Annotated in this window: 59 protein-coding genes and 1 tRNA gene (2 of these 60 cut by a window edge); 40 read left to right on the forward strand and 20 right to left on the reverse strand. The window is 53.0% G+C overall.

What is annotated here, in order from left to right; all coding sequences use genetic code 11:
- Positions 1-363, reverse strand: partial view of a DUF1295 domain-containing protein gene (locus RAL91_RS12020; protein WP_306262570.1) — the start only. 450 nt of this gene lie to the left of the window's left edge; only the first 363 of its 813 coding nucleotides appear in the window; its start codon is at positions 361-363; its stop codon lies beyond the left edge, outside the window.
- 221 nt (positions 364-584) lie between these two features.
- On the opposite strand from RAL91_RS12020, the gene RAL91_RS12025 reads away from it, so the two are divergent.
- The 4 genes from RAL91_RS12025 (at position 585) to RAL91_RS12035 (ending at position 5,317) form a co-directional block, all read left to right on the forward strand.
- The gene (locus RAL91_RS12025) at positions 585-1,823 is read left to right on the forward strand and encodes a murein L,D-transpeptidase (RefSeq protein WP_306262572.1); all 1,239 of its coding nucleotides are present in this window, start codon (positions 585-587) and stop codon (positions 1,821-1,823) included.
- 38 nt (positions 1,824-1,861) lie between these two features.
- Positions 1,862-2,056: a serine hydroxymethyltransferase gene (locus RAL91_RS25090; RefSeq protein ID WP_371932514.1), complete on the forward strand. Its 195-nt coding sequence runs from the start codon at positions 1,862-1,864 to the stop codon at positions 2,054-2,056.
- A 91-nt stretch (positions 2,057-2,147) separates the two neighbouring features.
- Entirely contained in the window at positions 2,148-3,236 is a 1,089-nt protein-coding gene (locus RAL91_RS12030) for a CNNM domain-containing protein (protein ID WP_306262574.1), read from the forward strand.
- Between the two features lie 17 nt (positions 3,237-3,253).
- Positions 3,254-5,317, forward strand: a complete 2,064-nt coding sequence (locus RAL91_RS12035) for a hypothetical protein (protein WP_306262576.1) — start codon at positions 3,254-3,256, stop codon at positions 5,315-5,317.
- Positions 5,318-5,388: 71 nt separating this feature from the next.
- Here RAL91_RS12035 and RAL91_RS12040 read toward each other — a convergent pair whose 3' ends face one another.
- Complete coding sequence (locus tag RAL91_RS12040) at positions 5,389-6,153, reverse strand: TerC family protein (protein ID WP_306262578.1); 765 nt, start codon at positions 6,151-6,153, stop codon at positions 5,389-5,391.
- A 236-nt stretch (positions 6,154-6,389) separates the two neighbouring features.
- On the opposite strand from RAL91_RS12040, the gene glyA reads away from it, so the two are divergent.
- The 8 genes from glyA (at position 6,390) to RAL91_RS12080 (ending at position 13,190) form a co-directional block, all read left to right on the forward strand.
- Entirely contained in the window at positions 6,390-7,700 is a 1,311-nt protein-coding gene (gene glyA, locus RAL91_RS12045; RefSeq protein ID WP_306262580.1) for a serine hydroxymethyltransferase, read from the forward strand.
- 6 nt (positions 7,701-7,706) lie between these two features.
- Complete coding sequence (nrdR, locus tag RAL91_RS12050; RefSeq protein WP_306262582.1) at positions 7,707-8,192, forward strand: transcriptional regulator NrdR; 486 nt, start codon at positions 7,707-7,709, stop codon at positions 8,190-8,192.
- A 27-nt stretch (positions 8,193-8,219) separates the two neighbouring features.
- Positions 8,220-9,254, forward strand: coding sequence for a bifunctional diaminohydroxyphosphoribosylaminopyrimidine deaminase/5-amino-6-(5-phosphoribosylamino)uracil reductase RibD (gene ribD / locus RAL91_RS12055; protein ID WP_306262583.1), 1,035 nt, complete (start codon positions 8,220-8,222; stop codon positions 9,252-9,254).
- 2 nt (positions 9,255-9,256) lie between these two features.
- Positions 9,257-9,853 carry a riboflavin synthase gene (locus RAL91_RS12060; protein ID WP_306262585.1) on the forward strand — a complete coding sequence of 199 codons (597 nt, stop codon included), beginning with the start codon at positions 9,257-9,259 and terminating at the stop codon, positions 9,851-9,853.
- An 11-nt stretch (positions 9,854-9,864) separates the two neighbouring features.
- A complete protein-coding gene (ribH, locus tag RAL91_RS12065; protein ID WP_306262587.1) occupies positions 9,865-10,323 on the forward strand; it encodes a 6,7-dimethyl-8-ribityllumazine synthase in 459 nt (152 codons plus the stop codon).
- Position 10,324: 1 nt separating this feature from the next.
- Positions 10,325-10,816, forward strand: a complete 492-nt coding sequence (gene nusB, locus RAL91_RS12070) for a transcription antitermination factor NusB (RefSeq protein ID WP_306262589.1) — start codon at positions 10,325-10,327, stop codon at positions 10,814-10,816.
- Positions 10,813-11,844, forward strand: a complete 1,032-nt coding sequence (gene thiL, locus RAL91_RS12075) for a thiamine-phosphate kinase (protein ID WP_306262591.1) — start codon at positions 10,813-10,815, stop codon at positions 11,842-11,844. The genes nusB and thiL overlap by 4 nt, the downstream gene beginning before the upstream one ends.
- A gap of 119 nt (positions 11,845-11,963) precedes the next feature.
- Positions 11,964-13,190, forward strand: a complete 1,227-nt coding sequence (locus RAL91_RS12080; RefSeq protein ID WP_306262593.1) for an MFS transporter — start codon at positions 11,964-11,966, stop codon at positions 13,188-13,190.
- Positions 13,191-13,207: 17 nt separating this feature from the next.
- On the opposite strand, the gene RAL91_RS12085 is transcribed toward RAL91_RS12080, so the two are convergent.
- On the reverse strand, positions 13,208-13,711 hold the full coding sequence (locus RAL91_RS12085) for an outer membrane protein assembly factor BamE (protein ID WP_306262595.1): 504 nt from the start codon (positions 13,709-13,711) through the stop codon (positions 13,208-13,210).
- A gap of 193 nt (positions 13,712-13,904) precedes the next feature.
- Between RAL91_RS12085 and RAL91_RS12090 the strand changes: the two genes are divergently transcribed.
- From RAL91_RS12090 to RAL91_RS12120, 7 genes are all read left to right on the forward strand, one after another.
- Positions 13,905-14,495 (forward strand): ubiquinol-cytochrome C chaperone family protein, encoded by a 591-nt coding sequence (locus tag RAL91_RS12090; protein WP_306262597.1) that lies wholly within the window; start codon positions 13,905-13,907, stop codon positions 14,493-14,495.
- 50 nt (positions 14,496-14,545) lie between these two features.
- Positions 14,546-15,175 (forward strand): DUF177 domain-containing protein, encoded by a 630-nt coding sequence (locus RAL91_RS12095; protein WP_306262599.1) that lies wholly within the window; start codon positions 14,546-14,548, stop codon positions 15,173-15,175.
- A 148-nt stretch (positions 15,176-15,323) separates the two neighbouring features.
- On the forward strand, positions 15,324-16,376 hold the full coding sequence (gene plsX, locus RAL91_RS12100) for a phosphate acyltransferase PlsX (RefSeq protein ID WP_306262601.1): 1,053 nt from the start codon (positions 15,324-15,326) through the stop codon (positions 16,374-16,376).
- Positions 16,377-16,379: 3 nt separating this feature from the next.
- Entirely contained in the window at positions 16,380-17,357 is a 978-nt protein-coding gene (locus RAL91_RS12105) for a beta-ketoacyl-ACP synthase III (RefSeq protein WP_306262604.1), read from the forward strand.
- A gap of 113 nt (positions 17,358-17,470) precedes the next feature.
- On the forward strand, positions 17,471-17,770 hold the full coding sequence (locus tag RAL91_RS12110; RefSeq protein WP_306262606.1) for an integration host factor subunit alpha: 300 nt from the start codon (positions 17,471-17,473) through the stop codon (positions 17,768-17,770).
- Positions 17,771-17,870: 100 nt separating this feature from the next.
- Positions 17,871-18,413 (forward strand): MerR family transcriptional regulator, encoded by a 543-nt coding sequence (locus RAL91_RS12115; protein ID WP_306262608.1) that lies wholly within the window; start codon positions 17,871-17,873, stop codon positions 18,411-18,413.
- 100 nt (positions 18,414-18,513) lie between these two features.
- Positions 18,514-18,590 (forward strand) — tRNA-Pro (locus tag RAL91_RS12120).
- Positions 18,591-18,676: 86 nt separating this feature from the next.
- On the opposite strand, the gene RAL91_RS12125 is transcribed toward RAL91_RS12120, so the two are convergent.
- Genes RAL91_RS12125 through RAL91_RS12135 form a run of 3 tightly spaced genes read right to left on the reverse strand, consistent with a single transcriptional unit; the run spans position 18,677 to position 22,107 of the window.
- On the reverse strand, positions 18,677-19,906 hold the full coding sequence (locus RAL91_RS12125) for an O-antigen ligase (protein WP_306262610.1): 1,230 nt from the start codon (positions 19,904-19,906) through the stop codon (positions 18,677-18,679).
- A gap of 7 nt (positions 19,907-19,913) precedes the next feature.
- Positions 19,914-21,524, reverse strand: coding sequence for an undecaprenyl-phosphate glucose phosphotransferase (locus tag RAL91_RS12130; RefSeq protein ID WP_306262612.1), 1,611 nt, complete (start codon positions 21,522-21,524; stop codon positions 19,914-19,916).
- Positions 21,525-21,552: 28 nt separating this feature from the next.
- Positions 21,553-22,107 (reverse strand): polysaccharide biosynthesis/export family protein, encoded by a 555-nt coding sequence (locus RAL91_RS12135; protein ID WP_306262614.1) that lies wholly within the window; start codon positions 22,105-22,107, stop codon positions 21,553-21,555.
- Between the two features lie 195 nt (positions 22,108-22,302).
- Between RAL91_RS12135 and RAL91_RS12140 the strand changes: the two genes are divergently transcribed.
- Together RAL91_RS12140 and RAL91_RS12145 are read left to right on the forward strand one after the other, a co-directional pair.
- Positions 22,303-23,808: a GumC family protein gene (locus RAL91_RS12140; RefSeq protein WP_306262616.1), complete on the forward strand. Its 1,506-nt coding sequence runs from the start codon at positions 22,303-22,305 to the stop codon at positions 23,806-23,808.
- An 8-nt stretch (positions 23,809-23,816) separates the two neighbouring features.
- Complete coding sequence (locus tag RAL91_RS12145; protein WP_306262618.1) at positions 23,817-24,848, forward strand: polysaccharide deacetylase family protein; 1,032 nt, start codon at positions 23,817-23,819, stop codon at positions 24,846-24,848.
- Positions 24,849-24,855: 7 nt separating this feature from the next.
- Here the strand turns inward: RAL91_RS12145 and RAL91_RS12150 are convergent, their stop codons facing one another.
- Entirely contained in the window at positions 24,856-25,131 is a 276-nt protein-coding gene (locus RAL91_RS12150; protein ID WP_371932515.1) for a DUF2842 domain-containing protein, read from the reverse strand.
- A gap of 99 nt (positions 25,132-25,230) precedes the next feature.
- Between RAL91_RS12150 and RAL91_RS12155 the strand changes: the two genes are divergently transcribed.
- From RAL91_RS12155 to RAL91_RS12170, 4 genes are all read left to right on the forward strand, one after another.
- Positions 25,231-26,298 carry a COX15/CtaA family protein gene (locus tag RAL91_RS12155; protein ID WP_306262620.1) on the forward strand — a complete coding sequence of 356 codons (1,068 nt, stop codon included), beginning with the start codon at positions 25,231-25,233 and terminating at the stop codon, positions 26,296-26,298.
- Positions 26,299-26,398: 100 nt separating this feature from the next.
- Positions 26,399-28,306: a 5-dehydro-2-deoxygluconokinase gene (gene iolC, locus RAL91_RS12160; protein ID WP_306262622.1), complete on the forward strand. Its 1,908-nt coding sequence runs from the start codon at positions 26,399-26,401 to the stop codon at positions 28,304-28,306.
- 96 nt (positions 28,307-28,402) lie between these two features.
- On the forward strand, positions 28,403-29,209 hold the full coding sequence (gene iolB, locus RAL91_RS12165; protein ID WP_306262624.1) for a 5-deoxy-glucuronate isomerase: 807 nt from the start codon (positions 28,403-28,405) through the stop codon (positions 29,207-29,209).
- 36 nt (positions 29,210-29,245) lie between these two features.
- Positions 29,246-30,301: a sugar phosphate isomerase/epimerase gene (locus tag RAL91_RS12170; RefSeq protein ID WP_306262626.1), complete on the forward strand. Its 1,056-nt coding sequence runs from the start codon at positions 29,246-29,248 to the stop codon at positions 30,299-30,301.
- A 75-nt stretch (positions 30,302-30,376) separates the two neighbouring features.
- Here RAL91_RS12170 and RAL91_RS12175 read toward each other — a convergent pair whose 3' ends face one another.
- The 4 genes from RAL91_RS12175 to RAL91_RS12190 are packed head-to-tail and all read right to left on the reverse strand — an operon-like array spanning position 30,377 to position 32,893.
- Entirely contained in the window at positions 30,377-30,853 is a 477-nt protein-coding gene (locus RAL91_RS12175; protein WP_306262628.1) for a DUF6505 family protein, read from the reverse strand.
- Positions 30,850-31,578 carry a biotin/lipoate--protein ligase family protein gene (locus tag RAL91_RS12180; RefSeq protein ID WP_306262630.1) on the reverse strand — a complete coding sequence of 243 codons (729 nt, stop codon included), beginning with the start codon at positions 31,576-31,578 and terminating at the stop codon, positions 30,850-30,852. The genes RAL91_RS12175 and RAL91_RS12180 overlap by 4 nt, the downstream gene beginning before the upstream one ends.
- On the reverse strand, positions 31,575-32,684 hold the full coding sequence (locus RAL91_RS12185) for an Mrp/NBP35 family ATP-binding protein (protein ID WP_306262631.1): 1,110 nt from the start codon (positions 32,682-32,684) through the stop codon (positions 31,575-31,577). Before RAL91_RS12185 ends, RAL91_RS12180 begins: the two co-directional genes overlap by 4 nt.
- On the reverse strand, positions 32,681-32,893 hold the full coding sequence (locus RAL91_RS12190) for a DUF6494 family protein (RefSeq protein ID WP_306262632.1): 213 nt from the start codon (positions 32,891-32,893) through the stop codon (positions 32,681-32,683). Before RAL91_RS12190 ends, RAL91_RS12185 begins: the two co-directional genes overlap by 4 nt.
- Before the next feature lie 120 nt (positions 32,894-33,013).
- Here RAL91_RS12190 and RAL91_RS12195 point away from each other — a divergent pair, with 120 nt between their 5' ends.
- Together RAL91_RS12195 and RAL91_RS12200 are read left to right on the forward strand one after the other, a co-directional pair.
- The gene (locus RAL91_RS12195; protein ID WP_306262634.1) at positions 33,014-33,799 is read left to right on the forward strand and encodes a cytochrome c; all 786 of its coding nucleotides are present in this window, start codon (positions 33,014-33,016) and stop codon (positions 33,797-33,799) included.
- Positions 33,800-34,091: 292 nt separating this feature from the next.
- Positions 34,092-35,258: an acetate/propionate family kinase gene (locus RAL91_RS12200; RefSeq protein WP_306262635.1), complete on the forward strand. Its 1,167-nt coding sequence runs from the start codon at positions 34,092-34,094 to the stop codon at positions 35,256-35,258.
- Between the two features lie 40 nt (positions 35,259-35,298).
- Here RAL91_RS12200 and RAL91_RS12205 read toward each other — a convergent pair whose 3' ends face one another.
- Positions 35,299-35,877, reverse strand: coding sequence for a histidine phosphatase family protein (locus RAL91_RS12205; RefSeq protein ID WP_306262637.1), 579 nt, complete (start codon positions 35,875-35,877; stop codon positions 35,299-35,301).
- 12 nt (positions 35,878-35,889) lie between these two features.
- Entirely contained in the window at positions 35,890-37,881 is a 1,992-nt protein-coding gene (locus RAL91_RS12210; RefSeq protein WP_306262639.1) for a 4Fe-4S binding protein, read from the reverse strand.
- Positions 37,882-38,027: 146 nt separating this feature from the next.
- Between RAL91_RS12210 and RAL91_RS12215 the strand changes: the two genes are divergently transcribed.
- The 10 genes from RAL91_RS12215 to RAL91_RS12260 all read left to right on the forward strand — a co-directional run bounded on the left by RAL91_RS12215 (position 38,028) and on the right by RAL91_RS12260 (position 48,030).
- Positions 38,028-38,621 carry a DUF3305 domain-containing protein gene (locus RAL91_RS12215; protein ID WP_306262641.1) on the forward strand — a complete coding sequence of 198 codons (594 nt, stop codon included), beginning with the start codon at positions 38,028-38,030 and terminating at the stop codon, positions 38,619-38,621.
- Positions 38,618-39,334 (forward strand): DUF3306 domain-containing protein, encoded by a 717-nt coding sequence (locus RAL91_RS12220; RefSeq protein ID WP_306262643.1) that lies wholly within the window; start codon positions 38,618-38,620, stop codon positions 39,332-39,334. Before RAL91_RS12215 ends, RAL91_RS12220 begins: the two co-directional genes overlap by 4 nt.
- Before the next feature lie 172 nt (positions 39,335-39,506).
- Positions 39,507-40,118, forward strand: a complete 612-nt coding sequence (locus tag RAL91_RS12225; protein WP_306262644.1) for a molecular chaperone — start codon at positions 39,507-39,509, stop codon at positions 40,116-40,118.
- A 47-nt stretch (positions 40,119-40,165) separates the two neighbouring features.
- On the forward strand, positions 40,166-40,354 hold the full coding sequence (locus RAL91_RS12230) for a twin-arginine translocation signal domain-containing protein (RefSeq protein WP_306262646.1): 189 nt from the start codon (positions 40,166-40,168) through the stop codon (positions 40,352-40,354).
- 128 nt (positions 40,355-40,482) lie between these two features.
- The gene (locus RAL91_RS12235) at positions 40,483-43,455 is read left to right on the forward strand and encodes a formate dehydrogenase subunit alpha (protein ID WP_306262648.1); all 2,973 of its coding nucleotides are present in this window, start codon (positions 40,483-40,485) and stop codon (positions 43,453-43,455) included.
- Between the two features lie 12 nt (positions 43,456-43,467).
- Entirely contained in the window at positions 43,468-44,076 is a 609-nt protein-coding gene (gene fdh3B, locus RAL91_RS12240) for a formate dehydrogenase FDH3 subunit beta (RefSeq protein ID WP_306262649.1), read from the forward strand.
- A gap of 182 nt (positions 44,077-44,258) precedes the next feature.
- Positions 44,259-45,566, forward strand: a complete 1,308-nt coding sequence (locus RAL91_RS12245) for a formate dehydrogenase subunit gamma (RefSeq protein ID WP_306262651.1) — start codon at positions 44,259-44,261, stop codon at positions 45,564-45,566.
- Between the two features lie 2 nt (positions 45,567-45,568).
- Positions 45,569-46,930 (forward strand): c-type cytochrome, encoded by a 1,362-nt coding sequence (locus RAL91_RS12250; protein WP_306262653.1) that lies wholly within the window; start codon positions 45,569-45,571, stop codon positions 46,928-46,930.
- Positions 46,931-46,955: 25 nt separating this feature from the next.
- Positions 46,956-47,084: a hypothetical protein gene (locus tag RAL91_RS12255; RefSeq protein WP_306262655.1), complete on the forward strand. Its 129-nt coding sequence runs from the start codon at positions 46,956-46,958 to the stop codon at positions 47,082-47,084.
- 67 nt (positions 47,085-47,151) lie between these two features.
- Entirely contained in the window at positions 47,152-48,030 is an 879-nt protein-coding gene (locus RAL91_RS12260) for a helix-turn-helix transcriptional regulator (RefSeq protein ID WP_306262657.1), read from the forward strand.
- A gap of 9 nt (positions 48,031-48,039) precedes the next feature.
- On the opposite strand, the gene RAL91_RS12265 is transcribed toward RAL91_RS12260, so the two are convergent.
- From RAL91_RS12265 to phnD, 7 genes are all read right to left on the reverse strand, one after another.
- Entirely contained in the window at positions 48,040-48,861 is an 822-nt protein-coding gene (locus RAL91_RS12265; protein WP_371932516.1) for a substrate-binding domain-containing protein, read from the reverse strand.
- 21 nt (positions 48,862-48,882) lie between these two features.
- Positions 48,883-49,632: an ATP-binding cassette domain-containing protein gene (locus RAL91_RS12270; RefSeq protein WP_306262659.1), complete on the reverse strand. Its 750-nt coding sequence runs from the start codon at positions 49,630-49,632 to the stop codon at positions 48,883-48,885.
- On the reverse strand, positions 49,625-50,332 hold the full coding sequence (locus RAL91_RS12275; RefSeq protein WP_306262661.1) for an ABC transporter permease: 708 nt from the start codon (positions 50,330-50,332) through the stop codon (positions 49,625-49,627). The genes RAL91_RS12270 and RAL91_RS12275 overlap by 8 nt, the downstream gene beginning before the upstream one ends.
- A 127-nt stretch (positions 50,333-50,459) precedes the next feature.
- The gene (gene phnE, locus RAL91_RS12280; RefSeq protein WP_306262663.1) at positions 50,460-51,278 is read right to left on the reverse strand and encodes a phosphonate ABC transporter, permease protein PhnE; all 819 of its coding nucleotides are present in this window, start codon (positions 51,276-51,278) and stop codon (positions 50,460-50,462) included.
- Positions 51,278-52,114, reverse strand: a complete 837-nt coding sequence (gene phnE, locus RAL91_RS12285) for a phosphonate ABC transporter, permease protein PhnE (RefSeq protein ID WP_306262665.1) — start codon at positions 52,112-52,114, stop codon at positions 51,278-51,280. Before phnE (RAL91_RS12285) ends, phnE (RAL91_RS12280) begins: the two co-directional genes overlap by 1 nt.
- Positions 52,111-52,905 carry a phosphonate ABC transporter ATP-binding protein gene (gene phnC / locus RAL91_RS12290; RefSeq protein ID WP_306262668.1) on the reverse strand — a complete coding sequence of 265 codons (795 nt, stop codon included), beginning with the start codon at positions 52,903-52,905 and terminating at the stop codon, positions 52,111-52,113. The genes phnE (RAL91_RS12285) and phnC overlap by 4 nt, the downstream gene beginning before the upstream one ends.
- Before the next feature lie 87 nt (positions 52,906-52,992).
- The gene (gene phnD, locus RAL91_RS12295; protein ID WP_306262669.1) at positions 52,993-53,994 is read right to left on the reverse strand and encodes a phosphate/phosphite/phosphonate ABC transporter substrate-binding protein; all 1,002 of its coding nucleotides are present in this window, start codon (positions 53,992-53,994) and stop codon (positions 52,993-52,995) included.
- Positions 53,995-54,205: 211 nt separating this feature from the next.
- Between phnD and RAL91_RS12300 the strand changes: the two genes are divergently transcribed.
- From RAL91_RS12300 to RAL91_RS12310, 3 genes are all read left to right on the forward strand, one after another.
- Positions 54,206-54,643: an NUDIX hydrolase gene (locus RAL91_RS12300; protein ID WP_306262670.1), complete on the forward strand. Its 438-nt coding sequence runs from the start codon at positions 54,206-54,208 to the stop codon at positions 54,641-54,643.
- A gap of 205 nt (positions 54,644-54,848) precedes the next feature.
- Positions 54,849-56,273: an NADP-dependent phosphogluconate dehydrogenase gene (gndA, locus tag RAL91_RS12305; RefSeq protein ID WP_306262671.1), complete on the forward strand. Its 1,425-nt coding sequence runs from the start codon at positions 54,849-54,851 to the stop codon at positions 56,271-56,273.
- Positions 56,274-56,367: 94 nt separating this feature from the next.
- Positions 56,368-56,873, forward strand: partial view of an ATP-binding cassette domain-containing protein gene (locus tag RAL91_RS12310; protein WP_371932541.1) — the 5' portion only. Its footprint extends 346 nt past the window's final position; the window shows 506 of its 852 coding nt (coding positions 1-506); its start codon is at positions 56,368-56,370; the stop codon falls past the right edge of the window.

Raw genomic sequence — 56,873 nt, forward strand, 5'->3', positions numbered from 1 at the left:
GGGCGTGGCAATAATCCACATCACCAATGCCTGAAGAAGGAAAATTTTTGGCAGGCTTGCCCACCAGAAAGACGGACCACCGCTGGTGCGCATGGCTGCATAGCGCTGATCTTCGCTGGTATGGGCTGCAAACCGGGTGATCAGGTAGAAGCTCAGCCGAACCGCCCAAACCGCAATCATGCCAAAAAACAGCAATTGATAAAGGTTTAGCTGATCAATCCGCAGCGCATAGACAGCGCCAATCACTAAAAACCCGACGCCCCAGTAGAAATCCACAATGCCTGCATTTTTCAAGGGCAGGTGAAGTGCCCAAAGCACTGCAAACGCGGCCATTGTCACCATCAGGCTTGCGAAAAGAACCATATCTGCAATTGATCCGTCTTGTTGGATTTAACGCTGTATTAATGGATACGAAGCGCGCGACAAATTGGGTCACATCTTGTGTGTTTTGGTTTTATTAACCATATCCAGATGAATTGGTATTATGGACTGTGAGTATCCGCCGCAAAACTGCCCTCTTTGCATGGCACAAATCCGAGATTCAAATTGGCAACAACATTCAAATTGGCAACAGCAGAGCAGACATGAAAAAAACAACACTTGAGAACATGATTGCCCCAACCCGTCGTGCAGTCCTTGGAGGATTGGCATCGACAGTTGCAATGCCCGCAATTCTAAAACCCGCCTTTGCTCAGTCAGAGTGGGGCGAAAGTTTTGATAATCAGCAAGCCAACGTTCAGGGTGTGCGCACAAACCGGCCTGTTCTAAACCCGCAAGCACCTGTGGAAGCAGAGTGGGCGCTTCAGCAATATTCGTCGATTATGTCACGTGGCGGTTGGAATACTGTTCCCGCAGACACGACACTGAAGCTGGGCCTCAGCAGTCCTAATGTGGCAGCTCTGCGCCAGCGTTTGATTATTTCCGGAGATCTGCAGCAGAGCATCGGCATCTCAAATTCGTTTGATTCCTACGTTGATGAGGCCGTGAAACGCTTTCAGGCACGTCATGGCATAGAGCCGGACGGCGTGGCCGGAGAGATTTCTCTGGCAGCCTTGAATGTGCCCGTTGACGTGCGCGTGAGGCAGCTTCAGACCAATATGGTGCGTTTGCAATCCCTGTCAGGCGACAAGGGCAGGCGTTTCATTAACGTCAATTTGCCTGCTGCGCGGATTGAAGCGGTGGAATCCGGTCAGGTTGTGTCCTGGCACACTGCGGTGGTTGGAAAGGTTGACCGGCAGTCGCCGGTTCTGAACTCCAAAGTTTATCAGATCAATTTCAACCCTTACTGGACTGTGCCGGTCTCAATCATCCGCAAGGATATGATCCCGCAAATGCAGAAGGACCCCGGATACCTGACCAATAACCGCATTCGGATTTACGATAAGGGCGGCAGTGAACTGCAACCCACTCAGATCGACTGGTTGACTGAGGAAGCTGTGAATTATCGTTTTCGTCAGGATCCAGGCGAGGGCAATTCCCTTGGCTCCATCCGCATCAACTTTCACAATGAACACGCCGTTTATTTGCACGACACGCCTGCTAAGGGTCTGTTTGGCGAGGAATACCGCTTCAACTCATCCGGTTGCGTGCGTGTTCAGAACATCAAGGAATTGGCTGCCTGGATTTTGAATGAAAATGATGGTGGCTGGACGTTCTCATCGGTGAACGACACTATTCTCACCGGCGAAAGACGGGATGAAAATGTCAAGAATCAGGTTCCAATCTATATCACCTACATCACCGCTTGGGCTATGGACGGCGTCGTGCACTTCCGCGATGATATCTATACACAGGATGGGGTAGGGCCTCTGGCGCTTAGGTAACAATCTCTACCGAACTACAGGGAAGAGAACGCTGGAACATGGCCGGACATTCGGATCGCAAAGTTTATTTCGAATACGTACCGATTGGCCCTCAAATCAAAGTGAGTGCCATCGATTCGGTGACCAAAGCCGAGGTGAGTATCATCGCACCTCGGTCTGCCATGCGAAAAGATATGGAGACATTGGCTTTGCGTAAATTGAAACGTGCTCTTGAGAGACTTGAAGCCAAGTAAGACGGCAATTGCACCTAACCCCCCATTCCTGCACACTACGGCAAAGTCGGGTGACTGAATCGCCCGGATAAATTTTGCATGGGCGGTGCTTATGACTCTTCTAATCCTGTTTGTTGCGCTGGCGGTCGGCGTTTCGTTTCTCTGTTCCATTCTGGAAGCTGTTCTGCTGAGCGTCACGCCGTCTTATATGGCTCTCCTGGAGAAGGATCGGCCAATTCTTGCTGCGCGTCTCAGGCGTTTGAAAGAAGAGGTCGACCGACCATTGGCGGCAATCCTCACATTGAACACCATTGCCCACACTGTCGGCGCTGCGGGAGCAGGGGCACAGGCAACTGTGGTTTTCGGCGATGCTGCGCTTGGTGTGTTTTCAGCTGTGCTGACGTTTTTGATTCTGGTCCTGTCTGAAATCATTCCCAAAACCATCGGTGCCACCTATTGGCGTTCGTTGGTGCCGATCGTCTCCCGTATATTGCCGCCCCTGATTCTGCTTCTATGGCCGTTGGTGAAAATGTCTCAAATGCTGACAAAGATTTTGTCCGGCGGGAAGAAAAAGAACCAGGTTAGCCGAGAGGAACTGTCGGCTCTGGCGACCGTTGGCCAGCGGGAAGGCGTTGTTGATGCAAGCGAATCCAGGATCTTAAAGAATTTACTGCACCTCAATGCTTTGACAGTTTCCGACATCATGACGCCGCGAACAGTGGTCTATGCGTTGCCGCAGGACACAACGATCGGAACATTGATCGATGATCTTGAGGCCATGCGTTTCTCGCGCATTCCAATTTACGAAGACACCATAGATCAGGTATCCGGCTTTGTTCTGAAATCTGAAATCCTCATCAAAGCCGTGAAGGATGAGGAGAGCACCTCCATTTCCGAGTTAAGCCGTGAATTGACTCACGTCACTGCGGATATGCATTTGCGTGAACTCTTTGACCACCTGTTGCAATTCGATCGGCATATTGCACTTGTGGTTGATGAATTCGGTGGCACTGCTGGCATAGTAACTTTGGAAGATGTGGTCGAAACCCTGCTTGGCCTGGAGATTGTTGACGAAGCCGATACGATTGAAGATTTGCAGGCTCAGGCGCGCAAACAATGGGAAGACCGCGCAGAGCGTCTTGGCCTCTTCACAAAATCGCCTGACAATAGTTTAGAGTCCGACGCTACTGAAAAGACATGAAATGGAGTTTCGCTGATATGCCTGTAAATATAAGAATCAAAACAGCGCTGCGCTGCAGCGTCATGGGCGCGGCTTTGCTTGTGTCAAATTACGCCTTTGCAGCCGGAGAAGGGCCCACAATCGTGGACCGCTGGGTTGACGAAGCAAAATCCTATTCATTCTTCGATTTGTCCTATCAGGGCGTAAGCTATGACGAAGCAACAGATGTCACGTCAGTCAGCGGCCTCAAGGCAGTCTTTACACCGGATTTCACATCGCTGGTGCCGGACGGCGAAGACGTTCCCACAATCTCCTATGTGATCGAAGTGCCATCGCTGCGCTATTTCGCGCTGAGCGAGAATGCAGACCGCTACTTCGTGGATTCTATCGTGGCAGACGAAGTTAATGTCACTTATTCAGTGGAAGGTGGCACGACCGACGTTCAAAATACTGAAGCCAATGGCACATATGATGTTTTGGTTATCGCAGCAGCTGATTGGTCAAAATTGCCTGACATCGCTGATGATCCAGCCAAACCCATATCAAAATACTATCCCTTGGTTGCGGCATTTTTTGATATGAATATGGCGTCTTTCAATGTGGCCGGCTCGGAACTGTCCCAAACGCTGGATACGAAAACGCTCTTGAACACCACGTATGGTGCAATCGAATTCAATGATATGAAACGAGGCGATTATTCAGCCTTTTCAATTGATGGCATCAAGATGGTCAGTGCGCCGCAATCAAGCGCAGACACAGGCGACGCTGCGTTCGAATTGTTACTGGAAATCGCCCGCCTTGACGGCGGCGCTTACAACGGTGGCACAATGGTGCGCCAGTTTGATCCGTCCCTTCCATCCAGCCAGCGCAACACACCATTCAAAACGCTGTTGGGATCGTTGGCCGTCACCGGAACCAAACTCGATGTTGATGATGTTGCCAGCGTGTCATTGGACGCAATGTCTTATTCTGACTGGGGCGTCCGACCGCCCAGCATTCCATTGCTGTCACTTGCAGATGAATTATATCTGGAAGCCAAAGAAGCCGGATCCGAGCCGGATGAAATGACGATTCTTCGCTTTGTGTCCTCTTTCTATTCAATGTTTCGTATTGGCTCATTCGACATCACGGGTTTCGACATTGACGTGAATGACACGGAAAATGGGACAGAGTTTGCTGCACAATTGGACAGTTTCCGGTTGGCTGATTTGTGGTCGGTCGGTTTGGGAGAACTATCCTTCAAGGGCTTCTTTGCTGAAGGTGAGGGCAACCGCATCCAGATGGACCTGTTTCAGTTGAAGGATATCGGTTTTCCAACCCTTGCCGCTTTGATGGATGCAGAGCGCGCATCTGACGAGAAGGATGTCAAAGCCATCATCGCTGCGTTGCCGACACTTGGCCTCATTGAAGCTTCGGGAATTGATGTGAGTATCAAAGATAAGCCAGGCTTTAAACTGGGCTTGAATCGCCTCGAAATGGGAAACTTTATCGGGCGGCTTCCGACCCGCGTTTCCTCCACTCTTGAAAACCTGGAATTCAATGTGGCTGATCTGGAAGCGGAAGGCAGAGAGGTCTTCGAAAAGATGGGGTATGAGCGCGTCAATCTGTCTTATGTGCTGTCACTTATCTGGGATGAAGCCAGCGAAATTCTGTCGCTTGAAAGCCGCAACGCCCTTGATGATGGCGGCACCTTAAATGCAGCGGTGGAGATCGGCAGTGTCCCGCGCAGCGTTTTTGAAGACCCGGAAACAGCTCAAAATGCTCTGGCTTTCCTCACATTCAACGCCGCATCCATGGTGTTCAATGACAACTCAATTGTCGACCGGGCCTTGGAAGCAGCAGCAAGCGAACAGGGCAAATCAGCTGATCAGTTAAAGCAGGAACTGCTCGGTGCGCTTCCCTTCCTGATGAGCGCATTGAACAAACCGGATTTTGTCGATGAGGTTGCCAAGGCGGTATCGCAACTGTTGTCTGAGGGCGGTTCGCTCACGGCAACCGCTCAACCGGATCAGCCTGTTTCAGTCATGCAGGTCATTGCAGGCGGCGCTGCGGCACCAGGAACTCTGGTTGATCTTCTGAAAGTTGAAGTGATCGCCGAGTAACCGCTTCCCTCTATCATTGCTGATCAATTATGCCCGCTCCGGAGATACCGGAGCGGGCATTTGTTTATTCTTCAGTCGGATTGTGCCGCAGCCAGTGCGTCCCGTTTCTTGCGTTTGGATTTTCGGGACAGCATGTTCAACCCCTCAATGGAGGCTGAGAAGGCCATAGCTGCATAGATGTAGCCTTTGGGCACATGCACACCAAATCCTTCAGCCACAAGGGTCATGCCGATCATCAGCAGGAAACCAAGCGCCAACATCACGATGGTTGGGTTCAATTCGATGAACCGTGCCAGTGGATTGGCAGCCAGAAGCATTACGGTGACAGCCACAATGACAGCAATAACCATAATGGGAACGTGTGGTGTCATGCCCACAGCCGTGATGATGCTGTCGATGGAAAACACCAGATCAAGTAACAGAATCTGACTGATTGCGGCAGTAAATGTTAAACTGACGGCCTGGGAATTGAACATATCCGGCGTTGGTTCCGGATCTACGGTGTGGTGAATTTCCTTGGTTGCCTTCCAGATCAGGAAGGTGCCGCCTCCGATCAGGATGAGATCTTTCCAGGAGAACCCGTGATCGAACAGGGTAAAAATCGGCGTGGTCAGCTGTACAATCCAGGCCACTGCACTGAGCAGCATCAGGCGCAGTACGAGGGCAAGTCCAATACCAATTCGTCTGGCGCGCGCGCGCTGGTGTTCCGGCAGTTTGTTTGTCAGGATCGAGATGAACAACAGATTGTCGATCCCCAAAACCACTTCCATCACAATCAATGTGAGAAGTGCAACCCAGACGGCTGGATCTTGAAACAGGGTAATGAGATTTTCCATATAGGTTTCCAATAATTGTTCTTACCGTGCGGCGCGTCACTACCCACTCATAGAGCTTAAAGGCTGAATAATAAATTGCCGATCGCTGCATCCATACTTGGACTGACGTTGGGCTTGTGTTATCTGCCTCAAATCCACCAACAGAAATTTGCAACGAAGACACAATCGTTCGACAACCGATTTGGTTCCCATGTATGAAATCAAATCACGCTCAACCCTCAGATAAGGTCAAGCCCATGTCCGTTAGTTCAGATCCCGCTCAATCCGATCTCTTTTCCGGCTTCTTTTCACGAGGGCTGGCCGAGGCGGACCCGGCCATTGCTGACATGATTGGCAAGGAACTGGGTCGACAACAAAATGAAATCGAGCTGATTGCCTCTGAGAACATCGTCTCAAAGGCCGTTTTGGAAGCACAGGGGTCTGTCCTTACCAACAAATATGCAGAAGGCTATCCGGGCCGCCGCTACTACGGTGGCTGCGAGTTTGTCGACATTGCCGAAAACCTGGCGATTGATCGTGTAAAGCAGCTGTTCGATTGCGGCTTTGCAAATGTGCAGCCAAACTCCGGAAGTCAGGCCAATCAGGCTGTGTTTCTGGCGTTACTGCAACCCGGCGACACGATTTTGGGAATGAGCCTGGATGCCGGTGGACATTTGACCCATGGTGCACGTCCAAACCTGTCCGGTAAATGGTTCAACGCCGTGCAATACGGCGTAAAAGCGGACACACACCTGATCGATTTTGATCAAATCCGCGAATTGGCCAAAGAGCATCAGCCAAAGATGATAATTGCAGGCGGATCCGCCTATTCCCGGATCATCGATTTTGCCAAATTCCGCGAAATTGCAGATGAAGTCGGTGCCTATCTGATGGTGGACATGGCGCATATTGCCGGTCTTGTTGCTGGCGACGTGCATCCGAGCCCGTTTCCTCATGCTCATGTTGCAACATCTACCACCCACAAAACCCTGCGCGGTCCTCGCGGTGGTCTGGTTCTGACCAATGATGAAGCCATCGCCAAGAAGATCAATTCTGCCGTTTTCCCTGGATTGCAGGGCGGTCCTTTGATGCACGTTATTGCTGGCAAAGCCGTCGCCTTTGCCGAGGCGTTAACCGAAGATTACAAAGCTTACATGCGCGCCGTTGCAGATAATGCAAAGGCGCTGGCCGCCAGTCTGACCGAGGAAGGTCTGAACATTGTCTCTGGCGGAACAGACAATCACTTGATGCTGGTAGATCTGCGGCCAAAAGGCGTGACAGGAAAAGTTGCGGAAGCAGCGCTGGGCCGGGCCAATATCACCTGCAACAAGAATGGCATTCCGGATGACCCGGAAAAGCCAACGATCACATCGGGTATTCGCCTTGGAACACCAGCAGCGACCAGTCGGGGGTTTGGCATTGCCGAATTCCGCGAGGTCGGAAAGCTGATGACGCAGGTTCTGGATGGTCTTGCTGCAAATGGCGGTGAAGAAAACGCGGAAACGGAAGCTTCTGTGAAATCCAAGGTACTAACATTGACGGGTCGTTTCCCGATCTACCAGGGTTGACTGACCATGCGTTGTCCTTATTGCGGAGCAGACAATACACAGGTCAAGGACTCACGGCCAACTGAGGACAATACGACCATCCGCCGCCGCCGCATCTGTGTGGATTGCGGCGGACGCTTCACAACATTTGAACGCATTCAACTGCGTGAGCTGACAGTTCTGAAGAAGAGCGGACGTCGTGCCCCCTTTGATCGGGATAAACTTGTCCGCTCTGTGCAGGTTGCAACCCGCAAGAGGGATGTTGACCCGGAACGCATAGAGCGACTGGTATCAGGAATCGTCAGGCGCCTTGAAAGCCGTGGTGAGCCGGAAATCAATGCGGAAGAAATAGGCATCATGGTTCTGAAAGCGCTCAAGCATCTGGATGATGTGGCTTATGTTCGCTTTGCCTCCGTCTATCAGAACTTTCGTGAAGCCAAAGATTTCTCGAGCTTTCTGGATGAAATGGATGAGGATTCTCAGGACACCGGAGATGATGATAGCGACATTTGACCGCTGTCCGGATCCCAGTCAAACCCGATGAAGAACCAGGTTTCCAGCCTTGATATGCGGTTCGCCGCTGCAGCACTGCGCTATGGCCGGCGGCACGAAGGGCTGACCAATCCAAACCCCTGTGTCTCTGCCCTAGTCGTAAAGACAATCAACGGCCGTGCTCGCATTGTCGGTCGTGGTATTACCGGTATGGGTGGCAGACCGCATGCTGAGGTGCAGGCTTTGCAGCAGGCTGGTTCAAAAGCCAATGGGGCCACGCTGTATGTGACGCTGGAACCTTGTAGCCATCATGGCCTGACGCCGCCATGCACGGACGCTATTCTGGCCAGTGGAATTGCGCGCGTTGTGGCTTGCACGGCAGATCCTGATCCACGCGTATCTGGAACCGGCTTCGCCCGGTTGCGCGCCGAGGGCGTGGAATTGAGCACACCGGTTCTTGATGTTGAGGCGCGCCGCTTTCATGCAGGACACATAGCGGCGAAGACCCAACATCGGCCTCATGTGGTTTTGAAGATGGCCGTATCCGCCAATGGCATGATCGGTAGGAAAAACAGCGGCCAGGTCGCTATCACCGGTCCGGAAGCCTGGACCTATGTTCAAGGATTACGGGCGGTGAATGATGCAATCCTGGTTGGTGTGGGCACAATTATCAGCGATGATCCATCTCTGACCTGCAGACTTCCCGGATTGGAAGGTCGATCACCGCAAAGAGTCGTTCTGGATTCGGGCAAGAAAATTCCAGAAAACGCCAAAGTTGTGACCGATAAGAACGGCCCGGATACGCAAATATTTGACCAGCAATCATGCCAAAACATCCTGAAGTCCCTGTGGGAACAGGGCATCAAAACGGTTATGATTGAAGGTGGAGTGCATGTTGCAAGTGCCTTTCTTGGCGCCGGGCTGGTGGATGCATGTCATGTGCTTCAATCCGGTACTATGGTGATCGAAGATGATGGCGTGCCAGCACCACTGGATCTGATGATGGATACCGCCACATTTGAGCTGATCGATCAAAGGCAATTCGGTGATGACCAGCTAAAATCGTTTTGGCGGAGGGACTAGATTTGTTTACAGGCATTGTGACCCATATCGGTGAAGTAACGGCGGTTGAAACGCTGCCCGAAGGCCGACGTTTTACAATCGTTGCCGATCTGGACTTTACGACGCTCAAAACCGGAGCATCCATAGCCCATAGTGGTGTTTGCCTGACTGTCACTAAGATGGATCAGACGCAAAACACCTATAGTGTTGAAGCTTGGGAAGAAGCGCTTCGTTTAACGACGGCAGGCACTTGGGAGGTCGGGACAAGGCTTAATCTGGAACGCGCATTGCGGGTGGGTGATGAACTCGGCGGCCACATTGTATCAGGTCATATAGATGGCAAAGCCGAAATCAGATCCGTTGTTCAGGAGGGCGATGCAACGCGATTTGTACTCCGAGCCCCTGAAACACTTGCGAAATTCGTTGCACCCAAAGGCTCGGTTGCGCTAGATGGCACCTCATTGACTGTCAACAGCGTATCAAAATCCGATTTTGACGTGTTGTTGATCGCCCATAGCCTGTCTGTGACCACTTGGCAGGCGCGCAAAAAAGGCGATCACGTCAATTTGGAAGTTGATACCATGGCGCGTTATGCGGCAAGGCTGCTGGAAACTCGATAGGACCTCGCCAAATGGCTGACAAAAGCCCAAAAATTTTGATCGTAGAAGCACGGTTCTATGAAGATATTGCCGATGAACTCGCTGCGGGTGCAATTGAAGCAATCGAGGACGCCGGCATGAGTTATGATCGCATAGCGGTTCCTGGTGTGCTGGAAATCCCGGCGGCAGTTTCCATGGCTTTGATCAGTTCAGAAGCGGGGGCTGGCACCCGATATGCAGCTTTTGTGACGCTTGGTTGTGTTATCCGTGGTGAGACCACACATTACGAAATTGTGTCTGGCGAATCTGCGCGTGCTTTGATGGACATTGCGGTGGCCGAAGGGCTTGCATTGGGCAATGGCATTCAGACCGTTGAAAACAGTGACCAGGCCTGGGCGCGCACGCGCCGTTCTGAAAAGAACAAAGGTCGCGGCGCTGCAGTAGCGGCAATCGCAATGTTGCAATTGCGTAAACAGTTTGGATTGGTCTGACATGTCCGAAGTCAACAAAACTGTCGCGCAAGTCCGTCCGGCCAACAAACGTGGTGCTGCACGCCTTGGTGCGGTGCAGGCGCTTTACCAGATGGATATTGGCGGCACGCCCTTGCAACAGGTTGTGGCCGAGTTTGAGAGTGTGCGCCTCGGCAAAGAAATTGATGGTGAACAATATCTGGAAGCAGATGCGGCCTATTTTCGTGGAATTCTTGCAGGTGTCGTCAAAGAGCAGGTTCAGCTTGACCCGTTGATCCACAAGTCTTTGACGCCCGATTGGCCTCTGGCACGCATCGACAGTCTTCTACGTGCCGTTCTGCGCGCGGCGACGTTTGAAATGCTGAAACGAAAAGACGTTCCGGCCAAAGTGATCATCAACGAGTATGTTGATGTGACAAAAGCCTATTTTCTGGAAGATGAGCCAAAAATGGTCAATGGCGTTCTGGACCACATAGCACGGGACGTCAGGCCCTCTGAGTTTTCCGAAAAATGAAGCCCGCCGGAAAAGCCGAAGACCGCTTTATTCAGCGCTATTTCGGGCCATTGGCGAATAATTCTGAAGCATTGGGTTTGCATGATGATGCCGCCCAAATTGCTGTTCCGGACGGAAAATCACTTGTCGTGTCTACAGATACGCTCGTGGCTGGCATCCACTTTTTTCATCGCGATCCGCCAGCATCCCTTGCCAGAAAAGCCCTTCGGGTGAACGTTTCCGATCTTGTTGCCAAAGGCAGCACGCCGCACGGGTACTTCCTGTCATTGGCTTTACCTGAAGCACAATTGCGTTCAGAGGATTGGATGTCTGAATTTGCCGGGGCCCTGGAACAGGATCAAAAGGCATTGGGCCTTCAAATCATGGGTGGCGACACCGTAATGACAAAAGATGTCTCGGCCATCACCATCTGCGCGTTCGGTCTGGTTCCGGAAGGTCAGATGGTGAAACGTTCCAGTGCCGGGATCGGGGACCATTTGTATGTCACTGGAACAATCGGGGACAGCGCCGTTGGTTTATGGGCGCGACAAGCGAGCCTGTTTGGGCTGGATGAACTGACAGGCTTCGAACAACAACTGCTCGCAGGTTTGACGGCGCAACAGCGCACCCAATTGGAACTGTCCTATCTGGAACCACCAACAAATTTGGCCGCTGCCGCCATTTTGTTGAAATTTGCCTCAGCATCAATGGATATCTCCGATGGGCTATCCGGTGATGCGGCAACGCTTTCCAATGCCAGCAATGTGGGCATGGAAATCAACATGGCTAACATCCCGCACCACGCCATTCTGGCTCCTCATCTTGAGAAAGAGGGTTTACGGGCACGGCTGATAACCGGTGGTGACGACTATCAAATCCTTTGCACAGTCCCATCAGCCTGCAGCAATAACTTCGAAATTGAAATGGCCAAAGCCAGAGTGCCGGTGACTTGCATTGGGCAAATTGTCGAAAAAACAGGTGTGCGCTTTCTGGATGGTGAGCGACAAGAGTTTTCTGTTGGTGCAAACGGGTTCGATCATTTCTCCTGATTGAGTGGGCAGGGAGTGACATTCATGAATTCTGGAAATCAATTCATTTGTCGGATTTGCTTTTCAACCAGCATCAACGGGCGTATGAGGAACGCTCCTCAAAGTAAGCTCGGAATCCCATGACAGAGAGTGTCTCAACCCCCGTAGATGCTGCACCTGTATCCGATGATCGGATAGCGCGCCGCAATGTATTGGTACTGGCCGCAGCTCAGGCTTTGGCCGGGGCGGGTGCTCCGATCTGTATTTCTCTGGGGGGTATTGTTGGCTATTATTTGCTCGGGCTGGATAAGAGCTTCGCCACTCTGCCGGTGACTGGCTTTGTTGTTGGAACCGCATTGGCTACCTTGCCTGCGGGTATGCTTGCCAGAAGACTTGGCCGCCGCAAGGGCTTGATGGTTGGGTCTTTGCTTGGGGTCTGCGGTGGTTGGCTGGCAGCCTATGCCATTTTCCTGAGTTCTTTCTGGTTCTTTTGCTTTGGCGTGTTGCTCGCAGGGGCCTCCAGTGCGTTTGTTCAGCAATATCGCTTTGCAGCGGCCGATTCTGCCAGCGAGAGCTTTCGCCCCAAGGCTATTTCCTGGGTTATGGCTGGTGGGGTGCTTGCGGCCGTCATTGGCCCCCAAACAGCTTCACTTACCAAGGATATGCTGGCACCAACGCTTTATGCGGGTGCCTTTGTTGGCTTGTCAGCGCTCGCGGCGTTGTCATGGGTCGTGTTGGGCTTTCTGAAAGCGCCACCGATTGTCAACGTGCAAAACACCGCAGCAGGAAGACCACTTCCCGAGATCATGCGTCAAGGCAGGTTTATTGTGGCTGTGCTATGCGCAGTCAGTTCTTATGCGTTGATGAGCTTCGTGATGACAGCGGCACCGATGGCCATGGTTTCGCAGGGGCACAGCACGTCAAATGCATTACTTGGTATTCAATGGCACGTAATGGCCATGTTCGCTCCCAGCTTTTTTACCGGCTCGCTGATTCAGAGATTCGGCAAGGAACGCATAGTCGTCGTGGGGCTTTTACTCCTCGCCGGATGTTCCGCGTTGGCACTTGCAGGACTTGATCTGACACATTTTTGGGGCGCGTTGATTCTATTGGGAATCGGCTGGAACTTTGGATTTATCGGTGCCACAGCCATGCTGACCGAAACCTATCGACCTGAGGAAAAGAATCGGGTCCAGGCGGTCAATGATTTCATCGTATTCGGGTTCGTGGCCGCAGCATCTCTGTCATCTGGCGGGATTTTGAATGCATTTGGCTGGAACATGGTCAATGTGGTCGTGTTTCCGGTCGTTATTATTACGCTCGCAATGCTGTTCTTTACCCGCAAAAGATCAGCGATTAGAGCATAGGGCGCAATTGCAGAGAGTTAGTTGCCCAGAGGATTGGTGCGACCCGCAGCGGACAGCAATTGGCTGACAAAGCTGACGTCACTGCCACCTGTCGGCGTGGTTCTGGAAACAAAGTCAAATACACGGCCATCCTGAAGACCGTAATTTGCGATTTGCTGGACCCGCTCCTCATCGTCAAAATAGACGGCAAGCACGCGCTGATCCACAACCTTCGACCTGGCGAAGGCAACCGGTCTGCTCGAGACCTGCGATATATAGTAGAACACCTCATTGCCGAATTCGGCAATTGTTGTAGGTGTGCCAAAGGCAAGCAGCGCCTGTTCGCGGCTGGCACCTACAGGAACCTGCCGTTCAGCGTCGCGCGGAATCTGATATCCTTGGAAATTGCGCTGTTCAAGGCATCCACCCAGCGCAACAGAGCCAAGCAGCAACACCCCAATCGTAATGCCATGCGCAAAGCGCGATCCCCTTGATTTTTCAGGGCCAGCTGGTTTTCTGATGGAACTGTTCCTCAAAGCCAACAGAGCATTCCTTCCTGTCTACGTGTTGGCCTGTTACCCAAGCCAGCTACTTCTTCTTGTGTTGCACGCCTGATCAGCCACAACGATTATTGCAAAACTCCTAGCGCGCACTACTTGCATTTGCAATAAGAGCCTAGAATTTGGCCGTCCTGTATGGACGTTTTTCCAATTCATTCACAATGTGGATCACAGCATGCTTCGTCGTTTTTTCAAAACGAACAAAACCAATGAGACCATAACGCAAAGGCTTTATGCCCAGATTGTGGCACAAGCCCGACAACGCGCATTCTATTCCGATTTCGATGTGCCCGACAGTCTTGATGGTCGCTTCAACATGATTGTTCTGCATAATTTTCTGCTGTTCAATCGATTGCAATCGTCCAATGCGGCAGCCCAGGCACTCAGCCAGGAAGTTTTTGATCTGTTTCGCCTCGATATGGATCATTGTCTGCGCGAATTGGGTGTCGGCGATACCACGGTGCCCAAACGGATGAAGAAAATGATGCAGGTCTTCTACGGTCGGTCCGATGGATATCGATCCGCCCTTGGGGCAGAGGACAAGCTTTCAGAACTCACAGATGCGCTTTTTCGCAACATACTAAGTTACAATGAAAGTCTGTTTACGGCGGAATCGGCAACACAGCCGGGATCATCAACCAGCGCAGGCCGGGCAGGGGCGCTCGCTGCCTATGTGGTTGCGTGTGTTGATGGTCTCAACACTCAGGACGAAGCCGCAATACTGGCTGGTTCCCTTTCCTTTCCAGACCCTGCGGCGTATATATAACGCATCGCATAGTCCGACAGTTGATTCTCAATTTCTCTGCGAGGCCTGACATGAGCAAGCTCAAAACAGCATCTGAAAATGATGCAAATCTCCACGATAGATTTCAGAATTCCATGGCCGGGCTCTGGCCTTGGAAATACCCAATTGTAGCCGGCGACATCACCAATGATGCCAAAGATTTTATCATTAAGCCTGACAAGGCGGATCATGCGGCAATTGCAGATGCACTGAATGTGCTTGCGGTGCACGATCTGAATGCAACACTGCGTCTCCACCGCACAAAGAACAGCATTCGCGTTCGTGGGCATGTGGATGCGGTTGTCGAGCAAAGCTGTGTGGTCACTCTGGAGCCTGTCCGGCAGTCATTGATGGAAGAAGTTGATAGGACTTTTGTCGCAAACAGGTCTGATTTTGATACTGTTTTCGCAAAAATGAGTGCCAACCGCGCAACGATGATTGATCCCGATGAAGTGGACCCGCCCGAAATCGTGGAAAACGGTCGGTTGGACTTGGCAGCCATTGCTTTGGAACATGTCATAATTGGCATTGATCTTTATCCAAGAGCACCCGGTGCTGATTTGTCTGAAGTAGATGCGCCCAAGCAGGTACAAATAGATGTCGAAGAGCGGGAGTCGCCCTTTGCCGCGCTTGCCAAGCTCAAGACTGCAGGGAACGGGTGAAACTGGATTTGCCCAGGGTCCGACCAGCTTTGATCCCCGTCGTTTCAATCGTCTGGGATTTGTTTTTGGTGCTGTGTTATTTAGGTTGTGTTGTGGCGCGAAGTAGCTATGGTCCGCGCTCGGCCAGAGGAAGAAATTTGAGCAATTAATGACGCAAAGCATCACCATTTCGCTGGATGCCATGGGGGGCGACAACGGCGTAGAGGTTGTTTTAGGCGGTGCAGAAATCGCTCTGAAACGACACCCTGATACGCGCTTTCTTCTTTTCGGAAAAGAAAATATCGTTGGTCCGGCATTGGCTGCGCATCCTGCTCTGGCTGCCGCGTCGGAGGTCCGACATTGCGATGTTTCTGTTGAAATGGATGTCAAACCCAGCATTGCACTGCGTCAGGGCCGCTATCACTCAAGCATGTGGCGGGCAATCCAGGCGGTCAAGGACGGTGAAGCCAGTGTCTGTGTGTCTGCAGGCAACACCGGCGCGCTAATGGCCATGGCACGCTTTTGCCTGCGCACCATGCCAGCCATTGAACGCCCGGCCATCGCCGCAATCTGGCCGACAATGCGCGGTGACAGCATTGTGCTGGACGTCGGTGCCACCATTGGCGCTGACGCTGAGCAACTGATCAATTTTTCCGTCATGGGTGGCGCCATGGCAAGAGCGCTCTTCGCCATTCAGCGTCCCACTGTCGGTCTGCTGAATGTTGGGGTTGAGGAAATCAAGGGCGTTGAAGAGGTGCGCAGAGCCGGTCAGATTCTGCGTGAAACTGATCTTCCCTTCATCGAATATATTGGTTTTGTCGAGGGCAATGATCTCGGCAAAGGCACATCGGATGTTGTTGTAACAGAGGGGTTTTCCGGCAATATTGCTTTGAAGACTGCTGAAGGTACAGCAAGGCAGATCGCGCAATATCTGCGTGCGGCCATGGAGCAAAGCCTGCTGAGCAAGATCGGATACCTGCTTGCCAAGGGCGCATTCAGTCGTCTCAGGGAAAAAATGGACCCAAGCAAGTCCAATGGTGGCGTGTTTCTCGGGCTGAATGGCCTTGTGATAAAAAGTCATGGTTCGGCCAGCCCGGAAGGGTTTGCGAGCGCCATCGGTATGGGCGATGCTATGGCGAGAAATGATTTGCAGAAGAAGCTCAGCGATGATCTCGAACAATTTCAAAACGTGCTTGTAGATGAGCCGAAATCGAAGGACTGAAGTGTGTTGAAGCAAAGGGCCGTTGTGGCAGGCGTAGGGTCCTATCTGCCTGAGAAGGTCATGACGAATGATGATCTTTCCAAAATTGTTGATACGACCAGCGAATGGATTGTTCAACGCACTGGAATTGAAAGACGGCACATAGCGGCCGAAGATCAGAATACCAGCGATCTTGCGACGATAGCTGCAAACCGGGCATTGGAAGATGCTGGCGTTTCAGCGCAGGATATTGACCTCATCATTGTTGCAACCTCAACACCGGACAACACATTCCCGGCAACAGCTGTCGCGGTTCAGCACAATCTTGGCAATCAGACAGGATATGCGTTTGACGTGCAGGCAGTCTGCTCGGGCTTTGTTTATGCAATGACGATCGCTGACAGCTTCATACGGGCAGGAAATGCCGAAACAATTCTGGTCATTGGGGCGGAGACTTTTTCCCGCCTGCTGGACTGGACGGATCGCACAACTTGCGTGTTGTTTGGTGATGGAGCTGGTGCAGTCGTGATGCGCGCGCAACCGGTTGCCGATGGGGAGCCGGAGCAGGGCATTTTGTCTTGCCATCTGCGGTCAGACGGCTCGCACAAGCAAAAGCTCTATGTGGATGGTGGCCCGTCAAGCACGCAGACAACCGGCCAATTGCGGATGCAGGGGCGTGAAGTGTTCAAACACGCCGTTGGAATGATCTCTGGCGTCGTCACTGATGCATTTGCTGCCAGTGGAACCACGGCAGATGATCTGACCTGGTTCATTCCGCATCAGGCTAACAAGCGCATCATTGAAGCCAGCGCCGAAAAACTTGGCATCGACATCAACAAAGTTGTTATGACAGTTGAAGGCCATGGCAATACGTCAGCAGCGTCAATTCCGCTGGCACTGGATGTGGCGGTCAAAGATGGTCGCGTTCAGCGCGGCGATCTGGTAATGCTGGAAGCCATGGGCGGGGGATTCACCTGGGGCAGTGTTTTGCTGCGCTGGTAAAGAACAGTTGCATTCGTGCAACAAAGACCTATTGACGCCTTAACCTCTGACACTTAACGTAAAAGACCGTTGACCAATCCTCCGATTGGGCAAAAAGGGGAGCATCGAATAAAATGAGCGGCAAGACTGTAACCCGTGCCGATTTAGCGGAGGCCGTTTATGAGCGGGTTGGTCTTTCAAGATCAGAATCCTCAGACTTGGTAGAGATGGTTCTTGAGGAAATCTCAGATGCCATCGCATCAGGCGAGAATGTAAAATTGTCGTCCTTTGGTTCATTCGTTGTGCGCAGCAAGAACGAACGTATCGGCCGGAACCCCAAAACCAAAGTTGAAGTTCCAATTCCTCCACGCAGGGTAATGGTCTTCAAACCCAGCAATGTCTTGAAAGACAAAGTAAACCACTCTGATAGCTGAAGCTGCTAAGCTGCGCATAAGAATCATCTTTTGGGTTTCAAGATCGCGCCTTAATTGTGGGCGATAGTGAGCAAATAGATTTTTATCGGAGACGCAAGCAATGACAGCCAAGGGACCAGAAGCCTTCCGCACAATCAGCGAAGTAGCTGATGATCTGGATTTGCCGCAGCACGTTCTTCGGTTCTGGGAAACTCGCTTCAGTCAGATCAAGCCCATGAAACGTGGCGGAGGACGCCGATACTACCGCCCGCAGGATGTCGAGCTTCTGCGCGGCATCCGCGTACTGCTTTATGGTGAAGGCTACACAATCAAGGGCGTTCAGCGCCTGCTTAAGGAACGCGGCGTCAAAGTTGTCATGGCTGTCGGACGCGGAGAGGCCAGCGTAGATATTGACGGGCCGGACCTTGGTGAGGCCAAGGCGGTTTCTGCAGGAGGCACAGCAGAGCAGGGTGATAATAAAGCCGCAAAGCTGTTCTCCAAACTTGGTCTGAAAAAGAATCCCGACAAGACCGATGACGATGATCTGCCGTTTGATCCGACACGCCCCCCGGCAAAAGGACTGTCTGAACAGGACGTCGAGAAACTGCACGGCACTTTGTTTGAACTGCTGGAGTGCAAACGAATGTTGGATCAGGTCAAATAAGCCGGACCAACCAATAGCGCTTAAAAAAATGCCTGAATCAGATTTGGTGGCAGCTTGTTGGCTTGCGTTGCATCAAACCCGTCGTTATACCACTTTTAGTCGGAGCGTGGCGCAGCCTGGTAGCGCACTTCGCTGGGGGTGAAGGGGTCGTAGGTTCGAATCCTATCGCTCCGACCATTTTTCAAACTGTAGATCCCTGGTTCTGTGGAACTCTTGGGGCCAGGGAACTTTCAGGATACCTGATGGTGATTAACGAGGCTTCCTTAGCTTGTCTCGTATTTGCGCTCATTGGACCACTTGGCCTCTGCAGCAATCATTCCCCATATCAGACCCAACAGTAAGAAGTAATGCCGCCAGTGGTCGATATCGATGACGATGCCCGCAATCTGATGGCCGACAAAAACCACAAAGCCCACAATCAAAACTGGCTGCCACGGGCGTGGCTTGAACAGCAGTGGACCGGCCTTTGCAATCGTCCACAGAACGAGGATAGGATAACAGACACCGCCCAGCCAGCCATAGGCTGCAAAGCTTTTCAGCCAAATATTGTGAGGGTCGCCCTGAAAATAGTGTTTGCCGAATTCCAGAGCGCCCAGACTAAGGGGCCGGTCAGCCACAAGCTGAAAGCCCGCCGCATGACGTGCAAAACGACCAAGCCGTCCGCCATCGTAATATTGAACAATCTGCGCCCGCTCTGCAAACAAAGATGAAATCTCATCGAATGAAAGCGCAACAAGCAGCAACACAAAACCGGCAAACAAGGCAACTGCCAGCAACATAAACATGCGCAGCCGATCTACAGCGCCCCGGGCATTAATCAAGCTGAGTAGAAACACGCTCGCCAGAGTGAACGCCGCAAGACCCCAGCTAGCCCGTGAAAAGCTCATGAAAATTCCAAGCAGTATGAATGACATGAAGCCAATGCGGATAATGTTGCTGCCCTTTTCCTGGTTGAGAATGCTGTAAAACAGCAGACCCATGGGCAGGATCAAAAAGGGTCCAAGGACATTGGGATCCTCAAACCCGCCTGACGCACGCCCATAAAGGGTGAACAGATCATACGCCCCGGGCACAAGCCGGAAATATCCAACCAGGCCCAGAATGATGGTGAAGCAGGCACCAGCCAGATAGGCGTTGGTAATGAGCTTCAATCGTCGATGGTCCTCGGCAATCAGACAGGCAAAAAAGAATGACGTGAGTGCCAGAAATCCGGTGACGGCCACAAACATCGGGGCATCATCGATAAACTTGACCTGACTGAGCCCGATAACCCCGCCGATCAGATAGAGCGTCAGCAAGACAAACAGCGGCGCAATCTGGCGTGGCAACGGAAGTCCCGCCAGAAACCAGAAGGGGATCAGAACAACCGCAAACAGCTCATACGGCGCTGGCTCACGAAAAACAAAACCACCGGAAAAGACAAGCAGCCACAAAAACACTGCGCCCAAGATGCGGGTGGAAATTGTTCCGGGTCGGTAAAGGGCCGCTTCCATGGGTGGTTCAGTAAGAGTTGCGCGTATCGAGGATTTTGAAAGGCGTCATGAAGAGGATGTAAAGATCCAGCATGACCGACCAGTTCTCGATGTAATAAAGATCATGCTCAACCCGCTTCTGGATCATTTCCTTGTTGCGGATTTCACCACGCAAGCCATTTATCTGAGCCCATCCGGAAATGCCGGGCTTGACCCTGTGACGGGCAAAGTAGCCATCCACAACCGCCTCCCACGGGCTGTTCTCGGTGTGGGCATGCACCGCATGGGGGCGGGGGCCAATCAATGACAATTCGCCACGAAGCACATTCAGAAACTGTGGCAACTCATCCAGTGTTGTCTTGCGAATAAAGCGGCCAACGCGGGTTACGCGAGGATCGTGGCGCGTGACAACATTCTTCGCCGCCGGGTCTGCCATGTGATGGTACATGGAGCGGAACTTCAACACGGATATCTTCTCATTGTTGAAACCATATCTGGTCTGCCGGAACAACGCCGGGCCAGAACTGTCCAGCCGCACGGCAAGCGCCACAAGCAGCATCACCGGCGACAGCAGCACAAGCGCGATGGAGGTGAAAAACAAATCAAAAGCACGTTTTTTGAAATAGTCCCAGTCCGCCAATGGTTTGTCGATTATGTCGAGAAACGGAACGGCTCCCACATAGGAGTAGGATCGGGGCCTTAAATTCAACTTGTTGCCATGTGCGCTAAGCCGGATATCCACCGGCAGCACCCAAAGATCTTTCAACATATCCGCCACACGGCCCTCGGCTGTCAGCGGAAAGGTGACAACAAGCATGTCAATTTTACAAATGCGTCCGAATACAAGCAGATCGGCAAACTTACCCAGTTTGGGATATCCCATCAGCACGGAAGGGGAGCGCTTTTCATCCCGGTCATCAAAAATGCCGCAAATCTGCAAATCCTGCTCAGGCTGACTTTCAAGCGAGCGGATAAGCTCCGCAGCTCGTTCGCCGCCGCCAACAAGGATGGCTCTGCGTTGCAGGCGTCCATCCCGGAACAGTTTTCGAACATATCGTGAGATGATCACACGGGTCAGCGTTAGAATTAGGCCCCCGGAGAGAAACCAGGCCCCAAACCAGACACGGGAGAGGCTCTCGCTCTGTTTGAAGAAGAAGGCGGTGATCGCAAATACCATGAATACAAATGTCCATGCGGCCAACAAACGGCCTAGCTGTCTGGACATCTGGCGCAAGGTACCCAGACCGTATGAATCTGCGGCCTGAAGAAAGATAACGGCCAGCACGCCGCCACTGGCGGCAATCAACGCATAACGTAAATCAATGCTGCTCAGATCAACCGGAGCAACACCATCTACAAGCGCCAATGGGCGTACATAAAAAAGATAAACGAGAAAACCAAGCGCCGTTACCAGCACGAAATCCAGGAGGCGGACAAGGCCTGCGAGAACGCGGGGCGACACATTATCGTCTGTTAGCTGCGAAGCCACGCGTCGGGCTTCGTCGCCCAACTCGCCAGCTTCAATGTTTTGCAGCTCATCTGAAGCCGTGGCTTCACTAAGCCGCTTCATCATACGGGCAACGGCCTGTTCACGGGGTATGCTGGTTCCGTTAATCGGATCGACGACCTGTTCAGACATTACGCTTCTTCAGCCTTCAATTTGCCGGTCAGAACAACCGCTCGCGAACATAAATCGTATCGCCTGGCATCACCGCATCACGCAGGCCAAGGCGCAGTGTCACAGGCTCCGGATTTGACGCCCCGCCACGACGGTCAACAGCAAAAATGTTGTTGTCCGCTCTTTGGCTGAACCCACCAGCAAGCGCAATTGCGCGCTCCATGGTCATGCCCGGTGCAAAAGCATAAGCCCCGGACCGGGCCACTTCGCCATGAATGTAAAAAGGACGGGACTCCGTCAACTCCACACTCACATCGGGGTCGCGTAAAAAGCCTGCGGCAAGCTTGGCACGCACCGTGCGTGCAAGGCTCAGCGTGGTACTGCCCCGTGCTTGAACCTGACCGATTAGTGGCATCATGATATCGCCAACCGAACTGACCTCGTAAGTTCCCGTCAGAGAGTCCTGTTCAAATACTACGACCCGTACTTTATCGCCGGTGTCCAACTGATATGCATTCAGAGTTGGCGTTGCCAAAATTGGCTCATTTCTGGGTAATTCGCGGGCGCAACCTGCGACCGCAAACACCAGCAACGCAATACTCAATACCTTAGAAAATCCGATGCTGCGCATGTCTCTTCATTCATAATAATGCTGTGAAAAATATTAATTGATCATTGCAGAATACGGTTAACTAAAGCTGAAGGGGGCATGCTTCGGGAAAAATCCTTTATTAACTTAGCTGTTACTTCCATCTGCGATGATGTGTCCTCCCTTCATAGTGTGTTCAGTAGTGTTGTCATGGGTCAGAAATCAAATCGGTCGGTTGCAGATGAGCCGGTTTTGGATATCTACGTTCTCCTGCGTGCCATTTTATGGGCCTGCCTCTGGGCGGTGCCATTTGCGCTGTTGGTTGCAGCTGGCACGTTTTACTACGTGTCCAAACAGGACCCGGTCTACCGAGCCACTGCCTCCGTACTGATCGAAATTCCGGAAATCTCAGGCATTCAGGCCGTTGCCGACAGTGCAGGTCCTGATGCATCCCTGCGATTGAGCGCTGAGGCGATAAATTCCAAAGTACAATTGATCCGATCGCGCGATCTTGCGCGCGCAGTCATAAATCGAATGGGTTTGGCGGATGTTCCCGAATTTTTACCGGATTCCAGTGATGATGGCGGTTGGCTGTCTTTTCTGGAAACCGCTCGTTCTCAGCCAAAGCGCATTGATGATTTGGTTCTGAATGAGTTCAACGAACGCTTGACAGTTTATCCGATTGAAGTGTCTCGCGTGATATTTGTAGAATTTGAGAGCGAGGATCCCGTCCTTGCTGCCGCCGTTGCAAATGGCGTGATAGAAGAATTTCTTCGCAACGAACGGGCGGCCAAACAAGTGGCCACAAGCGACGCGCGGCTTTGGTTGGAAAATGAGATTTCCAGTTTGCGCAACAAGGTAGTGGCCGCTGAAACCAGCGCCGAGCAATTCCGCAGTCGTGCAGGGTTGTTTGCAACGGCAACTGATACAACACTGCCACAACAGCAACTGGCCGCTCTGTCCCAAAACCTCGCCGATGCCCGCGCTCGGGAAAGCCAGGCGCAGAGCGCCCTTAAAGGACTTGAGCGGGTTGTGGAGCAAGCCAATGGCAATGTGGAACGCTTGTTGACTTCGCCCACAATTGCCAATCAGCCATTTATTCAAACTTTGCGCCAGTCACGGGCCATACTTGAAGCCCAGATAGCTGACCAGTCAGCCAATCTTCTGCCCCGCCATCCACGGCTGCGGGCCCTGATTGATCAGCGTTCAGATATGGACAGACAGATCGCTCGCGAAGCAAGGTCTGTCTTGACCGGCTTGCAGCAGGAAGCGGACAGGGCGCGGCAGGAGGTAACCGAATTCAGTCAGGCGTTGACAGCACAGAAGCTGGAAACCGGAAGCGCTCAGCAAAGTGAAGTTGAATTGCGGGCACTTGAACGTGAGGCGCGTGCAGAGCGGGAATTGCTGGAAATTTTGTTGACCCAATACCGCACATTGCTGGCACGGGAAGGATCCGGCGGACAGCCGGCGGAAGCCCGTATGATTGAGACCGCGTCCCCGCCTCTGGAGCCAATTGGCCCAAGGGCGCTGTTGCTGGTTGCAGCTGCTGCGATCGTATCACTGCTGCTGTGCCTCGGGATTATTGTTCTGCGTGAATTGCTGTCTGGCCGGGCACTGGGTATGCCGCAAGGCAACCCTGATATTTCCAGCAGTCAGAATAAACCACAACGAAGGTTCGAGGACCGAAGACCTGACGCGCGCAAAATGGCCGCCTGATTACGGCCATGTTGAAAAAACGGCTCATCAAATCTGCCTTGGTGACCTTTGCCGCGTCTGGACTGGCGCGCCTGGTTGAGCCGCTGACCGGTGGTCGTGGCGCAATCTTGATGTTGCATAGGGTCCGGCCGCGCGGCCCAAGAGCCTTTCAACCAAATGACCATCTTGAAATTACGCCAGAGTTTTTGGACGAAGCGCTCTATGGGTTGCGCCGCTTGGGCGTGGACCTCATTTCCATGGACAAGGTACCAGAGCGGCTTGCGGCACAAAAGTCTTCGCGCTTTGTGGCTGTCACACTGGATGACGCATCCCTGGATAATCTGACATACGCTCTGGACGTGTTTGAAAACAACAGATGTCCGTTCACTGTCTTTGCAACGTCCGGGTTTCTCGACCGCTCTGCGCTGCCCTGGTGGCTGGTGCTGGAAGAGATTATTGCAAGGCATGCGGTTGTTGATGCTCGCTCCATCGAAGGAAGCGAAGCGGAAATTGTCGGGTCCCTGCAGCAGAAAAATGACGCTTTCAGGCTTCTTTCAGCGCAGTTTCAGTCGGGTCCTGAACAAGAAAAACAACAGAAAATTCGAGACCTGGCCGCCGATAATAAATTATCGACTGACGCGTTGATGAATGAAAATTTCATGAACTGGGATCAGTTAGATGAACTAGCTGACAGTCCGCTGGCTACCATTGGTGCGCATACGGTCAGCCATCCCATGTTGGCGCGGCTGTCTTCGCGACAGGTGTCCGCAGAAATTCTTACGGGCGCAGAACGCCTGGAAGACGAGTTGGGCGCATATCCAAAGCATTTCGCCTATCCCTATGGAACCAATGCCGCCGCTGATGCAGACACTTTCTGCCAAGCTCGGTCGCTGGGATTTACCACAGCTGTCACTACGCGTGGCGGTATGCTGAAAGGCGGAGGGCGAGACAATCTGGTTGCTCTGCCAAGATTGTCGGTTAACGGACATTTTCAGGATTTTCGAGCGCTGCGCGCCCTTTTCAGTGGCGCGCCGTTTTTTGCGAGACCGGCAAAAGCCTAGAGCGGCTTTAACCGGACTGAGCTTCCGGGCGCTGCATCCACCACACAATCACGGCTGCAGGAACGACCCAGATAAGGCCGAAGAATACATAAAATCCAAGATGCCCCCAGCCGCCGATATTTGGCAGAGTTGCCGACGCAAGTTTCATCACCAGCAGGCAATACACAATCACATAAGTGACCAACACAAAAGTTCCGAGCAGTTTTCGCAGGCGCTTTGGCAAAGGCTTTGATCCGTGGGTAAAGAGGTCATCTTTGCAGTTAACTAGCGCGCCGGGCGTCAATCCGCCACCCCCGGGAAACGAATTTCAGGGGTTGGTCACCCTTGTCATGGCCCATGCCCCGCGATACTTACCCATCATATCCACAACAGGCGATTGCAAATGACGTCATCTGCATTGAACGCATCTTTCGAGCGGTCAGAGACACATGATCTGACGGCCATCAGGCTATGGCTTTATCTTATCTGTTTTCTGGTCTTCATCATGGTGATCATTGGCGGTGTGACTCGGCTGACCGATTCCGGATTGTCGATCACAGAGTGGAAACCATTGCTGGGTGCAATCCCTCCGCTGAGCGAGGCACATTGGCTTCAGGAGTTTGAGAAATATCGTCAAATTCCTGAGTATCAATTGCAGAATAAAGGAATGTCTCTGGCCGAGTTCCAGTTCATTTACTGGTGGGAATGGGGGCATCGCTTCTTTGGTCGTTTCATTGGCGTCGTTTATCTTGTGCCCTTCATCTGGTTTGCAGCGCGGCGCGCAATCCCCAAAGCGCTTTACCCAAAATTGCTGGCCCTGTTCATCCTGGGCGGACTACAGGGCTTTGTCGGCTGGTGGATGGTCTATTCCGGTCTTTCTGTGCGGGTAGATGTAAGCCAATACCGTCTGGCTACCCATTTGACACTGGCCTTCTTCATATTTGCAGCAACCTTATGGGTCGCGCGTGGCCTGAAAAGTCCAGCAGCGAGTGAGCGCTATCAAAGCGTTTCCAAGGGGGCATTCATCACATCGCGGCTTTTGATGGCGCTGCTGTTTCTACAACTCTTTGCCGGTGGTCTTGTTGCCGGCCTTGACGCAGGCCTCACCTACAATACCTGGCCTTTAATGGATGGTGATTTCATCCCTGCAGGTCTTTTGAGCGATGCGCCGGGAGGGTTGATAAACCTGTTTGAGAACATTACCACCGTGCAGTTCAATCACCGGATGCTTGCATATGTGATATTGGCTCTGGCGGTTTTTCATGTGATCCAGATCGCGCGCCGCGAAAAAGGTATTGCCGCCGCGACTGCAACAATCGTGCTGATTGCCCTTGTTCTGCAGGCCCTGATTGGAATTACGACGCTGCTCCTGGTCGTGCCGCTTTGGGCCGGCGTATTGCATCAGGGATTTGCAGTCATTGTGCTGGCGGTCACTGTTCTGCATTGCCAGAACATGCGCAACGCACATTAGAGCTGTGCAAACCTCTTTTGAGGGATTCATCTCAAAAGCGATATTGGGCTTCAATGGCTTATTGCTTTAGCACTTTGTGCAAACAAGTGGGAGGTGGGATATGCTGGACGTCATCACAATTGGGCGCTCTTCGGTGGATTTATACGGGGCGCAAGTCGGCGGACGTCTTGAGGATATGCGATCCTTCAACAAATATGTTGGTGGCTCTCCGACCAATATGGCTGTCGGTACTGCAAGGCTGGGTCTCAAATCTGCGCTGATCACCCGCGTTGGCGATGAGCATATGGGCCGCTTCATTCGCGAAACACTGATGAGTGAGGGTGTTGAGACCAGTGGCATTGTCACCGATCCGGAGCGTCTGACGGCCCTCGTGCTGCTGGGCATTCGCGATCAGGAACAGTTTCCGCTGATTTTCTATCGCGAAAATTGCGCGGATATGGCTCTTAGTGAAGATGATATTGATCCCGACTTCATCGGGCAGGCGCGCTGCGTCACAGTGACGGGAACTCACCTTTCCAATTCGTCTACCGAAGCCGCTGTCCTGAAGGCGCTCCGCATCGCCCGGGAAAAGGGTCTGAAAACTGCATTGGATATTGATTATCGTCCCAACCTTTGGGGCGTGGCCGGTCATGGGGATGGCGAAAGTCGCTTTGTTGCCTCCGATAAGGTGACGCAGAAGCTGATGTCCACCTTGCATTTGTTTGATGTAATTGTGGGCACAGAAGAAGAATTTCACATAGCTGGCGGCACCACAGATACGCTGGCCGCGTTGAGGGCCGTTCGTCAGAACAGTGACGCGACGTTGATCTGCAAGCGCGGCCCTATGGGTGCCGTCGCATTTGATGGTGACATTGCCGACAGTCTTGATGACGGTCTGTCCGGCCCGGGCTTCCCGATCGAGGTTTTCAACGTTCTGGGCGCAGGGGATGGCTTCATGTCCGGGCTGCTGAAGGGCTGGCTTACTGACGAAGACTGGTCGACCACGTTGAAATACGCCAATGCTTGTGGCGCTTTCGCTGTGTCCCGTCACGGTTGCGCACCGGCTTATCCCAGTTGGGACGAGTTGCAGTTTTTCTTCTCCAGAGGTGTGAAAAACCCGGCTTTGCGCCATGACGAGGCGTTGGAGCAAATTCACTGGTCCACCAATCGTGTGGGAGACTGGCCGGAACTGCGCGTTTTTGCATTCGATCACAGATCACAATTGGAAGACATTGCAAAAGAGGCCGGGGCCGATGAAGCCAGGATAGGCCCATTCAAGGAACTCTGCCTGAGGGCTGCGCACAAGGTTTCCGAGGGGCGCCACGGCTACGGCGTACTCTGCGATAACCGTCTTGGACGGGATGCGCTTTATGCCGCGACCGGATCCGGCTTGTGGCTTGGCCGGCCTGTGGAATTGCCGGGATCACGCCCGCTCCAGCTTGAAGCTGAAATGGGACTGGATTTTGGGTCCGCTTTGACCGAATGGCCGCGGGAGCAGGTGGTCAAGGTCCTGAGTTTTTATCATCCCGATGATGATGCGGTGATGAAGGCGGACCAGGAGGCAACCATTTTGCGGCTGGCAGAGGCTGCACGAAACAACAATCTCGAGTTTCTGCTGGAAGTTATCCCGTCGAAAGTTGGGCCCGTATCTGACGAAACGACTGCGCAGATCATCCGGCGTTTCTATCAGCTTGGGGTTTACCCTGACTGGTGGAAACTGGAACCGATGCGCAGCACCGCAGCCTGGACCGCCACATGCGCAGCAATTAGTGAACATGACCCACACATTCGAGGCATTGTCGTCCTGGGGCTCGATGCGCCTGAATCCGAATTGTCCGAGAGTTTTTCCATTGCAGCATCCTATCCGTTGGTAAAAGGCTTTGCGGTCGGGCGTACCATTTTTGCAGAGGTCGCCCGCCAATGGTTCAACTCGGCACTGTCAGATGAAGAGGCCGTGGCAGAAATGGCAAATCGCTACAGCCGCCTGTGTCAATTATGGGACGATGCGCGCCGAAAATCGGAAAATTGACAGATAAGCCATTTTTGAAAACCTAGAATCGATACGCATCGACGCGATCTGGAAGGCGTTGTATGAATGTTAGCAGGACGTGGAGGAAATAACTGAATGGCTGAATTGCAGATCAAACCCAACGGCACAAGCGGCAAGGTGCATGATATCTCGCCTGAAAGTGCGGGCTGGGGCTATGTCGGTTTTGGGCTTTACAAGCTCGAACCAGGCGACAGCATTTCTGAACACACCGGTGACACAGAAGTCATCCTCGTTCTGGTCGAAGGCAAAGCCAAAATTTCCGGGGCTGGGCAGGATTTTGGCGAAATGGGCGAGCGGATGAGCGTGTTTGAGCGCACCAAACCACATTGCGTTTATATTCCGAATGGTAAGGATTGGAGCGCGACCGCCACCACGCGGTGCGAACTGGCGGTCTGCAGCGCGCCCGGAAAAGGAAACTATCCTGCACAACGGCTGGATGGCATCGGATTTGAAGAACGCGGCAAGGGGGCTAACACACGCTTCATTCACCCCATTGCTATGGAAGATCGGGACGTGGCAGACAGCCTGTTGGTCACCGAAGTGTTCACCCCCCAGGGGAATTGGTCCTCATATCCGCCACATCGGCATGATGAAGATAATTACCCTGACATGACCTATCTGGAAGAAACCTATTATCACCGGCTGAACCCGGGGCAGGGCTATGGCATCCAGCGCGTGTTCACAGAAGACGGCACGCTGGATGAAACCATGGCGGTTTATGATGGCGATGTGGTTCTAGTGCCCAAGGGCCATCACCCCTGCGGCAGTCCTTACGGCTATGAGATGTATTATCTGAATGTCATGGCCGGGCCGATGAGGAAGTGGCGTTTCAAAAATCACCCGGATCATGACTGGATCGCTCAAAGGGATGCTGGCGGTTAAGTCGAAATTCTCAAGACACAAATCAGGGAGTAGACAATGGCGACGACAATAAAAGGGCCGGCAATTTTTCTGGCACAATTTGCAGGGGATGCAGCACCCTTTGACACTTTGCCGAACATCACAAAATGGGCGGCGGATCATGGTTATAAAGGGGTTCAGATACCAACCTTTGTAGGTTCTTTGTTTGATTTGGAAAAAGCAGCAGAATCAAAGACCTACTGCGATGAAGTGAAAGGAATCTGTGCAGATTCCGGCGTCGAGATTACGGAACTCTCCACGCATCTTCAGGGTCAGCTTGTTGCTGTTCATCCCGCCTATGACAGTCAGTTTGACGCCTTTGCGCCGGCTTCGGTTCACGGCAATCCGAAAGCGCGGCAGGAATGGGCCGTGGATCAGATGATGAAGGCCGCTGTGGCGTCTCGTAATCTGGGTCTTGATGTATCCGTTTCTTTCCCCGGAGCGCTGGCTTTTCCTTACCTTTACCCATGGCCACAGCGCCCGGCGGGCTTGATAGAGGAAGCTTTTGCTGAGCTTGCGCGGCGCTGGAAACCGATTCTGGATGCTTATGAGGATCAGGGCGTGGATGTTGCCTACGAAATTCATCCCGGTGAGGATGTGTTCGACGGCGTCACATTCGAAATGTTTCTGGAGCAGCTAAAGGGCCACAAGCGCTGTATGATCAATTATGATCCTTCACATTTCGTGCTCCAGCAACTCGATTACCTGGCCTTTATAGACATCTATCATGAGAGAATTTCTGCTTTCCACGTCAAGGATGCAGAGTTTAATCCCGATGGCCGTCAGGGTGTGTATTCCGGCTATCAGTCCTGGGAAAACCGAGCAGGGCGCTTCCGCTCTCTGGGCGATGGGCAGGTCGATTTCGCAGGCATCTTCTCAAAACTGTCGAAATACAATTACGACAGCTGGGCGGTTCTGGAATGGGAATGCTGCCTGAAACACCCTGAGCAGGGCGCTGCTGAAGGAGCTCCTTTTATCTCCGATCACATCATTGAGGTGACAGAAAAAGCGTTTGACGATTTTGCTGGCGGCGAAACCGATGAAGCGCAAATCAAATCCATGCTGGGTCTGTGATTTAGCAACGATATCAAAAGCTAAGCCTGACAGTCTGAATCAGATTGTCAGGCTGTTGCAACGTGGCAGCGTTGCCTATTCCATCTCTCCATGGACCGCAAACTGCGCCAGATCCGCATCTTGCGGTTTGAGAACGCGAAAACTTTCTTTAACGCCGCTTTCGACAAGTTCACGTTCGACAATCAGCAAGGTGTTGTCTTCATGATCTTCGCACATCTGGCGCATGTGTTCGATTTCTTCAACGGCAGGACCGCGTGCAGCTTCAAGACTGGGCGCGCCATAGCGCTGAACAAAATGGACCGAGAGCCTGTCGATCAGATCATCATATTCGCGCTGGCTGATGGCCGTGACAGCCACAAAGGTCGACCGTCCAAAGCTTTCAAGACCCATCCAGCCATTTGCGAATGCCTGGCGTCCTTTGCCAGTCAGCTCCGCTTCGGTCCAATTGGAAAACTCGAACGCACCAGAAAGCGCCCATTCATCCAGTTCTGCCGTGTTTTCAAATACATTCAGGTCTGAATCGTCGAAACGAATTGTTCGGGCCAGTTTCATGCCGTCGCCTCCAACTGTTGGGTGAGTGGAATGATATGCGTCCTGTCATCATCTTTCAAAAGCATGCCGCCCAACTCATCAAGGCCCATGAAAACGCCTTTACGCGGTATTTCGATTGGCTCACCCAGTGAATCGCACTTGCTGCGCCAAGCTGCATGCAATGGCGCAAATCCATCATCCACATAGCGGTTTATCCAGACCAGCGTGTGGCGTGACCAGCCCTCAATCAACTGCGTGCGGGTAATTTCGCCACAGCCTTCCTCAACCAAAGTGGTTTGATTGGGGCTATCGCCAGGCTCATATTCGTGATCGGGCAAAAGTGGCAGCTCGATGCCAATGACGATCCAATTGGGTTCCTGATCCGGCTTTGTGGTGTCGGCGGCAATTTTTATGCGGCCGCATAGTCCACCATTGACCTTGATCCGGTCTGGCCATTGAAAATGAACAGCCACTTCAGGAGGCGCGAGCGCACCAAGACTGTCACTCAAGCCCAAAAAGGCAGCAAACACGGCACCAATGGCAGTCTCCAAAGGCTCTTCAGGTGCAAGGACCAGCGCGGCTTTTGCCGTGTTTTTGTCTTCCGACCAAACGATCAATCCCGGATCAATCCCGCGCATGGCCGAAGAAATCGCCTTGGAAAAGGGGTCAAGATTTGCGCGAAGTGGTTCACCACGAAACATTGGCGGGAACTGCGGCACTTCCGGATCAGGTTGGCCAAGGATCATTTCATTGCATCCGATTTCATCAAATTCTCAGCGACATCCCAGAAGGCCTTTGTCTGCGGACTGTCCGGCTTGGCGGCCACAATAGGCGCGCCGCCATCGCTGGCAATGCGGATATCCAGATCCAACGGAATTTCGCCCAGAAAGGGAACACCCAGCTTTTCGGCTTCAGCCTTTGCACCGCCATGACCGAATGGATGATGCACCGTCTGGCAGGTTGTGCAGACAAAAGACGACATGTTTTCGATAATGCCCAGAATGGGGGTGTTCATTTTCTGAAACATATCGATGCCCTTACGAGCGTCAATCAGTGCAATGTCCTGAGGCGTCGAGACAATAACGACACCATCGACCTCGGCCTTTTGGCACAGGGTCATCTGCACATCCCCGGTACCGGGTGGCAAATCGACCAGAAGCACATCAAGACGGCCCCATTGCACTTGTGTAAGCATCTGTTGCAAGGCGCCCATCAGCATTGGACCACGCCAGACAACGGCTTCATCTTCACCGGTCATCAGGCCAATCGACATCAGCGTAACGCCGTGGTTGCGCAGGGGCAGGATGATATGACCATCAGGGCTGGATGGCCGTCCGGAAACGCCCAGCATACGTGGCTGGCTGGGTCCGTACACATCAGCATCCAGCAGACCGACCCGTTTGCCCTGCGCGGCCAGAGCCACAGCCAGATTGGACGACACGGTTGATTTGCCAACACCGCCCTTGCCAGACGCGATCGCGATGATCCGATCAACGCCGGGCACGCGCTTTGACGCGCCTTCCAAAGGCTTGGGTGCTTTGATCGGGAATCCGGGAGGTGCGCTTTTTGGCGCTGCCGCAGCAGGTTTTGCCTGGCCTTCGCCAGAGTGTGCGGTCATCACCACATTTACGGCAACAATACCTGGGACGGATTTTACCGCTTCCTCCGCCGCTTTGCGCAAGGGTTCCATGGCTGATCCACGGTTGGGATCAACTTCCAGAATGAAGCTGACCCGTTCGCCATTGACGCCTAATCCCTGCACCTGGCCTGTGGAGATGATGTCTTTTCCCTGCGCCGGGTCAATAATTTTGGAAAGGGCGGCCCTTACTGCCTCAAGCGTTGGTTCGCTCATTGAGTATCCATCAGGGCGATGTCACCTTCGACCACATGCTCAAGTTCGACGCCTTCGAGCGTCAGAACCATGCGCGCTTTCAATGGTCCGTCCCCCAGTGAGCCAGCATCTCTGGCCGTACGGACTGCTTCCTCTATTTCCTGTTGAGAGGTCACGCCTACCTTCTTCAGAAATTTGCGAAGGGACATATTGAAGGCTTCATTGTCCATGCTGGTCTCCCTGTTTATATGGGTGCAATTGGTTTGCACCTCAAATGGCTGCGTCACTTGTTTTCTTGCACAGCACATTTCTCTGCGATTAAGGTGTAGCGAATATCCAGGGAGAGGGAAATGCCTGTCAAACATCTGATAGGAAGTCTTTTGATATCCGCGTTAGCTGTTTTGGGGCTAAAGCTGCCCATCGTCGTTGCGCAGGAAGCTGATCTGCGACTGATTGTCCCGGATCACCTGATCGAAAGCGGTCTCGCACAACATTTGTTTCCGAGGTTTCGCTTCAAGACTCGAATTCGGGTTGAGGCGATTCTGGAAGGGGAAAATGGCGCTGCAAGCCTGCTGCCCGAAGCCGGCGATGGTATCGCTGTCATGAGTTCAGCGGATGGCGTGCCGTATCATCTGGTATCAATCTCTGCCGACCCGGCCCAACAGGAGAAAATTGCCAAATTGCTGGACTGGCTGCAAAGCGGTCCGGGGCGAGCGGCGATTGAAAGTTTCAAACCAGACGGCAGTCAATTGTTCACGCCGGGTGCCAAAAAAATTATCGAAGAAGTGAAAATTGAAATTGAAGGCGATGCAAATCTTGGCTCAAAACTTGCCTTGTTGCATTGTGGTCGATGTCATGTTGTCGACAGCCGCAATCCCTTTGGCGGCATTGGCTCAACGCCTTCTTTTGGTGCGCTGAAAACGCTCCCGGATTGGCCCGAAAGCTTCGCCGCTTTCTGGACCATCAATCCGCATCCCGCGTTTACCCAGATTGAAGGCATCACCGAACCGTTTGATCCCGCACGCCCGTCGCCTATCGCACCTCTCGTCATGACAATCGAGGAAGTTGAGGCAATCGCCTCGTTCGTTTCAAAAATGCCGACGAAAGATTTGGGGGGCACTGTTGAGGCCCGATAAGTGTTTTTAAAATTGGTCACATCTTTTGGGTGAAACGGTTCTGAATAATCATATCAATCGACGGGTCTTGGACTGTTCGTGTTTGCCCCAGAATCAGATTAAGTAATCTTGCTGTCATGCCGAACCGGCAGAAACTGGCTATTCATCAACCTGTAGGGAAACGGATGTTGTTCAAAGACACCCCTGAGTTTGCCCATGTCATGGGCGCTAGTCCGTCCCACAAAGCAAATGACAATCGGTCCAGAATGACCATTCAAACCATGGCGGTTTACTTCAGCGAAGCTGCATGGCGATGACAGGCATCCTTATCCTGAACACCGGCTCCTCGTCGCTGAAATTTGGTCTGTATCGAGCGTCTTTGGAACCAGAGATGTTGGTGGACGGGCAGGTGGACAGGATCGGGCTGGCTGCCCGATTGAGTGTCAAAAGTGATGCTTCCACATTTGATCAACCCGTTACCGCTGCAACCCATTCTGAAGCATTGGCCGTCGTTTTAAAAGCCCTGGAATCACATCGGGAAGGTTTGGAGATTGTCGGAATTGGCCACCGCATCGTCCATGGAGGCGTCCATTTTACGGAACCCGCCGTTTTGACACCTTCGACCATTGAGGCTTTGCAAAAACTCTGCCCGTTGGCCCCACTGCATCAACCCCACAATCTGGCTGGTGTGGAAATGGCGCGTAAGGCGTTTCCGGACGCCGTGCAGATCGGCTGTTTCGATACATCCTTCCACCGCAGCCATCCATGGGTCAACGACACGTTTGCATTGCCACGCTTTTTTTATGATCAGGGCGTCCGCCGTTACGGGTTTCATGGGTTGAGTTACGATTACATCACCGGCGTTCTTGCCAGGGACTATCCGGAGTTGCATCAGGGCCGTGTTGTGGTCGCGCATTTGGGAAATGGCGCGTCCATGTGCGCCATAAAAGCTGGCAGAAGCATTGGCTCGACTATGGGATTCACGGCGCTGGATGGATTGCCGATGGGCACGCGCTGCGGTCAGCTTGACCCTGGCGTTGTGCTTTACATGATGCAGCAAAATGGCATGAGCCCAGAGGACGTGAACAACCTTCTATACACGCGCAGCGGGCTTTTGGGCCTGTCCGGGCAATCCAGCGATATGCGCAGCCTGTTAGCGTCAGAAAATCCACAAGCCGCTGAAGCAATTGACTATTATGTGTTTCGTGCGCGGCGTGAAATTGGCGCCATGACCGCTGTACTCAGCGGCTTGGACGCGTTGGTGTTTTGTGGTGGCATTGGTGAGAACGCAGCTGTGATCCGGGAGAGGATTGTCGATGGTCTGGACTATCTGGGCCTCTCTGTAGATCAGGCTCAAAACCAGGAAAATGCCCATGACATAGGAAATGGTGCAACACGCCTGATGGTTATTCCCACAGATGAGGAGCGCATTATTGCGCGCGCTGTTCAGGCACATTTGCCATCTGCCCCTGAGGCTTAACCAATCTCACCTTACCTTGAGCTTTGGCAGCGGGACGGGCTTAAAGCTCTTCCATTGGCAGCCAGTGGTGAATCGGGTGCCGGGTTGCCAGATCGATTTTAAAGAAGTTACCGCCGCCAGCAGGTTGATCGAATGCGCGCGAGATCGGCACGCTTGCAAAATAGCAATAAAGCAGCGTTCCAACACCGCCATGCCCCACAATCAGCAGATCGCCCGCACCGTGGTCTTGGATGGCTGATATCACCTCGGTGACAATTCGGCCTTGGGCATCAATGGCGCGTTCCCAGCCATCAATACTTTGATGAGGGCGTTCAAAGAATCGGTTTGCAGTGTCTTCAAAAACGTCGGGAGACAAAAACCCCGTCGCACTGCGGTCATTCTCATGAGTGGCTGGCCGCTCTTGGACTTTCAGCTTTAATGGCCTTGCCAGCATGTCTGCGGTTTCAACGGCTTTTCGTTCTGAACTGCTGATAATCGACGTGGTGCTCTGCAGTGAATGCGAATGGCTAACGCTTTCGGTTCGCGATCTGCCAATGTCCGAAAGACCCCAATCCGGTACCGCAACTGCCGGGTCCACCCGCACCTGTGGGTGCGAGAGATAGCGCAACACACCTGACACGATGGTAGTTCCCTATTCCGTATCGTCCAGTTTACCAGCCAGATAGTCGTCTGTTGTGCGGATTTTAGGCCGCTCACCAGCCTGGAACGGTGAGTTGTCGCCGTGATATTGCGCTCTCACGCGGCAGTCATCGCACATCTGAATAAGCTTGGAATTGTCGGAATTTGTATACATCCAGTGTTTGCCCTCAAGCTTCTCAACCACTTTGTTGATCGTGCTTTTGACACCAAACGGCTTACCGCATTCGATGCACTCGAACGGCTCTTCCTCATGCAGCATTTGCGGAATGATTGCTTGCTTGGAAAGGTTCAGTTGGGGCTTCAGAGTGATTGCGCTCTCCGGACACGTGCTTTTGCAAATGCCACACTGCAGGCAGGCGCTTTCCTGAAAATTCACCGCCGGACGGTCAGCATGATCTGTCAGAGCCCCCACGGGACACAGAGAAATGCAGGACAGGCAAAGCGTACAAAGCTCTTTGTCAATTACGACAGCGCCATAGGGTGCGCCTTCCGGCAATTCGATAGGCGCTTCGACGTGCGGCGACAAAGTCGCAGAAGCAAGCCGGGTCACATCACGGCGGCTGCCAAGCGGCAGGATAGGTTCCACCTTGATCGGCTCGATCGGGCGATCATACAAAATAGCTTCCAGATCGTCCGGAGCTTCAGGGCGCAGCAAGCGCACCAACTCGGGATTGTGGCCACCACCTTCAAGAATTGCGCGCGCGATTTCAATCTCTGTTTCCGGCGCAGTCAGATCCGTTTTCGGCCCGGCCAACAGCAATGCTTCGGTGAAACCAACGCCCATCGCCGCAATTAGCTCTGCATGCCCCACGCCCTCGACATTGGAGACGTCCACCGGAATAACATCGGCCGGTAAACCACGCCCAAAACGCGCAGAGAGGCGGATCATTTCCCCACCATGTTCCTCGTCATGGAACAGAACTCTGGGCGATACCCCGCCGGCATCCCGAAATGTCTGTGAAAGGATTCGCAGGCGACGGAACAGGTAATCAACTGAAGGATCATCATAGCTGGCAGCGCCAGAAGGGCAGACCGCTGCACATGCGCCGCAACCGGCACAGATGTTTTCGTCGATGAAGACAACATCTCCCGCAGGCGAAATAGCGCCCGTCGGGCAAATGTTCAGACACTTGTTACAGCCGGTTTGCTGCGCCCGCGAATGGGCACAGATCGATGGGTCGAAACGAATGTAGAGAGGTTTTTCAAACGTCCCCACCATTTGCGACGCGTCAAAAATAGCGCGTTCAACACCCAGCTTGTCATTTGGATCAGCATGGAAATAACCATCACGTTTTTCCGGCGCCGGAAACAGCGGTGCCTGGCCACTGATATCCAGTATGATATCGCACCGTGAACGGGCACCATCTTTAGGCGCAAGAAATCCCGGATCGCCGCGCCCGGTGCGTTGCATGGGGGCGTACTGATCAACAATCACCTCAAACTTGCCAATTGTTCCACTGGCCTTGGAAATGTTTCCGATCGCAAGATCATAGCTGTTGACCGGACGCACAAAGTCCGGTGCTTCTGTCATAATGCAGGTGACTGCCAACACATCAGAGAGGCGTTTAGCCGCAGTCAGGGCGGTCTCATCAGCGCCGAGAATCAAACAAACCCCCTCAGAGGTCACATCCCTGGAGGGCGTCTGCGGGCGTGGGAGTGCTATTTCTGCAAGCAGAGCTGCCTGTTTTGGAATGGCATTTTCGTCGTCTGTCCAGCCTGCACGGTCGCGAATATCAACCGTCTGCAAACGTTCGCTTGCACCAAGCTCCTCAGCAAGGTTTTCAAAGAAATCAGCCTCTTGGCGGCATGCAATTGTTACATCGCCACCCTCTGACAAGGCATCAGTGGCCACTTGAACCTGGTCGGTGCACAAAAAGCTGCACGCTGTTACGCCCTCAACACCTGCGGCTTTACCCAGAGTTTCAGGATTAAGCGCCATGGACCCGGCGCAATCGCAGACCAGCAGTCGTTTTATATCCGGCATCGATCAACCCCAACATATCCAAATTGCGAATTGCGTATCATATCGCGGCGATGCAATCTCTAGACTCGGATTTTTTGCAAATTTATAGTTTCGCCAGCCTATAGTGATGTCGACGACAACGACAAGTGTCCTTTTGGGAGAAGTTCATGGAGACGAGCAAGATTACAATGCCGTTGGGCATCGTGATCCGCCGGCAACCTGGTGTGACCCGGTGGGCCAAACATGTTTGGCGCGTGGTCGCTGTCTTGCCGGGAGCCGGTCCGGCTGATTGGGCAGAACTCAGACGGGATGGCGATGTGGTGGAATTCCATGCAGCCACCGTTTCACTTGATCTGCATCGGGCTGATGCCGAGGCCTACATGGTATCGCTCAGCATGGAGCCGCCGACTGTGTTTGTTATTCTGCGCCGCGATGACGATCCGCAATCACTACATGATTATGCCGTTCACACCGCCACAGCATCAGCATACGAGGCTCAGGATTATCAGGATAGCGGTGAGGAAATCGTCGAACCTGTACCAATGCCAGAGGGGCTGGTTGCCTGGGTTCGGTCATTCACGGACGTTCATTTCGAGGAAGAACAATTCAAAAAGCGCAAACGCCGCAGATACTTTGAAGATTTGAAGGAGGACGGCATCGGAGATCCCAGAATTCGTCAGACTGCAGATGTGTATCGCACCCCCTCGCAGACCAAGCCAACACAGTCGGGTCCGGACAAGCCCAAGGAAACGCTGCATTGAGTGCTGAGGACAAATATTCATCTGATACCGGGTCGGGCCAACGGGATTTCCTGTCCAGATGGTCGCAGCGAAAGGCGGAGGCAAAGCAGAAGCCCGCTGCCAATCAGGAACAGCTGCAGACCGAAGATCCGCAAGATTTAGCAGATGATGTGTCAATACAGCTCACTGCGGAAGAATTGGACTTGCTCAGCGACGAGCAGGTGTTGGACCATTTTGATCTGCCAGACCCAGACGCTCTCAAGCAGGGCGATGATTTCACCGTCTTTATGAAATCCGCAATTCCCGCACGCATTAGAAATCGCGCTCTCAGAAAGCTTTGGCTCAGTAACCCGGCGCTGGCGAATGTGGATATGCTGGTGGATTACGGAGATGATTTCACAGATGCGGCGACAGTGGTGCCCGGCATGCAGACAGCCTACCAGGTTGGCAAAGGGATCATTCGCAAGATCGAGGAATTGGCAGACAGTGACGAATCAGAAGAAACCGAGAGCGTGGTGGCAGAGGCCGAAACCCATCCTGATATGGTTTCCGATGAAGATATCCCGCCAAACGACCAAGACCCAGGTGTTGAAACCAATTTAGCAGCGCTGCCGCATGAAGAGCCCCCGACAGATTCTGCAAACCCGGAGCTGGAACTTGTGGAGTTGGATGCCGAGGAACTCCTGACCCCGGTCAGACCATTGAATCGCATGCGGTTCAACTTTGATGGATGACCTCCCAAGTATGGTTGGTCAGGTGTGGAACGAATTTGCAAACTGCCATTATCTGAGGCGTCATATGTCGAAAGTGTCTCACCATTTTGTCGCAACACATTCGTTGGACAGAAAACCAGACCGGTGTTATTCTGGGTTTTGAATGTAACGTTCGACATGCTCGGGGAGGGGTATGGCAACAGATCATGCAGCCAAGTTGGATAATGTCAGCGCCGAAGATTTGCTTCGGGCGGACATGTACGACTTTCTGAGTGCTTTTCTGGCCCGCCCGCCTTCCGGAATTCTTCTCACACAATCTGCCAAGCTTGAAGGTGATGACAGCGAGATCGGTCGCGGTATTGCCGCTTTGGCACGTTTGGCTGATGCTGTTGATCCAAGAGATGCGCATAGTGAGTTCAATGCGCTCTTCATCGGATTGGGTCGCGGCGAATTGTTGCCTCATGGCAGTTACTACCTGACAGGCTTTCTGAATGAAAAACCGCTGGCCAGGCTGCGCGCCGATATGGCGCGCCTTGGTATTGAGCGTGAGGAAAATGTCTACGAGCCGGAAGACAACATAGCATCTGTGTGTGAGATGATGTCTGGCCTTATTCGCGGCCGCTTTGGCGCACCCGCAACTATATCTGAACAAAAAGAATTCTTCGAAGCGCATCTGGCCCCTTGGGTGGAGTTGTTCTTCAAGGATCTGGAATCCGCTGAAACGTCGGTACTCTATGCGCCAATCGGTACGATTGGCCGGGCCTTTACGAGTATTGAGGAAAACGGATTTCGGATGGAAGGCTAAGCCCTTCAAACGACGGGCCGCACAAGCGGCCGGAAAAGGAGAGGAAAATGAGCGAAAAAGCCACGACAGCAAGTCGGCGGGATTTTCTGAAACTTGCAGGAGCTGGTGCGCCAGTTGCAGCAGTGGCAGTGATCACCGGTGGCGGCACGGAAGCTGAAGCAGCCGAGCCAATGACCGGTGAAGGTCTGCGCAAGACAGAGCATGTGCAGAAATATCTGGAATCGGCACGCTTCTAACGAAAGTTGGGAAAAATCATATCCGGGGGACGGTTGCGTGACGCCCAGACCCTGCATGATTGGACCCAGTTGGTTCGTCAAAGACCAACAAAGAAACCGGGCCGCAAGGCCTATTTGGAGGAAAACCTATGCTTAGGAAAAAGACGAACGGGATTGCGCGACGCTCCCGTGACGAGTCGGTCCTTTCCCGTGCAGCATCAACTTCGGTTGATCGGCGTGGATTTTTGCGTGGATCCGGTCTGGCTATTGGCGGACTGGCAGCGTTGACAGCAACTGGCGGTACAGTGCGCAAGGCGGAAGCCCAGGGCGCGGCCAGCGGTAATGTCAAAAACATCAAATCAGTTTGTACACACTGTTCGGTCGGTTGCACCGTGATTGCCGAGGTCGATAATGGTGTGTGGGTCGGGCAGGAGCCTGGCTGGGACAGCCCGTTCAATCTGGGTGCCCATTGCGCAAAAGGCGCGGCAGTGCGCGAACACGCGCATGGCGAACGCCGCCTGAAATATCCCATGAAGCTCGTCAATGGCGAGTGGACCCGTTTGAGTTGGGACGACGCCATCAATGAGATTGGCGACGGCATGATGAAAATGCGCGAAGAAAGCGGCCCGGATTCTGTGTATTGGCTGGGTTCAGCCAAACACAGCAATGAACAGGCCTATCTGTTCCGCAAATTTGCTGGTTATTGGGGCACCAATAACGTGGATCATCAGGCGCGTATTTGTCACTCGACCACAGTTGCCGGTGTTGCAAACACCTGGGGCTATGGTGCAATGACCAATAGCTACAATGATATTCATAATTCCAAGGCGATCTTCATTATCGGCGGCAATCCCGCAGAAGCGCATCCCGTTTCATTGCTGCACGTCTTGCGTGCCAAGGAACAGAACAACGCGCCTTTGATCGTCTGCGACCCGCGCTTCACGCGCACAGCAGCGCATGCCGATGAGTATGTTCGCTTCCGTCCAGGCTCCGATATTGGTCTGGTGTGGGGTCTTCTGTGGCACATTTTTGAAAATGGCTGGGAAGACAAGGAATTCATCCGCACGCGTGTCTGGGGTATGGACCAGATCAGGGAAGAAGTTGCCAAATGGACGCCGGAAGAAGTTGAGCGGGTAACAGGTGTTCCCGGGTCTCAAATGCGCCGGGTTGCCAGAACACTGGTCAACAATCGTCCCGGAACTGTCATCTGGTGTATGGGTGGCACTCAGCACACCAATGGCAACAATAACACCCGGGCTTACTGCATTCTGCAACTGGCGCTGGGTAATATGGGCACATCCGGTGGCGGCACTAATATTTTCCGTGGCCATGACAATGTTCAGGGTGCAACGGATCTTGGTGTTCTGTCACATACACTGCCTGGCTATTATGGTCTTGCCATGGGCTCCTGGGCTCACTGGGCGCGTGTATGGGAAGAAGATCTGGATTGGATAAAAGGCCAATTTGCAACCATCAAGGGCGCTGACGGCAAAGACAAGAACCTGATGACATCAACCGGTATACCGGTCTCTCGCTGGATTGATGGTGTGCTTGAGGATGTCGAAAATATAGATCAGGACACAAATGTCCGGGCGATGGTTCTGTGGGGCCATGCGCCCAACTCTCAGACCCGTATGGTCGAAATGAAAACGGCCATGGAAAAACTCGACATGCTGGTCGTGGTCGATCCATATCCGACCGTCTCTGCTGTTTTGTCTGATCGCAAGGATGGTGTCTATCTGCTGCCAGCCTGTACCCAGTTCGAAACACGTGGCTCGGTCACCGCTTCAAACCGGTCCATTCAATGGCGCGACAAGGTGGTTGATCCGCTTTACGAAAGCCTGCCGGATCACACGATCATCGCGAAATTCGCCAAGAAATTTGGTTGGGCTGATCGCTTCTTCCGGAACATTGCCCTGGAAGGTGATGAGCCGGTTGTTGAAGATGTCACGCGTGAGTTTAACCGTGGCATGTGGACTGTTGGCTATACCGGACAATCTCCGGAGCGTATCAAGCTTCACATGGCCAATCAGCACACCTTCCATCGCACGACGTTGCAAGCGGTTGGTGGCCCGGCTGATGGTGACTATTACGGATTGCCTTGGCCTTGCTGGGGAACCGCGGAAATGGGTCATCCCGGAACACCAAATCTGTACGATATGTCCAAGCGCGTCAGCGAAGGCGGCCTGACTTTCCGGGCACGTTTTGGTGTTGAACGTGATGGTGACAATTTGTTGGCAGAAGGCGTTTACTCGCTGGATTCTGACATTCAGGATGGATATCCGGAATTCACCTACGCAATGCTGCAGGAGCTTGGCTGGCATACTGAACTGACCGATGAAGAACGGGCGGAAATAGCGCGCGCTTCCGGGATTCCAGAATTCCAGAAGGGTAAAAAAGAAGTGGGTGAGGCTGGCATGAGCCCATTCCCGTCTGACTTTGATGCCAAAGTTGCCAAGGTGAACTGGAAAACCGATTTGTCCGGCGGTATTCAGCGGGTGGCGATCAAGCACGAATGTGCGCCATTCGGGAATGCCAAAGCCCGTGCAGTGGTCTGGACCTTCCCGGATCCAGTGCCGATTCATCGTGAGCCGCTCTACACAAATCGCCGCGATCTGGTTGAAGACTATCCAACCTATGAGGACCGCAAGTTCTATCGTCTGCCGACACTTTATGCGTCGATCCAGAAACAGGACTTCTCGAAGGATTATCCGATGATCCTGACCTCTGGGCGTTTGGTTGAGTATGAAGGCGGCGGTGATGAATCGCGGTCCAACCCCTGGCTTGCTGAATTGCAGCAGGACATGTTCGTGGAAATCAACCCGCGTGACGCCAATGATCTTGGCATCAGGGATGGTAAACAGGTCTGGGTCGAAGGCCCTGAAGGCGGCAAGGTGAAGGTCATGGCGATGGTTACGGAGCGCGTTGGCTCCGGGGTTGCGTTCATGCCATTCCACTTTGGTGGTCATTTCCAGGGAGAAGACCAAAGAAGCAAATACCCAAAAGGCGCTGATCCTTATGTGCTCGGCGAATCCTCAAACACAGCTCAGACTTACGGCTATGACTCGGTCACTCAAATGCAAGAGACCAAGGCAACGCTCTGTAAGATCTGGTCGGCATAGGGAGAATAGATTATGGCACTTGGAGGACAGGCTAGAGCCAAATTCCTTTGCGACGCGGAACGCTGCATTGAATGCAACGCCTGCGTCACAGCCTGCAAAAACGAGCATGAGGTGCCTTGGGGTATCAACCGCCGTCGTGTGGTGACCATCAATGATGGTAACCCCGGCGAACGGTCGATCTCTGTCGCCTGCATGCATTGCTCTGATGCACCATGTATGGCTGTCTGCCCGGTTGATTGTTTCTACCAGACAGAAGATGGCATCGTGCTGCACTCAAAAGATCTGTGCATCGGGTGTGGTTATTGCTTCTATGCGTGTCCGTTTGGCGCGCCGCAATTCCCGCAAGCTGGCAATTTCGGCTCCCGTGGCAAAATGGACAAATGTACATTCTGCGCAGGTGGCCCGGAAGAGACCCATTCCACGGTCGAGTTCCAGAAATACGGACGTAACCGTATTGCAGAAGGCAAACTGCCGATCTGTGCTGAAATGTGCTCAACCAAGGCGTTGCTTGCAGGTGATGGCGATGACGTATCCGCGATTTATCGCGAGCGCGTTGTGGCCCGCGGCTTCGGCTCCGGCGCCTGGGGTTGGGGTACAGCCTACGGCCAGAAGGGCAACTGAGCCCAGTTCGCCCGACTTCCGATCAGCCGGTCTCAGATCAGCAGATCATGACTTCGGCAAATTTTGGAGACGGGCCGCTAGATGCGGCCCGTTTTCGTCTGCCCTATCACTAAGCAAAACATCTTTGCTCCGGGGCGCTTTTTTGAAATTTTCAAGCATCCGTTAAGAAGGACAAAGCGATCATGTTCGCATCTGAATTGGCAAAAGTGACAAGGGCGACTTCACAAAGTCTGGCACTCGCTGTCCTCCTGGTCTTTGGATCTCTGCTTGTTGCCAGTTCCGGATTTGCCCAGGATGGTGACCCAGCAGCAAATCAATCGGAAAGTGCCGATCCTGAGGACGCACGGTCCAGCACAGGGGGCGCTCAGACCCTTGAGGACATTCTGCGCCGTCAGCGCGGAGAGCCGGTTGATGACGCGTTTCGCCGTTCCCAAACCGGCGCCGCAGCAAATGCAGATGCACTTTCGTCGCAGCTTGGTGTCAGAGGGGCTGCCTCTGACTCGGATATATACAGACAATTGAGGTTTGGAACCGGCGATATTACGGTCTCAACTGGTAAGCCTGTGGACCGAATCCTCATTCAGGATGGCGGCATGCGTTGGCTCGAATGGCGAGAAGGCCCCTTGGCCACCTACGGCGCATATGCGTTGGGAGGCACGATCCTGTTGCTGGCACTGTTTTATCTTCTGCGCGGGCGCATCAAGGTAGAACACGGCTTGTCCGGCGTCCTGATGCAGCGCTTTTCCGCCATTGAGCGGTTTGGGCATTGGTTACTGGCCATTTCTTTCATTTTACTGGCCCTGACCGGGTTATGGCTGCTGTTCGGCAGAATCGTGTTGATCGAGTGGTTCGGAGCGGAGCTTTATTCGCAAATCGCCATTGCTGGCAAATGGGTGCACAATAATGTGGCCTGGGCGTTTATTGCAGGGTTGGTCCTGATCTTCTTTCAGTGGGTCTTTCAGAATATTCCCAACCGGCACGACCTCGTCTGGTTGCTGAAAGGTGGCGGAATTTTCGTGAAGGGCGTTCATCCCCCGGCCAAAAAGTTCAATGCGGGTCAAAAGATTATTTTCTGGAGCGTCATTCTGCTTGGCGCATCGGTGTCAGCGTCCGGCATATCGTTGCTGTTTCCGTTTGAATTTCCGATGTTTGCGGCAACATTTGCCAAAATCAACGAACTTGCACTCTTTGTGGGGCAGGAGACCAATCTTCCCACCGAACTGCAGCTTCATGAGGAAATGCAATACGCCCAACTCTGGCACTCTATTATAGCCTTCGCGATGACTGTTATCATTCTTGCCCATATCTATATTGGTTCGGTTGGCATGCAGGGCGCTTTTGCGGCTATGGGGTCAGGCAAGGTGGACAAAAACTGGGCCAAGGAGCACCACAATCTGTGGGTGGACAAGGTCGAAGCGGACGAGGCGAAAAAGAATTCCAAAGCCTCTAAACCGGACGACCCTGCGCAAACAGCACAGCCCGCTGAATAGTCATGAGGCTGTCAGCCAATAAGGTGAAAGCCCTGGCCGCTGCCGTTTATTTGCTGACCGCAAGCCTGGCAGTGGCAAATGACGGGTTTGAACGTCTCAGCGGCCATGGCGGCCCGGTTATGGGTGTTGCCGCAGCCAATGACACGAACGCAAAACTCAGCGCCAGTTTCGATTATTCGGTTGGGTACTGGACGGGTGGCAAACCGACATGGCTGGAAGGCCACAAGGCTGCAGTTAACAGCGTTGCATTTCTGGGAAATGATCGTGCAGTGTCTGGTGGCGATGACTCTACGCTGATCCTTTGGGATTTGAGATCTGCAAAAATGCTGCAGCGGCTTGAAGGCCACACAGCAAAAATCATGTCCGTAACTGTGTCGGCAGACAGCACGCTTATTGCGTCCGCAAGCTGGGACAGCCGCATTGGCCTTTGGGATGCGGACACTGGCGCGTTGCGCGTATGGCTGACAGGCCACAAAAGCGGTGTGAATGATGTCGCGTTCAGCAAGGACGGCACACTTTTGTATTCCGCTTCGATGGATGGGACCGTCAGAAGCTGGAATGTCGCAGATGGCAGTCCAGAACGGGTAGAGGTCAATCACGGCTTTGGCGTAAATCGGCTCGTGGTCAATGACCGCGAAGGCTGGCTGGCCTATGGAAGCCTGGATGGCGGTACAAGGGTCATCGACGTCGAAAATGGTAACGTGATTGCTGACGTGACACTTGAACGACGTCCTATCTTGGCGCTGGCTCTCAACTCTGACGCAAGTCGGCTCTCGGTTGGTGACGGTGATGGTTACATAATGGTCCTTGATACCAGGGACTGGTCCGTTGCCCGCGATTTTCGGGCGGCAAAATCAGGACCGGTCTGGGCTCTGGCTTATACAAATGATGGACGTCTCCTGTCCGGAGGGCTGGATGAAGCCGTTACGGTCTGGCCGGAAGAGGGGCGTGTCGCGGCGCAAGGCGCGGACCAGCAACCGTTCCATCGTCCGCCGAATGAAATGGAAAACGGTGAGCGGCAATTCGTGCGCAAATGTTCCATTTGCCACAGCCTGGGTACAGATGTGAACAGGCAGGCAGGTCCGCCGCTTGGCGGTGTCTTCGGTCGCCTGGCTGGAACTGTGGAAGGATACAATTATTCCTCCGCGTTGACCGGCAATGATCTCGTCTGGAATGACGACACCATCAACGCGTTGTTTGATGTGGGACCTGATGAGTTGACCCCCGGTTCAAAAATGCCGATGCAGAGAATTACCGATGCGCAGGACCGAATTGATCTGGTAGAGTATCTGAAAAGAGCAACCGATCCGGATGCGCCGGGCACCAATACAGACAGACAAAACGGTCAGGTCGAGGCTGAATAGTCCACTAATGAGAGGAATTTAGAACATGCGTGCGTTTCTTTGTGCAATTGTTGCGATTGCCGGAATTGCAGTCCTGTTTGATTACGGACTGCCAAGGGTTGATATTCCCGGTGTAGACAGTAGCGACAATAATTCTGTGCGGCTGGATGATTAGTTGGGCACAGTAAGCTGAAAAAACAGACTGTTGGCCTCCGTTCGGAATACAGCATGACCGACCCTCAATGACTGACCCTCAATTCCTCACGACTAAAGAACTTGCCGATATTTTGCGCGTGAAGGAGCGTAAGGTCTATGATCTTGCAAGCGCCGGGGAAATTCCCTGTCGCCGCATTACCGGCAAGTTGCTCTTTCCCAAATCCGAGGTTGATGCCTGGTTAAGTGGTGCCAAGCCCGCTGGCCCGGTACAAACCAAAATCCTGCCTCATATCATTGCAGGCAGTCACGACCCGTTGCTGGATTGGGCGATCCGTGAAAGCGGGTGTGGTCTTGCAACTTTTTTCGACGGAAGTATGGATGGGCTTGACCAATTGAAGTCCGGTCAGGCTATGGCCGCCGGAGTTCATTTGGTGGAAGACAGCGGTAACGAGTGGAACCTGTCATTCGTGCGGAATGCATTTTCCGAGGAACCGGTGGTTCTGATGGAATGGGCGCGGCGCGAGCAGGGGCTTATCCTGTCTGCCAAACTGGCTTCAATTACATCTCTCTCAGAGTTGAAAGGCAAGCGGATTGCGCAGCGACAGCCAGCATCAGGCGCAGGGCGGTTATTCCTGCACGAACTGAAAGCCAAAGGCATCAGGCCGCAGGACTTTGAATTGCTTCCAGATTATGCCCGGACGGAAACAGATGCTGCCCTGACCGTTGTGTCCGGCAAGGCCGACGCAGCTCCCGGGCTTTCAGGCCTGGCCAGACAATTTGACCTTGGTTTTCTGCCAATTGTAACGGAACGCTACGATCTGCTGGTCGACCGCCGCTCATGGTTTGAGCCGCCCATGCAGGCTCTTCTTAAGTTTTGCTGTTCATCTGAATTTCAACAACACGCCGCCGATATTGGCGGGTATGATTTATCCAGCCACGGCAAAATACACTGGAATGGTGCTTAGGCACCGCCTCTATTTGGCATTCGGGAAAAACAATTGCTGCCCGTCACGCTGGTAAGCGGCAATGGCATCCTGGCCATCTGACGATAGAATCCAGTCGATAAACTGACTGGCCAAATCGGTTTTCACATTCGGGCAGCGATCCGGGTTGATATCCAAAATTCCATATTGGTTGAACATGGCCGGATCACCTTCCACAACTATTGTGTGGTTTGCCTTGTTGCCAAATGCAATCCATGTGGCACGGTCGGTCATCACATAGGCATCCATACCAATGCCGACATTCAGTGTAGCGCCCATGCCGGAGCCGGTTTCGCGATACCAGCTTCCACTGGCCGCAGGCGCATCAACTCCGGCACTGTTCCAAAGGCTGAGTTCTTTCTTGTGGGTGCCACTGTCATCACCACGAGACGCAAACGCAGCTTTGGTTTCAGCAATCTTTTGCAAAGAAGGAGCCACATCATTGCTGCCGGCAATGCCTGCAGGGTCAGAAGCCGGGCCCACAATCACGAAATCATTATACATGACGTCGGATCGGGTCAGGCCGTATCCGTCAGCGACGAATTTTTCCTCCGATGATTTCGCGTGAACCAGAAGCACATCACCATCGCAATTTGTTGCGTTTTTGATAGCCTGTCCTGTGCCAACCGCGACAACCCGGACTTCGATACCAGACATCTCTTTTAACCGGGGCAAAAGCGCATCATAGAGCCCGGAATTCTGGGTCGACGTGGTCGATTGAACAATAATGAAATCATCAGCCGAGGCTGACCCCATCAAGGCAGTCTGTGCCAGAAGGCAAAGCCCGGTCAGATGACAAAGATATCTGTTCATTTCATGTCTCCCGGTAAATGTTCAAACCAGCAATTCACCCTTCAGATATGCCATCGCTTCTGGTGATTGCGGCTCTGTAAAGAAGCTCTCTGCAGGTGAGTGCTCATGTGCAAACCCCTGATGTAGAAAGACCACATCAGAGGCCAGCCGTTTGGCCTGGCCGATGTCATGCGTAACCAGCACGATTTTGGTTCCATGATTGCTGGCCTGCAGAACCAGCTTTTCAATGGCTTGCGTCGCCTGAGGGTCGAGGCTTGCAGTTGGTTCGTCCAGCAGCAACAATTTAGGATGGGCCGCAAGCGCTCGCACCAGTGCCAGGCGTTGTTGCTCCCCACCGGACAGCAATCTGGCAGGCGAACTGGACAGTTGCTCCAGATCAGCCATCTGCAACAATTCAGCAAGCCGCGTGGGCCGGTCTTTGCGGTTCACGCCACGCAGTTTAAGTGCGTGGGTCAAATTCCCTTTTACCGACCGTCGCAACATCACCGGTGTTTGGAACACAAGGGCAATATCGCGAGAGGCTATGCCACATGCGTGTACATGTCCGGCAGTGGGCAACAGCAGCCTTGCGAGCAGACGCAGGGTCAATGATTTGCCAGCTCCGTTCGGTCCCATCACTATGGTGATGCCATTGTTGCGGAGGGAAATTGTCAGCCCGTCGACAAGCTTTCTGGAGCCTGCTGCAAACACCACATTTTCCAGTTTGGCGATCAGCCTGGCTGAATTGTGCTCTGCGCCTTCATGCAGTTGAACGATATCTGCTTCAGGCATAGGCAAACCGCTCCATGCTGGTGCGCAGGGACATGAGCGCAGCGTTTATGGAGATGGACAGCAGAACCAGAATGATACCGAGGCCCAGGGCAAGCGCCAATTCACCTTTGGAGGTTTCAAGCGCAATTGCTGTGGTCATGACACGGGTGACATGATTGATATTGCCACCCACAATCATAACCGCACCAACTTCAGCCAGCGCCCGGCCCATACCGGCCAGCGCAGCTGTAATCAGCGAATAGCGCGCATCCCACAACAAGGTGGATAAGACGTCACGTCGGCGTGCGCTCATGGAGCGCAACAATTCGCTGTACTCGCCATTCAGGTCTTCAACGATCTGCCGTGTGAGGGCGGCGACAATGGGGGTCACAAGCAGGGTCTGTGCAATGATCATTGCCGTTGGTGTGTAGAGCAGCTGCCAGCTACCAAGCGGTCCGGCACCGGACAGAAACAGATAAACCGTCAGACCAACAACAACCGGGGGCAATCCCATCAGTGAACTGATGAACACCACAATCATGCCTCTTCCGGGAAAACGGGAAATGGCCAACAAAGCACCAAGTGGAAACCCTAACAGGCAAGAGATGCCAACTGCGCTGAGTGTGACAGTCAGAGACAAGCCCACTATTTCAAACAGATCGGCATCCAGACTGACGATCAGATTGAAGGCAGCTAAAAAAGCAGCCTGGATATCCTGCATTTGCCTCTCCTAAAAATGCATTCAAGTGTATTTTTATGCATTATTTGTTGTAATTTACCAGTTTTGCAGAAAAAAACAACAAACACGCGCTTTTTCAAACGCGTGTTTCCGGGAGTGCATGTTGGTATCAGATGATTGCGCCGCGCACCTTTGCAGAAACCCATTCACTGATGAGAACTGCAACGAGGATGACCAGCAGGATTAGACTGACCTGCGGCCAAGCCAGCGTATTCAGTGACCCCTGCAATTGCAGGCCGATGCCGCCTGCGCCAACCAGCCCAAGAACGGTTGATTCGCGAATATTGATGTCCCAGCGGAACACCGCAATCCCGGCAAAGGCGGGTAGGATTTGGGGCACAATACCGTAAGCCATCACCTGCCAGCGGCTGGCACCTGTGGCCGCAATGGCTTCAACCTGGCTCTGATCAATTTCCTCAATCGCCTCATAGAGCAGTTTGGCACAGAAACCGATGGATCGGATGGTGATGGCCAGCATGCCCGCAAAGATACCCGGTCCAACAATAGCCACCAGCAGCAGCGCCCATATCAACGAGTTGATCGAGCGTGACGAGACGATAATCAGCAAGGCAATGGGCCGGATGATATAGCGGTTGGGGGTTGTGTTGCGCGCTGCCAGAAAAGCAACGGGGACAGCCAGAATCAGGGAGAACAATGTTCCCAGCGTTGCAATGTTCAACGTATCCCAAATGGGTTCCCAGAGCGTATCAATATAGCCCCAGCGCGGCGGCAGGGCGCGCGAGCCGATATCAGCCGCAATGCGCGGTGCGTCCCACACAAAAAACCATTCGGTTGCGTCAGAAATCTGAGCCCAGCAATAGAGAAAGATGATGGTGCCAAACAGCCAGCCTGCCCAGTTCAACAATTGACTGTTGCGGTCGCGCCGTTGCCAGACTTTCAGTCCGCTTTTGTTGGATGAAACTGGCATTACTGAACCTTTGCGCGAATGATGCCGGACAGATATTCCAGCATCATGACGACGACGATGATAATTAGAAGAATGGCTGCGGCCGTATCAAACTCATAGCGGTCAAAGGCCGTGTTGAGGGTGGCTCCGATGCCACCTGCACCCACCAGCCCCAAAACGGCGGATTCGCGAAAGTTGATATCAAGTCGATAGATCGACAGCCCGATAAGGCGCGGCATGATCTGGGGTTGAACGCCGTAATTGATCCATTGTGTCCATGTGGAGCCAGTGGCGCGAATGGCTTCAGCCTGAACCTTGTCCATATCCTCAATATCTTCTGCCAGCAGTTTGGCCAGAAAACCAATCGTCGCGAAACTCAAAGTCAGAAAACCGGCCAGCGGACCAAATCCGAAAATCGCCACAAGAAGAATGGCAACGATAATCTCGTTCAAGGCACGCGATACGGCAACAATGCCGCGGCAGACGATGTACACCGGCAGCGGCGCAATGTTTCGCGCGGCACCAAGGCCAATTGGAATGGAAATCAAAATGCCAACGACCGTTGAGGCAATGGTCATCTCGACGCTTTCAATAAGACCTTCTCTGATATCCACAGCACGTGAGCTGAAATCAGGATTGGCAAAGCCCAGAACGAATTGCAGGCCGCGGTCCAGACCCTCGCTAACGCGGGCCCAGTTCACCTCAAGGGAGCCAATCGCCAGAATAAGATACACGATAGTGCCGATGGTTAGACCCCACCGCCACATGTTGGATTGAATGAATGCAGGCTTCTGCCATTGACGACCAACCAGATCTTCCAGTCGGACATCTGTATGTAGGGTAGAGGTGCGGTTCATGAGGCAACGTCTTGCAAGTCTTCTTCATCCACTTTCTGGATGGTTTCCTTCCAGTCTTCCTCACCATAAATTTTGGTCAACACATCTGGGGTCAGGCCTTCTGGCGGACCGTCAAACTGAACGACCCCGAAGCGCAGGCCGATGACACGTTGGACAAACATCTGGGCCAGCGCCACATCGTGAATATTGATGATGGCAGCCAGGTCCCGTTCCTCGCACAACTCGCAAATCAAACGCATGATCTGGCGAGAGGTTTTTGGGTCAAGCGACGCAGTCGGTTCATCCACCAACAGCAGGGCAGGGTCCTGAATCAGCGCGCGGGCAATTCCGACACGCTGCCGTTGTCCGCCTGACAATTCGTCAGCGCGCTTATCCGCCATGGGCAGAAGGCCAACACGGTCCAGCAGGCGAAATGCTTCATCCACATCTTTTTGCGGGAATTTGCGAAAATAACTGCGCCAGAAGCCCACATAGCCAAGCCGTCCGGACAAGACATTTTCCATCACGGTCAGCCGCTCAACCAGTGCATATTCCTGAAAAATCATCCCCATCCTGCGCCGCTCGCGGCGTAATCCGCCAGCGCCAAGGGCGGTCAGTTCAACATCGTCCAGAATAGCCTTGCCTGATGATGGGGTCACCAAGCGGTTGATGCAGCGGATCAGTGTTGATTTTCCGGCACCCGAAGGGCCGATCAGGGCCACTACCTGACCACTGGGAATCTCCAAAGTTACATCAGTCAGCGCTTTATCGCCGGTGGGGTAGACTTTGGTAAGCTGTTCTAATTTGAGCATAAATATCCCGTAAGGTGATACAATTAACGGGTGCGCGTTTGGTCTGAAACACGCACCCGTTCTATTGGCTTAGAAATTATCCAAAAATCACTGACAGGAGTAGGAAACACCGTTGGCAGTATCAATTTTGCGGATAACATCCCAGAACTCAATGTAGGTCATTTCCAGGAACTGGCCTTCATTGGATTTTTCAAACTCTTCCTGAAGGCTGGTACCTTCCCATTCAAAGCTGAAAAACGCTTCCCGAATTTTGGCTTGCAGATCTGGAGTCAGATTGTGAGCAACACCAAAGCCTGTCGTTGGGAAAGTCTGTGATTTGTAGATTGTTTTGACCTGCTCAGGTTTAATCACGTCGCGGCTGATCATCCGTTTCAGGACGGAGTTTGCGATCGACGCAGCAGGATAATCCTTGTTGGCAACACCAAGAATGGAATTGTCATGCTTGCCGGAAAAAGCCGGTTCAAAATCACGCTCGGCTTCCATATCGAAGTCGGCTTTCAGGATGGCACTGGGTGCTTTAAAGCCTGAATTCGAAGTTGGTGAAGTGAAGGCGAGTTGCTTGCCTTTGATGTCTTCCACCTTATCAATGCCGGAACCCGGATAGGTGATGATTTCCATTTCATAACCAAAATTACCGTCCTTGGACGCCATGATGGTGAATGGATTGAAGCCGGCACAATTCACTGCCAGAGGATTTGAACCCGTGTTGAAACCAGCAATATGCAGGCGCCCGGAACGCATGGCTTCAATCTGTGCAGCGTTGGACTGAACAGGGAAGAACAACGTTTTCTTGCCGGTAACAGCTTCAAGATGCGTCAGGAAATCCGCCCAGGCTTCTTTGTAAACTGCAGGATCTTCAACTGGAGTATAGGCAAAAATCAGCGTATCGGGATCAGCCAGCTTGGACGCATCTGTTGGTGTGTCAGCCAGAAGGTCCCCGTCACGATCGCAATATCGCTCATCCAGAGTGCCGCGAGGGCAGTCTTCCACATGGGAAGCCGCGAATGATGTTGGAACCGCACCCAACATCAAAGCAACAGTTCCTACCAGAGCAGCGCAGCTGCCCATCAGTCGCTTACTTAATTTCATCCCGTTCTCCTTGCTTTTCTTTTTTTGATAATAGTTTATTAGTCGGTTAAATAATTCTTTGCAATCAGCGAGTCGTTTTTGGCAGTAGCAAAAACACATTTCTGGCTAAGCAATTCGACCTATACCACCGGGCCACGTCAGTCCGATGACGTTTGTTTTTTTTCGTCACAGAATCGCTGTACACCCTGAAAATCAAAGGAATCCAAAGATAATGCCTCGTGGCACCCAAACCCAGATGGCCGCTCTCCCACTCAGACTATCAGATAGTGGAGACTGGCGCATTCTCATGATCACCTCACGCGATACAGGGCGTTGGGTACTGCCTAAAGGCTGGCCCATGAAGGGCAAAAAACTGCATCAGGCAGCTGAACAGGAAGCCCTGGAAGAAGCGGGCGTCATAGGGCAAATCTCGAAGGAGCCTATCGGTGTCTACCACTATCTGAAACGCATTGAAGATGGTGCAGATATCCCGTGCGAGGTGGTGCTGTATCCAATGCGGGTTACAAAGTTGCTGCGCCGTTGGCCCGAGCGTAACGAACGCAAACGGAAATGGTTTTCCGCCAATGGTGCCGCGAAGCGGGTTATGGAAGACGATCTGAAGGACCTTCTGGTTTCCATCAAGCAGAACCCGAAAAAGCTGGGTATTTAGGTCCTTTTTCCAGCCCTTTGACCCGGATAGGTAAAACTTGTTGGAGCGGAGAGATCTGCCACCGACGCGTGGCGCTGTTGTTGCTTGAGACCATGTCGCTGATTGGCACATGAATTCAAGTCAGCCCGATTGAGGAATGACCGGAACTGTTATACAAGTTCCTTCCAACTCGTTCGAGCTCCAAGTTAAACCAATAGAGACATTTATGACCCCAAGTGATTCAAATAGCGCGGAAATCGGCCTGATCGGCCTTGGCACAATGGGAGCCAGTCTTGCTCTGAATATTGCTGAGAAGGGATTCCCGATCGCAGTCTTCAACAGGACGACATCCAAGACGGATGAGTTCTACGCCAATGCAGGCGATCTCGCTGAGCGCGTTGTTCCAACCGAAACACTTGAGCAGTTCGTTGCGGCCATAAAAGCACCGCGCGCCATCATTCTGATGGTCCCGGCTGGTGATGCCGTTGATCAGCAAATCGCCGCTTTGCGCCCCCTGCTGGACAAGGATGATTTGATCATCGACGCGGGCAATGCAAATTTCCACGACACCAACAAACGCGCTGCAGATGCCAAAGAGGCCGGTGTGCCCTTTATCGGCATCGGTGTGTCCGGCGGTGAAGAAGGTGCGCGCCACGGTCCGTCCATTATGGGCGGCGGTCCAAAACCGGCATGGGATCGCGTCGCCCATATTCTGGAAGCAATTTCTGCAAAATATGAAGACACGCCTTGCGCCACATGGATGGGTGAGGGCGGTGCCGGCCATTTCGTCAAGGCCGTTCACAACGGCATTGAATATGCGGACATGCAGATGATTGCCGAAGTCTATGGCATTATGCGCGATGGTTTTGGAATGGACGCGGCGAAAGTCGGCGAGGTGTTCGACACCTGGAACGCAGGCACGCTGAAATCCTATCTGATCGAGATTTCCGCAGCTGTTGCCAAAGCCAATGATGCGAAATCCGGTGGCCCCCTTCTGGATATTATTCTCGACAAGGCTGGACAGAAGGGCACAGGTCGCTGGACAGTGATTGAAGCTCAGCATCTGGGCGCACCCATCACTGCCATTGATGCAGCCGTTGCCGCGCGCAATCTGTCTTCAAGACTGGAAGAGCGCAAAGCCGGAGAAGCAATCTTTGGCGCTGCGCCGAAAAGCCTGAGCACAGAAGCATTGTCCACTGAATCGCTGGAAATGGCGCTGATTGCCGGCAAGATTGTCTGTTATGCACAAGGGTTCCAACTGCTGCGTACGGCATCTGAAAACTTCGATTGGTCATTGCCCCTGCCGGATGTGGCACGGGTCTGGCGTGAAGGCTGTATCATCCGCTCCACGATGTTGAATGATATGGCGGACGCTCTGACAGAAAACGCTGATCAGAACCTGATGTTTGCACCGTATTTCTCGCAGAAACTGGTCGAGACCGAAGGCAGCCTGAGACGTGTTGTCGCCGCTGGTGCCTTGCATGGATTGCCGCTTCCGGCGCTGAGCAACGCATTGTCCTATTTCGATATGATGAGGACAGGCCGCTCGACCGCGAATATGATCCAGGGTCAACGCGATTTCTTTGGTGCCCATTCTTTCGAGCGACTGGATTCAGAAGGCAGTCACCACGGCCCATGGAAGCAGGGCTGACGCTGCCCGTATCAACAGGTCACCAAACGCTCTTTCTTGCGTAACATTATAACATATGTGATAAGTCGCGACCCTGTCGCACTTATCCGGTGGCCTGTCAAAAGTGACAATTTCGCAAAATCCAATTGCATCCCTTAGCAATGCAGGCGTGTATCGCGACAGCAAATGGCTGGTTCGCGGTATTGAATTTGACATTCAGCGCGGCGAGATCGTGACCCTGATCGGACCGAACGGGTCCGGCAAGTCCACAACGGCCAAAATGGTTCTTGGTTTGCAGAAGCCGAGTGAGGGCAAGGTGACCCGGCTGCCTGGCCTTTGCGTTGGTTATGTCCCACAAAAGCTACATATTGACTGGACGTTACCGCTGACGGTGCGCCGGTTGATGACACTGACAACCCGCCTCAGGGCCGCGGATATAGCTCAGGCTTTGGAACGAACCGGCATTGCCCATCTGGCAGCCGCAGAGGTGCGTCATCTGTCTGGGGGAGAGTTTCAGCGCGCTATGCTGGCCCGTGCCATTGCCCGCAAACCGGATCTGCTGGTGTTGGATGAGCCGGTGCAAGGCGTCGATTTTACAGGCGAACTGGCACTCTATGAATT

The sequence above is a fragment of the Pararhizobium sp. IMCC21322 genome (assembly GCF_030758295.1).
Lineage (GTDB): Bacteria > Pseudomonadota > Alphaproteobacteria > Rhizobiales.

Coding starts and splice junctions, on each gene's coding strand:
- RAL91_RS12095 (WP_306262599.1), top strand. CDS start 14,546: ATGAGCAAGCTCAAAACAGCATCTGAAAATGATGCAAATCTCCACGAT.
- RAL91_RS12035 (WP_306262576.1), top strand. CDS start 3,254: ATGCCTGTAAATATAAGAATCAAAACAGCGCTGCGCTGCAGCGTCATG.
- RAL91_RS12195 (WP_306262634.1), top strand. CDS start 33,014: ATGCCTGTCAAACATCTGATAGGAAGTCTTTTGATATCCGCGTTAGCT.
- iolB (WP_306262624.1), top strand. CDS start 28,403: ATGGCTGAATTGCAGATCAAACCCAACGGCACAAGCGGCAAGGTGCAT.
- phnE (WP_306262663.1), bottom strand. CDS start 51,278: ATGCCAGTTTCATCCAACAAAAGCGGACTGAAAGTCTGGCAACGGCGC.
- RAL91_RS12170 (WP_306262626.1), top strand. CDS start 29,246: ATGGCGACGACAATAAAAGGGCCGGCAATTTTTCTGGCACAATTTGCA.
- RAL91_RS12090 (WP_306262597.1), top strand. CDS start 13,905: ATGCTTCGTCGTTTTTTCAAAACGAACAAAACCAATGAGACCATAACG.
- RAL91_RS12190 (WP_306262632.1), bottom strand. CDS start 32,893: ATGGACAATGAAGCCTTCAATATGTCCCTTCGCAAATTTCTGAAGAAG.
- RAL91_RS12225 (WP_306262644.1), top strand. CDS start 39,507: ATGGCAACAGATCATGCAGCCAAGTTGGATAATGTCAGCGCCGAAGAT.
- RAL91_RS12130 (WP_306262612.1), bottom strand. CDS start 21,524: ATGTCTGAACAGGTCGTCGATCCGATTAACGGAACCAGCATACCCCGT.
- RAL91_RS12140 (WP_306262616.1), top strand. CDS start 22,303: ATGGGTCAGAAATCAAATCGGTCGGTTGCAGATGAGCCGGTTTTGGAT.
- nrdR (WP_306262582.1), top strand. CDS start 7,707: ATGCGTTGTCCTTATTGCGGAGCAGACAATACACAGGTCAAGGACTCA.
- thiL (WP_306262591.1), top strand. CDS start 10,813: ATGAAGCCCGCCGGAAAAGCCGAAGACCGCTTTATTCAGCGCTATTTC.
- RAL91_RS12145 (WP_306262618.1), top strand. CDS start 23,817: ATGTTGAAAAAACGGCTCATCAAATCTGCCTTGGTGACCTTTGCCGCG.
- glyA (WP_306262580.1), top strand. CDS start 6,390: ATGTCCGTTAGTTCAGATCCCGCTCAATCCGATCTCTTTTCCGGCTTC.
- RAL91_RS12155 (WP_306262620.1), top strand. CDS start 25,231: ATGACGTCATCTGCATTGAACGCATCTTTCGAGCGGTCAGAGACACAT.
- RAL91_RS12245 (WP_306262651.1), top strand. CDS start 44,259: ATGTTCGCATCTGAATTGGCAAAAGTGACAAGGGCGACTTCACAAAGT.
- RAL91_RS12255 (WP_306262655.1), top strand. CDS start 46,956: ATGCGTGCGTTTCTTTGTGCAATTGTTGCGATTGCCGGAATTGCAGTC.
- RAL91_RS12115 (WP_306262608.1), top strand. CDS start 17,871: ATGACAGCCAAGGGACCAGAAGCCTTCCGCACAATCAGCGAAGTAGCT.
- RAL91_RS12210 (WP_306262639.1), bottom strand. CDS start 37,881: ATGCCGGATATAAAACGACTGCTGGTCTGCGATTGCGCCGGGTCCATG.
- RAL91_RS12080 (WP_306262593.1), top strand. CDS start 11,964: ATGACAGAGAGTGTCTCAACCCCCGTAGATGCTGCACCTGTATCCGAT.
- fdh3B (WP_306262649.1), top strand. CDS start 43,468: ATGGCACTTGGAGGACAGGCTAGAGCCAAATTCCTTTGCGACGCGGAA.
- RAL91_RS12250 (WP_306262653.1), top strand. CDS start 45,569: ATGAGGCTGTCAGCCAATAAGGTGAAAGCCCTGGCCGCTGCCGTTTAT.
- RAL91_RS12265 (WP_371932516.1), bottom strand. CDS start 48,861: ATGAACAGATATCTTTGTCATCTGACCGGGCTTTGCCTTCTGGCACAG.
- RAL91_RS12185 (WP_306262631.1), bottom strand. CDS start 32,684: ATGAGCGAACCAACGCTTGAGGCAGTAAGGGCCGCCCTTTCCAAAATT.
- RAL91_RS12200 (WP_306262635.1), top strand. CDS start 34,092: ATGACAGGCATCCTTATCCTGAACACCGGCTCCTCGTCGCTGAAATTT.
- plsX (WP_306262601.1), top strand. CDS start 15,324: ATGACGCAAAGCATCACCATTTCGCTGGATGCCATGGGGGGCGACAAC.
- RAL91_RS12110 (WP_306262606.1), top strand. CDS start 17,471: ATGAGCGGCAAGACTGTAACCCGTGCCGATTTAGCGGAGGCCGTTTAT.
- RAL91_RS25090 (WP_371932514.1), top strand. CDS start 1,862: ATGGCCGGACATTCGGATCGCAAAGTTTATTTCGAATACGTACCGATT.
- ribH (WP_306262587.1), top strand. CDS start 9,865: ATGGCTGACAAAAGCCCAAAAATTTTGATCGTAGAAGCACGGTTCTAT.
- RAL91_RS12230 (WP_306262646.1), top strand. CDS start 40,166: ATGAGCGAAAAAGCCACGACAGCAAGTCGGCGGGATTTTCTGAAACTT.
- RAL91_RS12300 (WP_306262670.1), top strand. CDS start 54,206: ATGCCTCGTGGCACCCAAACCCAGATGGCCGCTCTCCCACTCAGACTA.
- RAL91_RS12030 (WP_306262574.1), top strand. CDS start 2,148: ATGACTCTTCTAATCCTGTTTGTTGCGCTGGCGGTCGGCGTTTCGTTT.
- RAL91_RS12215 (WP_306262641.1), top strand. CDS start 38,028: ATGGAGACGAGCAAGATTACAATGCCGTTGGGCATCGTGATCCGCCGG.
- RAL91_RS12125 (WP_306262610.1), bottom strand. CDS start 19,906: ATGGAAGCGGCCCTTTACCGACCCGGAACAATTTCCACCCGCATCTTG.
- RAL91_RS12025 (WP_306262572.1), top strand. CDS start 585: ATGAAAAAAACAACACTTGAGAACATGATTGCCCCAACCCGTCGTGCA.
- RAL91_RS12180 (WP_306262630.1), bottom strand. CDS start 31,578: ATGATCCTTGGCCAACCTGATCCGGAAGTGCCGCAGTTCCCGCCAATG.
- phnC (WP_306262668.1), bottom strand. CDS start 52,905: ATGCTCAAATTAGAACAGCTTACCAAAGTCTACCCCACCGGCGATAAA.
- RAL91_RS12235 (WP_306262648.1), top strand. CDS start 40,483: ATGCTTAGGAAAAAGACGAACGGGATTGCGCGACGCTCCCGTGACGAG.
- RAL91_RS12260 (WP_306262657.1), top strand. CDS start 47,152: ATGACTGACCCTCAATTCCTCACGACTAAAGAACTTGCCGATATTTTG.
- RAL91_RS12175 (WP_306262628.1), bottom strand. CDS start 30,853: ATGAAACTGGCCCGAACAATTCGTTTCGACGATTCAGACCTGAATGTA.
- gndA (WP_306262671.1), top strand. CDS start 54,849: ATGACCCCAAGTGATTCAAATAGCGCGGAAATCGGCCTGATCGGCCTT.
- iolC (WP_306262622.1), top strand. CDS start 26,399: ATGCTGGACGTCATCACAATTGGGCGCTCTTCGGTGGATTTATACGGG.
- ribD (WP_306262583.1), top strand. CDS start 8,220: ATGAAGAACCAGGTTTCCAGCCTTGATATGCGGTTCGCCGCTGCAGCA.
- RAL91_RS12275 (WP_306262661.1), bottom strand. CDS start 50,332: ATGCAGGATATCCAGGCTGCTTTTTTAGCTGCCTTCAATCTGATCGTC.
- phnD (WP_306262669.1), bottom strand. CDS start 53,994: ATGAAATTAAGTAAGCGACTGATGGGCAGCTGCGCTGCTCTGGTAGGA.
- RAL91_RS12040 (WP_306262578.1), bottom strand. CDS start 6,153: ATGGAAAATCTCATTACCCTGTTTCAAGATCCAGCCGTCTGGGTTGCA.
- nusB (WP_306262589.1), top strand. CDS start 10,325: ATGTCCGAAGTCAACAAAACTGTCGCGCAAGTCCGTCCGGCCAACAAA.
- RAL91_RS12270 (WP_306262659.1), bottom strand. CDS start 49,632: ATGCCTGAAGCAGATATCGTTCAACTGCATGAAGGCGCAGAGCACAAT.
- phnE (WP_306262665.1), bottom strand. CDS start 52,114: ATGAACCGCACCTCTACCCTACATACAGATGTCCGACTGGAAGATCTG.